This window comes from Pseudomonas sp. 008, assembly GCF_016861935.1.
GTDB lineage: Bacteria > Pseudomonadota > Gammaproteobacteria > Pseudomonadales > Pseudomonadaceae > Aquipseudomonas.
On the sequence record NZ_BOMA01000007.1, the window covers coordinates 342005 to 382673 of the forward strand.

Here is a 40669-nt window from a genome sequence, read left to right on the forward strand (position 1 = left end):
TTCGCTTGATCACCGGCGGCAAGCCAGTGGAGGGCAATGGCTTCTTCTTTGAACCGACGGTGCTGGCCGACGCACAACAGGACGACGAGATCGTGCGCCGCGAAGTATTCGGGCCGGTGGTATCGGTGACCCGATTCACCGATGAAGCGCAGGCCCTGGCCTGGGCCAACGACTCGGAGTACGGCCTGGCATCGTCAGTCTGGACCGCAGATGTCGGCCGCGCCCATCGCCTGTCTGCACGCCTGCAGTACGGCTGCACCTGGGTGAACACCCACTTCATGCTGGTCAGCGAAATGCCGCACGGTGGTCAGAAACTGTCCGGTTATGGCAAGGACATGTCCATGTATGGGTTGGAGGATTACACGGTTGTGCGGCATGTGATGTTCAAGCATTGAAAGCTTCACGGGCAAGCCTCGCTCCTACAAGGACACGGTAAGGGCACGGTGTAATATATATCGGAGCGAGTCTTGCCATTGCGAACTCGGATGCGGCGTGGAGCGTTTAAGAGCATCAACCCTCGACAGGCAACGGTAGGGAGTTGCTTTGATTTCGAGTTATAACAAATATTAGTAATTACTATAAATTTTGTTCCATTCGATACCTCGTTTGCTCCAGTGCTCCTGAATAGACTGGGTGAAATCTGGGCGGACGAGTTTTGCTCGTTGTACAAGCCAATCATCATTTTCTTTACGAAGAATCACTCCTTCCATATTACCGACCCGATAGACACTGGATTTCCCTGAAACGATTTTCTTTAACTCTTCAAGATTGAATTTACCTTGCGAAACGCGGGGAACTGCAGACAAACCAATTTCGGAAAGAAGAGCATCTCTTCGGCTAGCAGACAAGAACATTTTTTTGTGCTTGTCGTAAACATCAAATCCAAGAAAATAATCTGGCAGACTGGTATATTCTAATGAGTGACGAGCAGCGCACCACTCACCAAAAAGTATCATCGATTCATCTAAGGCATCGAAAATAGAGTTTTCATGAAGCATTTGCCACGACTTCAATTTTTCAAACTGCCCAGTAAATGGTGAAGACAAATAACTCCCTCTATTTTGAAATCGTATCCCTCCGTCAGGCCCGATAGAGACCCCTAAATTGGCACCATCCAATTTCTCCTCTACCAAAATCGGCATCGAAAGAAATTTCTCAACCTCTTCTTTAACTAATACTTTGTCATCTCGGGGACTGCCCTCTCCTAGCCATGCAAGATGCGGAGTATGAGGAAATCGATAAAAATCACTCATGAACTTTTGGCTGCGGTTTATGAGGGAATTTTTTTTCGTAGAAACGTAGCACATCAGTCCGACAGATAAAACTGACTTGAATTCCAGCCTGCTCTAAGTCTCCATACCAGTCTAACCATTTGCAGTCAGCTGCTTGTAAAATCGGAGGCTTTTTTGGGTGTGCGTTTGCGACAGCAGCAAATTTACGGTCTGGCGCATCAAAAACATCCTCCAAGGCAGGCACAGGGAATTCACAATACTTATTATCCTCATACTCAGTTAGAGCAACTTGATGACAGTGCTTGATGTTTGCATTATTTTGCAGAAGCCACTTCAAAAAAACATCTCCTGGCCCCTTACCTTTTTTGCTGTTTGTTTTATTTTGGTATTCACTGAGAATTCGATAGCAGTCATCAATAACTACTATTCCGCCGATCTTTAATTCATGCAGCTCAGAAATACAACTGGCCACACACTCATCGGAGAGGTCAGCATGGGCTCTATTTGCGGCAAGGATTACGTTAGTATCCACGATGCAGAGCTTCATTTGCGCGAATCCGAGCGCTTGCGTTCAATGGCTGCGAGCGTACGAGCTGTAAGATCCGCCATCTCGTCTCCAAAAAAATCCTCTGGCCAATTTTCAATTTCGCCATATATATTCAGAGTAAGCGGCTCTAGTTCAGCCTCGCCATCAACACTATTCCTCTTACAGAAGTAAATAGCCACTTCCTTTGGATCAAGTACTCCCTCCGCAATCCTGCGCTGCAATCGATTTAGAAAGTGCTCGGAATGGCTTTCTATAATCAGCTGAATATTGCGATCCTTACCGTTTTCTTTTGATTGCACTGAGGAGATAAAAACATCGGCGAGTTCTGCTTGCACCTGAGGGTGAAGATGTATTTCTGGTTGTTCCATCCAGACTGTAGAGTTAGGCGGACAATAAAAAGCTTGCACGAGCGCTGGTAACATCTGAGAAACACCGAACCCGACATCAGTAATCTTTACTTCGCTTGAATTAGCATGCGTCTTAACTAAAACCTCATACTCCTTACGCCCTGCTGCGACGGGCTTTACCTCAAAACTTTCAATCACTCCTAGCTGTTTTAGCCACTGCGCTATAAAAGTCTCGAAGGGATACTGTCGCTTTTTTGGTCCACGGTTTAATGTTCTGGCTTGGGCTGTTGCCGCCAAAACCGAAGCAATTGTAAACTCACCTTTTTGACCAACACTTTCTGGAGTGTCGCCAGACCATTGGTATATACGTTTAGGGTGATCTCTCAGCGGCCCTAAATAGTACAGTCGTCCCAGCGCTGCTTCAGTTTCGAGCGCGAAGTCTGCTAAAAAGTCTGAATTTTGAAAGCGGGCTCTGCTTTGATCGGAAATACGATAAAATTTATCCGGATCTTCGAGCGGCCAGACACGCCCACTACTTCTTAGAAGTTTATAGTTATCAGAGGTCGTTAGATTTAATTTATCCCCATCTCGTTTGAATTGGGCGGACAAACTAGGGACCCCTTGATTGGATAGCTGATAAGTTAGCTCTTCAATATGAGGCTGCTCACTTCTCCGCTGAGCTCGCATGGATGTACTCAGCGTTAACTCATTGCCAAAATATCGCGTTGTTGAAACTGGATCCTTGACTTCTAATCTATAAGGCACGCTCCAACTCAGATCAAAGGCCAGCGCTCGATCCAACTGGTGCTGATAGAGACACTCTTTAAACGTCCCTAAATCGATTAAAGAATTGTCATCCCCTAAATGCAATGCCCTTTTTCGGTCCGCAGATAGTGCTGTTTGCTTTAGAGCCAACAGCAAGTGGCCTAAGCTACTTTTACCGGCACTATTGGCTCCAAAAATCACTGTCAGAGGAGCTAATCGTATCTCTCCTGTATCTCGCCAAGCTTTAAAGTTTTGTATACGCAAAGACGTCAGCATGATTCATCCCTTGAGCGCGGATCCCAACGGGGCCTATTTAAGGCGAAAATTCTGCTTCCAGACCTAGGATTTAGGTCAGGCAGCATTTCACATAGCTTACATCATGAGAGCTTTAGCGGTGTTAGCTCGAACGACGTAGAAATTTCTCTCAAAGGCCTATTCAACGATTAGAAAACCCGAGACCAAGGTAGCACTGCCGCCCCAGTTTGCGGGTCAGAAATCGACTTTCAAGTAAATCCGTGTAAACACAAAGCTGAAGTCAACGTGAGCCTTCCGGATAAGCTCTGATTTCCCCGATGCGTTCAGCCCGTCAATCTCAGCCACCTTAGGTAAATTCAGCCTATTCTCCAGTTATGGCAGCTTAAATACGTTATGTTTTTTCTCAGCCGCGGCGTCGCAGCCATAGACAGAATTTGCTTCTCAAGGAAGGAGCGATATTGGAAGCCGAAAATTCGATCAACATGTAACGGACCTGCTGTACATTCCTGAAAGCGCGAAAAATATAGGAAAACCCATCCATTCGGAGCCGCTTCTCCGTACCTCATGCAAAAACAGGCAATTCCTACAGATCAAGCCTTCCGACAAAGACACCGATTCCTACAACAAGCGGCGCCAGAGTAGACTTGGCGCCACGAGCGCCTTGCAGATAGGCTTCACCCCGTCGCTGCAGTATCAGCGACCCGGGGTCGAAGCCGGTACATCATCAACATGGCGCATCCGCGCTCCCATATAAGCTGAGGCATTTTTTGCCTATCAATCACGCTTTATGGTGGGCCGTGTGGCGCGGGCCTCTTGGCTTCCATGTTGATCGAGAACCCGACTTCGAACGCCGCACGGTCCGCCACCCAAATCTGTCGAAGGATTAGTGGCGGCTCCCTTTTCAACATGGAGTCGAAAAAATGCTTAGGCACATCCCAAACTCATCTGAAGTCTTCGTAACAAAATACTGTCCCGCTAACACAGGAGGCAGGCCATGACCCATCCTCATTTCATCCCTACCGTCTTCACCCGCCACAACCGCTTCCTCCATGCCATCATGCAAGCCAACCAAGCCTGGTTCTGCGTTCAGGATTTAGGTCGCTTGATGGGTCGACCGCTGGACCAACGACTCACCCTGAAGCTCGACCCTGATCAACGCCAATATGTCTGGTTGCTGAAGAATGGCAAAACGGTCGAATCACTGATGGTCAGTGAATCAGGGATGTACGCCCTGCTCGTTCACCATTTCGTCCCGGAAAATCGAAACCTGCGTCAATGGCTGAGCAATGAGGTCATGCCAATGCTGCGTGATTCGAATGCGGCGTCGTTGGAGAACATTCCAAGTCTGAGTTCGTTGCAGTGGGCCGGAATCTCGGTGCCGCTGCTGCGTTGGCAGCATCAGTCCTGGATCAAATGGCGCGACATGCCTGATCTGATGCAAGCACAACGACCATTCACGATTGGTAGCCGATGATCTGATGCACAAAGGGACGGACTTTTGAGTCCGTCCCTTTGGTTTTCCAGCATTACTCCCCACCTTCAAAACCGCGAAACACTCCTCATCGCATCCACCAGATAGCGCATCGCAATCCGGTCACTCTCCGACAGCTCGCGATAGCGCTCCACCAACTTCAACTCCTCCGAACTGAGCCGACGCCTTCGCCGCCCGGTGGCCAGGCAGGGAAAGAGTCCTAACATTTCAGTGATGCCTTGTACTTTCGACATGGACGATGTCCTTCTAAACGTCAGAGAAAACTGCAAAACCGCATCGCCCTATCACTTTCAGCGGTCGTCTTGTGTGCACTGAACCCACCGGCCTGAAGGGCCGAAACCGGTCATGTCCATAGAATAGAAATTAAATCGGCACTGAGAAGTGGTTTTTAGAGTAATTAGTCGAAAAAAGCAGATATGCCCTATAAATCAGAAAGCGCTGTGAGAAACGTTACCTGACATGTCTTGTTTCATTGCCACTCTGTCGCGGTGCTATCAATCATTTTTGCTCTGCAACTGAACGGTTTAAGCTTATTGGCATCTGCTCTAAAGTCCGTTGCGTTTGGCCGAAGGCATGTCCGAACCGTTATTTCTGATCCAGCACGTGCCAGGAACGGCGCGGGATTGTTCACGACAGGTTGTACTTATGCACCGTAGGAATTTGCTCAAAGCGTCCATGGCCATCGCGGCTTACACCGGTCTCTCGGCCACCGGCCTGCTGGCCGCAAACGCCTGGGCCGGCAGTGGCACTGCCGATGGCGACGCCCAGGCGTTCGACTTCGAAGCGCTGAAGAGCCAAGCCAAACAGCTCGCCGGCAAGCCGTATCAGGACACCAAACAGGTGCTGCCGCCGACGCTGGCAACCATGACGCCGCAGAACTTCAACGCGATCCGCTACGACGGCAATCACTCACTGTGGAAGGATCTGAAAGGTCAGCTGGACGTGCAGTTCTTCCACGTCGGCATGGGTTTCAAGCAGCCGGTGCGCATGTACAGCGTCGACCCCAAGACTCGACTGGCGCGCGAGGTGCATTTCCGCCCGTCGCTGTTCAATTATGAAAAAACCACCGTCGATACCCAGCAGCTCAAGGGCGACCTGGGCTTTTCCGGGTTCAAGCTGTTCAAGGCCCCGGAGCTGGATCAGCACGACGTCTTGTCGTTCCTCGGCGCCAGCTATTTCCGTGCGGTAGACGCCACCGGCCAGTACGGTTTGTCGGCCCGCGGCCTGGCAATCGACACCTACGCCAAGAAGCGTGAAGAGTTCCCGGACTTCACCAAGTTCTGGTTCGAGACACCGGGCAAGGACAGCACCCGTTTCGTGGTGTACGCCCTGCTCGATTCGCCGAGCGCCACCGGGGCCTACCGTTTTGACATCGATTGCCAGGCCGAGCGCGTGGTGATGGAAGTCGACGCCCACGTCAATGCCCGCACCGCCATCGAGCAACTGGGTATCGCACCGATGACCAGCATGTTCAGCTGCGGCACCCACGAGCGCCGTATGTGCGACACCATTCACCCGCAAATCCACGACTCCGATCGCCTGGCCATGTGGCGCGGCAACGGCGAGTGGATCTGCCGCCCGCTGAACAACCCGGCCACCCTGCAATTCAACGCCTTCGCCGACACCGACCCGAAAGGCTTTGGTCTGGTGCAGACCGACCATGAATTCGACAGTTATCAGGACACCGTCGACTGGTACAGCAAGCGCCCGAGCCTGTGGGTAGAACCGACAACCGCGTGGGGCGAAGGCTCTATCGATTTGCTAGAAATTCCTACGACCGGCGAAACCCTGGACAACATCGTCGCGTTCTGGACGCCGAAGAAACCGGTCGCCGCCGGTGATTCCCTGAACTACGGCTACAAGCTCTACTGGAGCGCCCTGCCACCGACGGGTACGCCGCTGGCACGGGTAAACGCGACCCGTTCGGGCATGGGCGGCTTTGTCGAAGGCTGGGCACCGGGTGAGCATTATCCCGAAGTCTGGGCACGCCGCTTTGCCGTGGACTTCACCGGCGGCGGGCTGGACCGCTTGCCCGAAGGTGCGGGGATCGAACCGGTGGTGACCTGCTCGAACGGTCAGGTGAAGGATTTCAACGTGCTGGTGCTCGATGACATCAAGGGCTACCGAATCACCTTTGACTGGTACCCGACCAATGACAGCGTGGCGCCGGTGGAGCTGCGGTTGTTCATTCGCACCAATGACCGCACGTTGAGTGAAACCTGGTTGTACCAGTATTTCCCGCCGGCGCCTGATAAGCGCAAGTACACCTGATATAGGCTGCGATCTTTTGGCGTTAAAAAGCCCCGGTCAACCCGACCGGGGCTTTTTGGTTTTACAGCGGCTTTCAGTCACGCAAATCCGATTCATGAATCGGCTGGTCACGATGGGTGGCCCGTTGGTATTGCGCCGGCCAGACAGCCTTGTGCCCACCCAGATCGTCATCGGCATGCAGCGGCCAATACGGATCACGCAACAACTCCCGGGCGAGGAAGATAATGTCGGCCTGACAGGTACGCAGAATATGCTCGGCCTGGGCTGGCTCGGTGATCATGCCTACCGTGCCGGTGGCAATGCCCGACTCTTTACGTACCCGCTCAGCAAATCGGGTCTGATAACCGGGCCCTGTAGGAATTTCGGCATTTACCGCCGTACCGCCCGACGAAACGTCGATCAGGTCCACCCCCAGGTCTTTCAAGCGTCGCGCCAGCTCCACGGTTTCGTCGGGGTTCCAACCGTCTTCCACCCAGTCCGTGGCCGATACTCGCACAAACACCGGTAACTCTTCAGGCCAGACGGCCCGCACCGCTTCGGTGACTTGCAGCACCAGCCGAATACGATTCTCGAATGAGCCACCGTACTGATCGCGCCGTTGATTGCTCAAGGGCGAAAGAAATTGATGTAGCAGATACCCATGGGCGGCGTGCACTTCGACCACTTTGAAACCGGCGATCAACGCCCGTTTGGCCGAATCGACGAAAGCCTGGACGACCTCGGCGATCTCACTTTCATTAAGCTGCTTGGGTGGTGTGTGCTGGGGGTCGAAAGCGATCGGCGAAGGGCCGACCGGGATCCAGCCGCCATCTTCCGGCTTGACGCTGCCATGCTTGCCCAGCCACGGCCGATGCGTGCTGGCCTTGCGCCCGGCGTGGGCCAGCTGGATGCCGGCAACGGCGCCCTGAGCGGCAATGAAGCGCGTAATACGTTGCAAGGGTTCGATCTGTTGATCATTCCAGAGACCAAGGTCCTGGGCGGTGATTCGCCCGTCGGCGGTGACCGCCGTGGCTTCGGTAAACACCAGACCGGCGCCGCCGATCGCGCGGCTGCCGAGATGGACCAGATGCCAGTCATTAGCCAGCCCATCGACGCTGGAGTACTGGCACATCGGTGACACCGCGATGCGGTTAAGCAGGGTCAATTGACGAAGGGTATAGGGTTCAAGCAGCAGACTCATGGGGCACCTCTCAAATCAGTGGGCAGGCTCCAGGGTTCTGTTTGAATAGTCGACGAGTGACAGGAAAAAGGTGCAGCACCCGCCCCCGCGGGCAAAAAATTCGACAAGACGTCACAAGGATAATCAAGCAGTGCTTAGAGCCTAGTCGACATCGCGGGATCAGGGAGGGTTCAGAGAGATTCGGTGTGAGGGAAATCGCTTTCGCGGGCCAGCCCCTTCCCACAGGTTTTGCATAAATCTTGTGGGAAGGGGCTGGCCCGCGAAGGGATTAACGCGGTTCGATGTGGGCAATCATCAACTGCACAGTCTCGTTCCCACGAAACTCGTTGAGGTCGAGCTTGTAGGCCAATTCGACCCACTTGATAGTCGGATTCGGCCAGATATCCCGGTCGATACCAAAGGCGATGCCATCCAGCTTCACCGAGCCGCATTCACTCTTCAGCACCACTTTGAGGTGCCGCTCGCCAACCACACGCTGCTCGACCAACTGGAACACCCCGTGAAACAGCGGCTCCGGAAAGTGTTGCCCCCAAGGTCCGGCGTGGCGCAGGGCGCGAGCCAGTTCCAGGTGAAACTCCTCGACCGCCAGGGTGCCGTCCGACAGCAGTCGCCCGGTCAGGTCTTCTTCGCGCATTTGCCTGCGCACTTCGGCGTCGAAGGCTTCGGCGAACAACGGAAAATTCGCTTCCGGCAAGGTCAGGCCGGCCGCCATGGCGTGGCCGCCGTATTTGCTGATCAGGTTCGGATGTTGCGCCGCGACCACGCTCAATGCATCGCGAATGTGAAAGCCTTGAACCGAACGCCCCGAGCCCTTGAGCAGGCCATCGCCAGCATCGGCAAAGGCAATGGTCGGACGGAAATAGCGCTCTTTCATACGCGAGGCGAGGATACCGATCACCCCCTGGTGCCACTCGGGATCGAACAGGCACAGGCCGAACGGCATCGATTCCACCGGCAGATCCTTGAGTTGGGCCAGCGCCTCGCGCTGCATGCCCTGCTCGATGGATTTACGGTCCTGGTTCATGCCATCCAGCTGAGCCGCCATTTCACGGGCGGCGCCCGCGTCTTCGGTGAGCAGGCACTCGATGCCCAGGCTCATGTCATCCAGCCGCCCTGCCGCGTTCAGACGCGGGCCGAGGATAAAGCCCAGGTCAGTGGAGGTGATGCGCGAATGATCACGCTTGGCCACTTCAAGGATCGCCTTGATCCCCGGCCGCGCGCGCCCGGCGCGAATTCGCTCCAGGCCCTGATGCACCAGAATCCGGTTGTTGGCATCCAGCGGCACCACGTCGGCGACGCTGCCCAGCGCCACCAGGTCGAGCAATTCACCGATGTTCGGCTGCGGCTTGCTCTCGTACCAGCCCAGGCTGCGCAAACGCGCACGCAGGGCCATCAGTACATAGAAAATCACCCCGACACCGGCCAGGGCTTTGCTCGGGAACTCGCAACCCGGCTGGTTCGGATTGACGATGGCGTCGGCCAACGGCAGTTCGTCGCCGGGCAAGTGGTGATCGGTGACCAGCACCTTGAGCCCGGCCTTTTTCGCCGCCGCCACGCCTTCGACGCTGGAAATGCCGTTGTCCACGGTGATCAGTAACTGCGGCTCGCGGGTCAGCGCCACTTCGACGATTTCCGGGGTCAGGCCGTAGCCGTACTCGAAGCGGTTGGGCACCAGATAGTCGACATGCGCCGCGCCCAGCAGGCGTAACCCCAACATGCCCACGGTACTGGCCGTCGCGCCATCGGCATCGAAGTCGCCAACGATCAGAATCCGCTGACGCTGCTCCAGCGCCGTCACCAACAAATCCACCGCCGCCTCGATGCCCTTGAGCTGCTGGAACGGAATCAGCCGCGCCAGGCTCTTGTCCAGTTCAGCCTCGGACTGCACGCCCCGCGCCGCGTAAAGGCGGGTCAGCAGCGGTGGAATATCACCGAGGAATGGCAGGGTGTCGGGCAACAGGCGAGGTTCGATGCGCATGGGGTGACAGGTGCTTCTCTTGAATACGTAGGATAAAACCGGGTGACGCGGCCAAGCGGCGAATAATCAGCCGCGTTCGCCGGCCAGCCATTGCAACTGGACTTCGTGCTGACCACGGTCGTCGGTGACGAAAATCGTTCCTTCGCTGATCATCACGTCCCACTTGATAACGCGCGGCATGTCCTTGGCCAGGGTTTCCAGCACTTCCTGGGGCACGGCGGCGATGTTGACGTTTTTCAGGGTCTTGATCGCCGGGATCACTTTGCCTTCCCACACACGCAGGCTGCCGTAGGCCAGCAGGCTGGTGCGTTCGGTACGGCGCGAGCACCAGGTCAGGCGGTCGGCGTCTGGCTGGCCGACTTCGATCCAGTGCAGGACACGGTCGTCCAGGCTCTTTTCCCACAGCGCCGGCTCATCCACGTCTGACAGACCGCGGCCAAAAGACAGCTGCTCGTTGTACCAGAAGGCGTAGGCCAGCAGCCGCACGGTCATGCGCTCTTCGGTTTCCGAAGGGTGACGGGCGATGGTCTGCTTCACGTTCTCGTAGACGCTGCGGTCGAGGTCGGTGAGGTTCAGTTCAAACTTGTAGGTCGTGGACGGCTGGGCCATGAACGGGCTTCTTGATACGGGGAAAGGCGGCAAGTCTAACCGATGCAAGAGGGCAATCAACGAATTGAAGGCGAATCAACTTTGGGCGATGGATGTCGGCCTATGATAAAACTCCGTATTCGCTCAGCCTTTGTCCTACAGGATTTCGCATGCCGTTCTCCAATAAACCGCTCTCGGGTCTGAAAGTCATCGAATTGGGTACGTTGATTGCCGGGCCGTTTGCCTCGCGTATTTGCGGCGAATTCGGCGCCGAAGTGATCAAGATCGAGTCACCGGACGGCGGTGATCCGTTGCGCAAATGGCGCAAGTTGTATGAAGGCACCTCGCTGTGGTGGTTCGTTCAGGCGCGCAACAAGAAATCCCTGACCCTGAACCTGAAACACCCCGATGGCTTGGCGATCCTGAAACAGCTGCTCAGTGAAGCGGACATCCTGATCGAGAATTTTCGCCCCGGCGTGCTGGAAAAGCTCGGCCTGAGCTGGGAAGTCCTGCACGCACTGAACCCGAAACTGGTGATGGTGCGGCTCTCGGGCTTTGGCCAGACCGGCCCCATGAAAGATCAGCCGGGCTTCGGTGCGGTCGGTGAGTCCATGGGCGGCCTGCGCTACATCACCGGGTTCGAGGACCGGCCGCCAGTGCGCACCGGGATTTCCATCGGCGACTCGATTGCCGCGCTCTGGGGCGTGATCGGCGCACTGATGGCCTTGCGTCATCGCGAGGTCAACGGTGGCTTGGGACAAGTGGTGGACGTGGCACTGTACGAAGCGATCTTCGCCATGATGGAAAGCATGGTCCCGGAGTTCGACGTGTTCGGCTTCATCCGCGAACGCACCGGCAACATCATGCCGGGCATCACACCCTCCTCCATCCACACCAGCGCCGATGGCAAACACGTGCAGATCGGCGCCAACGGCGATGCGATCTTCAAGCGATTCATGCTGATCATCGGCCGCGAGGACCTGGCCAACGACCCAGTGCTGGCCAGCAACGACGGGCGTGACAGCCGTCGCGACGAGATTTACGGGGTGATCGATCGCTGGGTCAACTCACTGCCGCTGGACGCGGTGATCGAGCAATTGAACCAGGCCGACGTTCCCGCCAGCCGGATCTTCAGCGCCGAAGACATGTTCAGCGATCCGCAATACCTGGCCCGGGAAATGTTCCTGCAAGCCAAGCTGCCTGACGGCAAGGACTTCAAGATGCCCGGCATCGTACCGAAGCTTTCCGAGACACCCGGCACCTCGGAATGGGTCGGGCCGCAGTTGGGTGAACACAATGCGCAAGTCCTCCACGATCTGGGCTACGACCCGGCACAGATCGCACGGCTGCGTGAAGACGGGGCCATATAAGCTGAATCGCCTGCTTTCATCCGTCCTCGGTTACGCCGGCATCGGGCGCCTGCTGGCGGCGCTCGGGCTGTTGTCGGGCCTGATATCCCCGGCCCTGGCGCAACCTAAGGAGCATTTGTTCTGGCTGTTGCGCGACCTGCCGCCACTGACAATCTTCGAAGGTCCGAAAAAAGGCCAGGGCGTTATCGACCAACTGATGCCCCTGCTGATCGCCGGTATGCCGCAGTACGAACACACCCTGATACGGGTCAATCGCGCCCGCGGCATGCAGATGCTTCACGAAGAATCCTTTACCTGCGACCCCTCGCTGGTCTGGAGCAAGGAGCGCGAACAATGGATCACGTATTCCATTCCGGCCTTCCGGGTGGTCAGCAATGGGCTGGTGATCCGACGTGAAGACCGGTCGGTGCTGGAGCCGTTTCTTTCCAACGGTGAAGTCGATCTGGCCGCATTGTTGGCCAGCGGTCAACAGAAAGTCGGTGTGATCGCCGAGCGCCGTTACGGTGAGTTCCTCGACACACTGCTGCAACAGGCGCCAGCCGGCGCGCTGACGCCCCACTATGGCAATGACGCCCTCGGCAGCCTGCTGCAGATGCAACGCTTGGGTCGTTTGCAGGTGGTATTGGGTTACTGGCCGGAAATCCGCTATCAGGCCCATCAGGAAAACCTGGCCGATGAGCAACTGGAGTTCTACCCGGTCAAAGGCACGGGCAACTACATGCCCGTGTACATCGGTTGCTCGAATACGCCTCAGGGTCGACAGGCGATCCGTGAAATCAACCGACTATTGCGCGCCCTGCCCCGCGAGCACCTGGGCCCGTTGTATGCCGACTGGCTCGACCCGCAAAGACGCAAGGATTACCTGAAAGAAACCAAGGCCTTTTTCGAGCATCAGGCCACGCAGTGACAAATCGCAGGCAAAAAGAAACCCCGAGAAGTGGGGAGACAACTCGGGGTTAAACGTGGCCTGTATTACAGACCCGTAGCAGCAAGCTACAAGCACCGGAGCACAATGCTTGATCCTGCCGTTACATGGTCTGACTGACCTTGGTGCAGGAAGGTTCCCACAAAAAACACTTCAATTTCGGCTGGCCAGGCGCTTGTCCTGAGCAGCATTGCGCAACGCCGCGATGACACAGGGCTCCAGGCGTCCTTCAGCGATCAGCACGTCGCGGTGCAAGCCGTCGACGACATCCGTCAGCAGACGTTTATCGGTTAACTGGGCCTGATTGAACAGCCGTTCGACCACGATAGCGCCGGTCGCACTCTTGAGCGTCACCAGGCATTCGCCATGGGCACCCGATGGGGTCAACGTGACTTGGTACGGGCTCAGAGCCTCGCCGAGCAATAGACTGATACTTTCCATCTCGATCACCACTCAATAGTCCGCAAACAAAGTGCCTGGGGCGTATCCACAGTAAATGACCCCAGACCCGAGAAGAAAGTTCTGGATTCCAACGGCAGGCGCACCGGCGCCTCTGGTGGATAAAGCATGCCCGGAAAAGATGACAGTAAAAAAACAGCCGCGTTTAAACCCTTTCACCCGAGACACATTCCTTGTAGCCGCTGCTACAGGCATTGCGCTTCACGCCTGCCTTGTCCGCTTGGCCAGATCGGTCCATCCGCCCAGCAGCCCTCGCAATTGACCGTCCGCACTATAAAACGGCACCGTCCACTGATAGATGTCCCTGACACCATCCTTGAACATCAACTGACGTTCGCTGAAGCGCGTCTTGCGCGTACCGAGTTGGGCCATGAACTCGGCGTGCAGTTGCTCGGCGGTTTCTTTGGGCAAGACATCGAGTTCGATCAGTCGACGCCCCTGTATCTGGTCGAAACGGGTCGACAACCCCTCTTCATAACTCTTGTTGCACATGATCAAGCGCCCTTCCAGGTCACGCACGAACATCGGATCGGGCATGGCGTCTATCAAGGCATGCTGGAAGGAGAGCTGGTCATTGAGGTCTTTTTCGGCGTCCCGACGTTGCTGGATCAACATCGCAAGTCGCCGGTTCCACAATAGGGATAGCAGCGCAAAAACACTGGCGACAAAAACGCCCCAACAACCCCATTCGGCTATTCGCTGCCAGGTCGAAGGCGTCTGTACAGGAACAATGCCATCGAGCCACTTCAAGCGAATGGCACGTAACTCGGCAGGTGGAAACGCTTCGAGCGCCTTGTTGAGGATGCTCAACAATTGCGGCTGCCCTTTGCGTACCGCCAGATGATCGGCCTCCCATTTACCCTCCACCGTATCGCCCACCTTGAGCTGCCCGGACGGATAGAGCTGCGCCCCGGTTTCGTTCTCGATGGTGGCATAGGCTTCGCCGCTTTCGACCAACGCCCTGGCCTCGGCGTAGGTTTTGACCGAATGCAACTCGATGGCCGGATAATCGCGACGAATGGCCGCCTCCAGCGCATGCCGTGCTGGCAGCACCAGTACTCTTTTCGACAGCTGCTGCATGGATTGCACCGCTGGCGCGCCCGCTCGCCCGACGAACACCCAGCCCGCACCACCGAACGCATGACTGAAATCCAGAAACTCCTTGCGCTCCTCACTCATTGCCAGTGTGGTGCTCATGTCTGCCGCGCCGTTTTCCAGGCGCTCCAGCAATTGATCGGTGGAAAACGTCTCTTCGTGGAGGAACTTCAGCCCTGTCATGGCGCTGATGCGGTTGAGCACATCGTTGTTCAAACCGCTCCAGTGTCCATGTTCATCCTTGAACAGGTACAACGGGTACTGCGCCGACGCGACGATGACCGTCGGATGTTGCGCAATCCATTGCAGCTCCTGAGCGTCTAGCCCGATCGCGGCCCCGACGACCGACTCACGGGGTCCATAAGTCGCCAATTGCGCCGCCAGGCCCCATTGAGCAACGCTCATGGCGCCGACCAGAAATATCCAGCACGCAGCTGGTTTAAACCCTCTAAAAAACAGCATTGCCACTTCCTTGGTGATCGTCTCGCCCGTCCTTCATGGGCGGCTCTTCATTTACGAAACCCGACAAGTGTGGCATGCAGAAATGAGAAAGCCCGTCAGGAGACGGGCTTCAAAATGTGACAGCTTTTACCGGTTACAGTGGCTTGCCGCGGTTGCCATGCTGACTGACAAAGGCCTGCACGGCTTTCAAGTCGTTCGGCAACACGGTGCAACGCTCATCTCGCTCAAACAAATCAGAAAGATGTGCAGGTAGTTCGAGCGCTTTTCCTACACCGGCTTTTTCCACCGCGTCCGGGAATTTGACCGGATGAGCCGTGCCCAGGATCACCATCGGGATATCCAGGCTGCGACGGCATTCGCGCGCGGCCTTCACGCCGATGGCGGTGTGCGGGTCCAGCAGCTCGCCGGTTTGCTCGAAGACTTCGGCAATGGTTTCGCAGGTTTGAGCGTCATCCACGGCCAGCGAATCGAACAGCTTGCGCGCCTCGGTCCAGCGTTCCTGTTCGACGCTGAAACCGCCGCCCTGCTTGAAGGTGTCCATCAAACCGGCAATCGCCGCGCCGTTGCGACCGTGCAGGTCGAACAGCAGGCGTTCGAAGTTCGACGAGACCATGATGTCCATGGACGGCGACAGCGTGGCGTGCAGGGTTTCCTTGACGTACTGATTGCCGCTCATGAAGCGGTGCAGGATGTCGTTGCGGTTGGTGGCGACGATCAACTGGTTGATCGGCAGGCCCATATTGCGCGCCAGGTAACCGGCGAAGATATCGCCGAAGTTGCCGGTTGGCACCGAGAACGATACCGAACGCGCCGGGCCGCCCAACTGCAGGGCCGCGTGGAAGTAGTAAACGATCTGGGCCATGATCCGCGCCCAGTTGATCGAGTTCACCGCTACCAGGCGTGTGCCCTTGAGGAAGCTCTGGTCGGCGAAGCTCGCCTTGACCATTTCCTGGCAGTCATCGAAGTTGCCTTCGATGGCGATGTTATGGATGTTCTCGCCGAAGATGGTGGTCATCTGGCGACGCTGCACTTCGGACACGCGGTTGTGTGGGTGCAGGATGAAGATGTCGACGTTTTCGCAATGCTTGCAGCCTTCGATGGCCGCCGAACCGGTGTCACCGGAGGTAGCGCCGACGATCACCACGCGCTCACCGCGCTTTTCCAGCACATAGTCGAGCAGGCGACCGAGCAGTTGCAGGGCGAAGTCCTTGAACGCCAGGGTCGGGCCGTGGAACAGCTCCAGCACCCATTCGTTGCTGTTCAGCTGACGCAACGGCGCCACGGCGCTGTGGGAAAACACGCCATAGGTTTCTTCAAGAATCTTTTTGAAATCGGCATCGGGGATGCTGCCGGTGACGAACGGGCGCATCACCCGGAAGGCCAGCTCGTGATACGGCAGGCCGGCCCAGGAAGCGATTTCTTCCTGAGTGAAACGTGGCAGGTTTTCCGGGACGTACAGACCGCCGTCGGTGGCTAGACCGGCCAGCAGGACGTCTTCGAAATTCAGGGCCGGTGCCTGGCCGCGGGTACTGATATAACGCATGACTGGCTCCAATAGACAGTGTTCGCAAACCCGGGCCCGCACGCGGGCCCGGTGAACGATAACGGCTTAGTTCAGGTGCTCGACGCGGATCCGTACAACCGGACCGACCACGCCCGCCAAGGCTTCCAGGGCAGCGATCGCATCGTTGATGTGCTGTTCCAGCACACGATGGGTCAGCAGGATCATCGGCACCAGGCCGTCGTGTTCCTCGACTTCCTTCTGCATGATCGACTCGATGTTGATGCCGCGCTCCGACAGGATGCTCGCCACCTGGGCCAACACGCCCGGATGGTCCTTGGCCTGAATGCGCAGGTAGTAAGCGCTTTCGCAGGCTTCGATCGGCAGGATCGGATGGGCCGACAGCGAATCCGGCTGGAAGGCCAGGTGCGGTACACGGTTTTCCGGGTCGGAGGTCATGGCGCGAACCACGTCCACCAGGTCGGCGATTACCGACGAAGCGGTCGGTTCCATGCCGGCGCCAGCACCGTAGAACAGGGTCGAACCGGCAGCATCACCGTTGACCATCACCGCGTTCATCACGCCGTTGACGTTGGCGATCAGGCGATCGGCCGGGATCAGCGTCGGGTGCACGCGCAACTCGATACCGGCCGCGGTGCTGCGCGCCACGCCCAGGTGCTTGATGCGATAGCCCAGCGCTTCGGCGTAGTTCACGTCAGCGGTGGTCAGCTTGGTGATGCCTTCGGTGTAGGCCTTGTCGAATTGCAACGGAATGCCGAACGCGATGGACGCCAGGATCGTCAGCTTGTGGGCGGCGTCGATGCCTTCGACGTCGAACGTCGGGTCGGCTTCGGCGTAACCCAGGGCCTGCGCTTCGGCCAGCACGTCTTCGAAGGTCCGGCCTTTTTCACGCATTTCGGTAAGGATGAAGTTACCGGTGCCGTTGATGATGCCGGCCACCCAGTTGATACGGTTGGCGGACAGGCCTTCACGGATCGCCTTGATCACCGGAATGCCGCCGGCCACGGCCGCTTCGAACGCAACGATCACGCCCTTCTCGCGAGCCTTGGCGAAAATTTCATTACCGTGAACGGCAATCAGTGCCTTGTTCGCGGTGACCACATGCTTGCCATTCTCGATGGCCTTGAGTACCAGCTCGCGGGCAACGGTATAGCCGCCCATCAGCTCTATGACGATGTCGATCTCAGGGTTCGTGGCCACTTCGAAGACATCGTTGGTAATCGCAATACCGGTCGTCTGGAACTGAGGCTTTGGCGTGCGCATGGCAATTTGTGCCACTTCGATTCCACGCCCGGCACGACGAGCAATTTCCTCGGCGTTGCGCTGAAGTACGTTGAAGGTACCGCCACCGACGGTCCCTAACCCACAGATGCCTACTTTGACCGGTTTCACTGTGAACTCCCCATAAAACGGCCGACTCGAGGCCGGCCGTGAAAACAGCCGCAGGTTCGCGGCTCTCTATTGATGGCCCGGCAAATGCTGCCGCCGGACCACGCTCGTCAAAGGCTGGCCGTGACGATGCGAATTTACTTCGCGCCCAGTGCCAGTTTGGCGACTTGTGGCGCAGGCTGGTAGCCCGGAATGACCTGACCGTCAGCCAAAACGATGGCCGGTGTACCGTTCACGCCAATCGACTGACCGAGGGCAAACTGCTTGGACACCGGGTTATCGCACTTGGCGGCCTTGATTTCCTTGCCATCGACCATTTTGTCCATGGCGGCTTTCTTGTCTTTCGAACACCACACGGCTTGCAGTTGCTCGTCACCCGGCGAGCCCAGGCCCTGGCGCGGGAACGCAACATAACGCACTTCGATGCCGCGTTTGTTCAGCTCAGGCACTTCGGCGTGCAGCTTGTGGCAATACGGGCAAGTGGTGTCGGTGAACACGGTGATGTGCGACTTGGTTTCGCCGATGGCCGGGTAGACCACGGTTTCAGCCACAGGAATGCCATTGATCAGTTTGGCAATGCCCAGGCGTTCGGTCTTCTCGGTCAGGTTGACCGGTTTACCGTCCTTGAGCTGGAACAGGTAGCCCTGAACCACGTATTGGCCGTCGGCGCTGGCGTAAAGCACGCGGCTGCCCTTGAGCTTGACTTCGTACAGACCTGGCAGCGGGCTGGCGGTGATGGTTTCGACCGGCACGTCGAGCTGGAGGTTTTCCAGGCTTTTACGAATGGCTTGGTCGGCCGCGTCATCGGCGACGGCAAAGGTGCTGACCAACGCAATGGCTGCAGCGGCGAAAATCTGGGTCAGACGCATGAGAACTCCTGAAGGCGGACAAATGGGACGATCAGAACGCCCGTGCCGAAACACCGGGTCATAACCGCCCATCGTGCAAACCGGCAAAGCCTACCACATAAGGCCCCTGTGGCGAGGGGGCTTGCCCCCGTTGGGTTGCGAAGCAGCCCCTCTTTGGCGATCCCTATCCGACATATGGACCGAGGCGTGAGGCTTGACGACTGCTGCGCAGCCGAACGGGGGCAAGCCCCCTCGCCACAGGGCTTGCGCTAGCCTCTGGGGTGATGCTTGGCATGCAGGTCCTGCAAGCGCGCCCGGGCGACGTGAGTATAGATCTGGGTGGTGGAGAGATCGCTGTGGCCGAGCAACATTTGTACCACCCGAAGGTCGGCACCGTGGTTGAGCAGGTGCGTGGCGAAGGCATGCCGCAGGGTATGCGGCGACAGCGACTTGCCGATCCCGGCGACCTTGGCCTGGTGCTTGATGCGATGCCAGAAGGTCTGGCGGGTCATCTGCTCACCGCGCTGGCTGGGGAACAGCACATCGCTGGGACGCCCGCCCAGCAACTCGCCACGGGCATCGCGCATGTAACGCTCGACCCAGACAATCGCCTCCTCACCCATCGGCACCAGCCGTTCCTTGCTGCCCTTGCCCATCACCCGCAGCACGCCTTGGCGCAGGTTGACCTGCTCCAGCGTCAGGCTGATCAGCTCCGTCACCCGCAAGCCACACGCGTAAAGCACCTCAAGCATGGCGCGATCACGCTGACCGATGGCCTCGCTCAGGTCCGGAGCGGCCAGCAAGGCTTCCACATCGGCTTCCGACAAGGATTTAGGCAATGGCCTACCCAGCTGCGGCATATCCACGCGCAGGGTCGGATCAACGGCAATCAGCTTTTCCCGCAGTAAATAGCGATAGAAACCACGCACACCAGAGAGGAATCGCGCCGTAGAACGGGGTTTGTAGTTTTGCTCCAGGCGCCAGGCAAGGTGATCGAGGATCAACTCGCGCCCGGCGTTGATCAGCTCCAGGCCCTTCTCCTGCAACCAGCCGTTGAACAAGGCCAGGTCGCTGCGATAGGCATCGCGGGTGTTATCGGAAAGGCCTTTCTCCAGCCACAGGGCGTCGAGGAACTGGTCTATCAGGGGATGATCGATGGCAGGCATGGGGGCTCAGGACTGGCGGGCAAAAGGCCGCAAAAATGAAGAGTCTTGCATAACACGCTGAAGGTGACACATGAAATTCGGGCACAAAAAAAGCATCCCTTGCGGGATGCTTCTTTTTGAGTAGACGCTCAGCTCATTACCGGGCCGGTTCGTTCTGCCCCAGGATCAGCTTGCCATCCTTGTCGACCGGAATCTGATTGCCCGGATCGCGATCCATCCGCACTTTGCCTTCCTTGCCGTCCAGCGAATAACGAACGTCGTAGCCTACGACCTTGTCGCTGATGTCATTGACCGTGTTGCAGCGAGTCTGAGTCGTGGTGTAGGTGTCACGCTCCTGCATGCCTTCCTGCACCTTGTTACCCGCATAACCGCCGCCGACCGCACCGGCCACTGTGGCGATTTTCTTGCCTGTACCGCCGCCGATCTGGTTGCCCAACAGGCCACCAGCCAGGGCGCCGACCACCGTACCGGCGATCTGGTGTTGGTCTTTCACCGGCGCTTGCCGGGTCACCGTAACGTCCTTGCACACTTCACGTGGAGTCTTGATTTGTGTCTTGACCGGTTCAACGGCCAGCACTTGTGCATACTCAGGGCCGCTTTTAACCAGTTTGTAGGTGGCAACAGCACCACCGGCAGTCACACCGACAGCACCCAATACCGCACCAACCAGCAACGACTTGTTCACATGAACCTCCTGGCTATAACAGACGGGACAAACCCGCGCTTCTCCCAGCCTTGGAGCATAAAAAAAGGCGCGAGTTCAACACTCGCGCCTTCTCGGCTTGCAGCAGGAAAACGATAACCGTTATGGACGGTCGTCGACTTCCTTCTCGCTCGTTGCCACAGGAATCAGGTCTTCGCTGTTCAGGTTCAGCCAGATCAGCACCACGTTCGCGATGTAGATCGAGGAGTAAGTACCCGCCAGAACACCGATGAACAGGGCAATGGAGAAACCGAACAGGTTGTCGCCACCGAAGAACAACAGGGCCGCGATCGCCAGCAAGGTGGAGATCGACGTCGCCATGGTCCGCAGCAGGGTTTGCGTGGTCGAGATGTTGATGTTCTCGATCAGGCTGGCCTTGCGCAGGACGCGGAAGTTCTCACGAACCCGGTCGAATACCACGATGGTGTCGTTGAGCGAGTAACCGATGATCGCCAGTACCGCCGCCAGCACCGTCAGGTCGAAGGTGATCTGGAAGAACGACAGGATACCGATGGTCACGATCACGTCGTGGATCAAGGATACGATCGCACCGACCGCAAACTTCCACTGAAAGCGGAAAGCCAGGTAGATCAGGATACCGCCCAGCGCCATCAGCATGCCGAGGCCGCCCTGGTCGCGCAGTTCTTCACCGACCTGCGGGCCGACGAACTCGACACGCTTGACCTGAGCCGGGTTGTCGCCGCCGACTTTCTGCAGCGCTTCAGCCACCTGGTGACCCAGTTGCGGGTCTTCGCCAGGCATACGCACCAGAAGATCGGTAGTCGCACCGAAGTTCTGCACGATGGCTTCGTGATAACCGGCTGTAACCAGTTGCTCACGCACCTTGGTGACATCCGCCGGACGCTCGTAGGTCAGCTCGATGAGCGTACCGCCGGTGAAGTCCAGGCCCCAGTTCATGCCCTTATGAAAGACACTGAACATTGCCAGCGCGGTAAGGAACAATGTGACGCCGAACGCAAAGTTGCGAACGCCCATGAAGTTGATTGTACGTAACATGGCAGCCCCTTAAATCCACAACTTCTTGAAGTCACGACCGCCGAAGATCAGGTTGACCATCGCGCGGGTCACCATGATGGCCGTGAACATCGAGGTAAAGATCCCGAGGGACATGGTCACGGCGAACCCTTTGACTGGGCCGGTGCCCATGGCAAAGAGAATCCCGCCCACCAACAAGGTTGTCAGGTTGGCGTCGAGAATCGCGGTGAATGCCCGGCCGAAGCCTTCGTTGATTGCCCGTTGTACGGTCATGCCCGCCGCGATCTCTTCACGTATCCGCGAGAAGATCAGGACGTTGGCGTCGACCGCCATACCCATGGTCAATACGATACCGGCGATACCCGGCAGGGTCAGCGTTGCACCCAGCAGCGACATCAAGGCCAGCAGCATCACCATGTTCACCGCCAGCGCAACGGTGGCGATGAGGCCGAAGAAGCGGTAGATAGCCATGATGAACAGCGAGACAAACAGCATGCCCCACAACGATGCATCGATACCTTTGGTGATGTTGTCGGCACCCAGGCTTGGACCAATGGTGCGCTCTTCAGCGAAGTACATCGGAGCCGCCAGACCACCGGCACGCAGCAGCAGCGCCAGCTCGGACGATTCGCCCTGGCCGTTCAGGCCAGTGATGCGGAACTGGGCACCCAGCGGCGACTGGATGGTCGCCAGGCTGATGATCTTCTTCTCTTCCTTGAACGTCTGGACCGGCACGTCTTTCTCGACGCCGTTGACCACTTGCTTGACGTAAGTGGTGACCGGACGCTGTTCGATGAAGATTACCGCCATGCTGCGGCCGACGTTGCTGCGAGTCGCACGACTCATCAGCTCGCCACCGTGGCCATCCAGACGGATGTTCACTTCTGGCGTACCGTGCTCGCCGAAGCCCGCCTTGGCGTCAGTCACCTGGTCACCGGTGATGATCAGGCCACGCTCGATAAGCGCCGGAGGACGCTTGCCTTCACGGAACTCGAATTCCTCGGAAGTGGCTTTCGAAGCGCCAGGCTCAGCCGCCAGACGGAACTCCAGGTTGGCCGTCTTGCCGAGGATACGCTTGGCTTCTGCGGTGTCTTGCACGCCCGGCAGCTCAACCACGATGCGGTTGGCGCCCTGGCGCTGAACGATAGGTTCGGCAACACCCAGCTCGTTGACGCGGTTACGTACCGTGGTCAAGTTCTGCTTGATGGAGTATTCGCGGATTTCCGCCAGCTTGGCCGGGGTCATCGCCAGACGCAGTACCGGTTGGCCATTGAGGTCGGCCGGAACAATGTCGAAATCGTTGAAGTTCTTGCGGATCAGCGCACGGGCCTGTTCGCGGGAGTCTTCATCAGTGAAGCCCAGCTGAATGGCACCGCCCAGTTGCGGCAGGCTGCGATAGCGCAGTTTCTCTTTGCGCAACAGGCTCTTGACGTCGCCTTCGTAGACTTTCAGGCGTGCGTCGAGGGCTTTGTCCATGTCCACTTCCAGCAGGAAGTGCACACCACCGGACAAATCCAGACCCAGCTTCATCGGGTGCGCGCCCAGGCTGCGCAGCCATTGCGGGGTGGTTTGCGCCAGGTTCAGTGCAACGACGTAGTCATCGCCCAATGCCTTGCGCACAACGTCTTTGGCTGGCAACTGGTCTTCAGCCTTGACCAGGCGAATCAGACCGCCCTTGCCGTTTGCCGCCAGCGTGGCCGCCTTGACGTTGATCCCGGATTCCTTGAGCGCGGTGCTCACACGGTCCAGATCAGCCTGATTGACTTGCAGCGCAGTGCTTGCACCGCTGACCTGAATGGCCGGGTCATCAGGATATAGATTGGGAGCGGAATAAATCAGACCGACCGCCAGCACCGCCAGGATCAGAATGTATTTCCACAGAGGGTATTTGTTCAGCATCACGCCGCCCGCTTATGACGCGGGGCGCCTTGCGCGCCCCGTCGATTGAGTAGAAGTTGTAACTTAGATCGCTTTGAGCGTGCCTTTTGGCAGCGTGGCGGCGATGGCGCCTTTCTGGAACTTCATTTCAACAGTGTCGGACACTTCCAGAACCACGAAGTCGTCGGACACTTTGGTGATTTTGCCGGCGATACCACCGGTGGTCACAACTTCGTCACCTTTTTGCAGGCTGCTCAGCAGGTTCTTCTGCTCTTTGGCGCGCTTGGCCTGTGGACGCCAGATCATCAGGTAGAAGATGACCAGGAAACCGACCAGGAAAATCCACTCAAAGCCGCCGCCCATCGGGCCTGCCGCAGGTGCAGCAGCGTCAGCCATGGCATTAGAGATAAAAAAGCTCATTTAGCACTCCAGTTGCAAATGTTGAATCTTGGGGTCAGAAAACTCAGTCCAAAGGCGGAACAGGCAACCCGCGTTTGGCGTAGAAGGCATCGACAAAGGCGGCCAATGTACCCTGTTGAATAGCCTCGCGCAAACCAGCCATAAGCACTTGATAATGGCGCAAGTTATGGATGGTATTGAGCATGCTTCCCAGCATTTCGCCGCACTTGTCCAGGTGATGCAGATAAGCGCGGGAGAAGTTCTGGCAGGTATAGCAATCGCAGGTCGGATCCAGCGGCGAATCATCATGGCGATGGAACGCGTTACGGATCTTCAGCACGCCTGTATCAATGAACAGATGCCCGTTGCGGGCATTACGGGTTGGCATCACGCAATCGAACATGTCCACACCGCGGCGCACACCCTCAACCAGATCTTCCGGTTTGCCAACGCCCATAAGGTAACGAGGTTTGTCAGCCGGCATCTGGCCCGGCAGGTAATCGAGCACCTTGATCATCTCGTGCTTGGGCTCGCCCACCGACAGACCACCGATAGCCAGGCCGTCGAAGCCGATCTTGTCGAGGCCTTCCAGCGAACGCATGCGCAAATCCTGGTGCATGCCGCCCTGGACGATGCCGAACAACGCCGCCGTGTTGTCGCCATGGGCGTTTTTCGAACGCTGAGCCCAGCGCAATGACAGCTCCATCGATACGCGAGCGACGTCTTCGTCGGCCGGGTACGGGGTGCATTCGTCGAAGATCATCACGATGTCCGAGCCAAGATCACGCTGGACCTGCATCGACTCTTCCGGCCCCATGAACACTTTGGCGCCGTCGACCGGAGAGGCGAAGGTCACGCCCTCCTCCTTGATCTTGCGCATGGCGCCCAGGCTGAACACCTGGAAACCGCCGGAGTCGGTCAGAATCGGGCCTTTCCACTGCATGAAATCGTGCAGGTCGCCGTGCTTCTTGATCACTTCGGTGCCAGGACGCAGCCACAAGTGGAAAGTGTTGCCCAGAATGATTTCCGCGCCGGTGGCGACGATATCCCGCGGCAGCATGCCCTTGACCGTACCGTACGTGCCCACCGGCATGAACGCCGGGGTCTCGACGGTACCGCGCGGGAAGGTCAAACGACCGCGACGCGCCTTGCCGTCAGTAGCAAGCAACTCAAACGACATACGACTTTGGCGACTCATTCTTTGTCCTCAGGGCCACGTGGTGCGGGATTACGGGTGATAAACATCGCATCACCGTAGCTGAAAAAGCGGTATTCGTTGTCGACGGCGGCTTTATAGGCGGCCATGGTCTCGGGATAACCGGCGAACGCCGAAACCAGCATCAACAGTGTGGATTCGGGCAAATGGAAGTTGGTGACCAGAGCATCGACCACATGAAATGGCCGGCCCGGGTAGATAAAGATATCGGTGTCGCCACTGAACTGCTTGAGCACGCCATCGCGCGCGGCGCTTTCCAGGGAACGCACGCTGGTGGTCCCCACGGCCACCACACGACCGCCGCGAGCGCGGCAGGCCGCAACGGCATCGACCACGTCCTGGCCGACTTCCAGCCATTCGCTGTGCATGTAGTGATCTTCGATCTTCTCCACGCGCACCGGCTGGAACGTGCCCGCGCCGACGTGCAAGGTCACGAATGCGGTCTCGATGCCCTTGGCGGCAATCGCCTCCATCAGCAGCTGATCGAAATGCAGCCCCGCCGTCGGCGCCGCCACCGCGCCCAGGCGCTGGGCGTACACCGTCTGATAACGCTCGCGGTCCGAGCCTTCATCCGGGCGGTCTATATAAGGAGGCAACGGCATGTGCCCGACACGGTCGAGCAGCGGCAACACCTCTTCGGCAAACCCCAGCTCGAACAACGCATCGTGACGCGCCAACATCTCGGCCTCGCCACCGCCGTCGATCAAAATCTTCGAGCCGGGCTTGGGCGACTTGCTGGAACGCACATGGGCCAGCACGCGATGACTGTCGAGCACCCGCTCCACCAGAATTTCCAGCTTGCCGCCGGAAGCTTTCTGGCCAAACAGCCGCGCCGGAATCACCCGGGTATTGTTGAACACCATCAAATCGCCTGGGCGCAAATGCTCAAGCAAATCAGTGAATTGACGGTGTGCCAGGGCGCCGCTGACCCCATCCAGGGTCAACAGGCGACTACCGCGACGCTCGGCCAAAGGATGGCGAGCAATCAGCGAATCAGGGAGCTCGAAGGTAAAGTCAGCAACGCGCATGATGGGGTTCGTCTAGCAGGGCCGGGAAGTCTAGCGGAAATATCAAAAATTCTCCATGTACCTGATTGACCAGCGGTATTCACCTCTCTATACTTCGCCGCCATTGAGCCCTGATGGCGGAATTGGTAGACGCGGCGGATTCAAAATCCGTTTTCGAAAGGAGTGGGAGTTCGAGTCTCCCTCGGGGCACCAAAATTAAGAAAGGTCTTGCTTAGCAAGGCCTTTTTTTTCGCCTGTAGAAAAGCCATTGCCCGCACCGCTGTCGTGTGGGGTCTGCCGAGGGTTGCGATCTTTTGATCTTGCTTCTTCTCACGCACGTCCCGCACCGGTGGAACATTTCACAAGGATTCCCCCCATGGAATTGCAGCTGGAAAGCGTCGCCCTCTTCTCCCTGAAACTGGCTTACGAGACGGATGATTCAAGTCCGATTTTGCGTGACGATCTGGTCATGGGTGATTACCAGCGGGATGTGTTTGAGTTGCTGGTGCGGCGGGGGGATGTTGAGGCGATTCAGGTGAAGGTGGATGAGTGTGTGGGGTTGGCGTTGGAAGCTATCGGCGGCGTGGATAAGCCGTTGGGGCGGGAGTTGCAGAGGTTGGCGGGTGAATTTGCCGGTATTCAGACGATGGGGCAGCTTGATGGTCCGCTCATCGCGCTCAAGGATTATTTAAAAGACATTCAATAAAGGCGGGCGGCCTAAAAAGCTGGAACGCCCGATAACCGGACCGTGGGCCAGGTCGCAAGAACTGGCTCTTCGCAGGTTCACTGCGCAGCGAAAAATGGGCAGCGGGCGATTGAGATCGAAGAGCTTCCACCTCATAAATGGAGCGAATCACAGTCGGACTGGATTGGTGAGCGCTACGTCCCGAATCGGGCCATTCCAAGCGATGGGTGAGAGTAGGGATACTACGATAAGGAAAGCTACCTGGGACAGGTAGAACGGCTCCAGCCACTGTTGCTTCAATGCGACGTAAAAAGTGTTATGGGTTACGTCGACCAAAATAATCGCTACCGTGAGCACGATTCCGGCTCTTGGTTTGATGAAAAGTAACAGTGATGCAAGCGGATCAAAAAACGTAAGCGCTCCCCAGAAAATACGGCTACCCAAGTAAGCGTCAGGCCCGTATCCGTAGTCCCAGAGCAATCCATGCGAAACGTCTGCACGGATGTGATTAGCGGTTGCAATGAAAAGGCAGCATGCGAACAAAACCCTGACGGCGAATGACAATCTTGGCATAGCGTTATCTACATTCGTGATCTACGCCCTGCATGATAGCGGGATCGACCAACGACGCGAGCAATTGCAAACTGGGAAGGTCTGATCGATAAACGCTTACGGGAGCTACTGGAGATTGGCGGCTGATTTCGGAGCGACGCAGACGATTGAGCAGCTGTATTTGAAAAGCATTCTGTGAAAAACAAGCGAAAAGCGCGGCAGAGCACTCTGCGTAAAAACCACCAACTTTTGAATAAATTAAGCAGGCAACACAAACCTCGCTTCAAGCCTATGCAACAACTCAAACGTATTCAAATAAGGAACATCAAGCTCCTGGCAAATATTAGGAATAATAAATTTCCGTTTTGCGTCGAGATTCAGCACTTCATGAGTAACGACTGTAGCCCCTGTAGTCAACGCTTTCGCAATTAACCATGGGTCAGCCCCCGCTAAAAACTCTTCCATTGCGCCTATTTTCATCTTAGGCGCTTGACCAGCCACAAGCCCCGCAACCTGCGCGAATGCCAGTTGCGTATCCTTATCGGTGGTGGAGTGAAAGAAATCAGAATTGTCCTTCGCCCAACCCGCCAGGTCGTCATGCCCTTTTGTTAGCTCATCCATTACAGGTCCAATACTGGCTAAAGCCAATGCTTTATTTTTTAGCAGTAACCATTGCCAGAAGCCAGGACAGATAGCCATCCCGTAGTAACGGTTCTTGGCTTCGATCAGTGTGTTAGCGTCAAGTAAATGATTCATTCCGTAATCTTGTTGGCTAGAGTCCTTAATTTAGCAGGTTGCACGCCGAGCAAACTTCCCGCCTCGCGTAGCAGCATCCGGCCACTCATTGCTTCAGTCAGCACTGCCTTGCTTAGGCGAGGGCTGTTTTTCGCGGTGGCGTTACGGTAATAGTCACCCGCTCCACCTTTTTCATCCTGGAAAGCCTTGAGGATCATTCGATAGTAAGCGCTATAAAGTGCTTGGCTTATATAACCAAGATCCAGTGCGCGGCGACCGACAGCTAATTTACTGATGTGAAACCGAGTGGCCAGCAGAGCTAAATTGTCTTCCCAGTTAACATCTGCGTTCCACATGGCACGGAATTGGGCTTCAGGAGCCAGAAATTCACCTGCCACTGCATTGCAGAAACGCTCCTCGTCTCGACCATTTGCAGTGTTTCCGTCAGACACTCCACTGCTACCAATCCATATATGGGCCAGCTCGTGAAGTAATGTGAACAGCCTGGCGGTGGGGGCATCGGAACTGTTGATGAATACAACGGGGGCGTAGGCATTACTGATGGCAAACCCCCGAAACTCGCTCACTTCAAGTTTGCGATGAGTATTCCCTAGCGCAATGCCACTGCGCATAACCAAAACTCCAGCCATTTCTGCGGCATCGATCAAGGCACGGCTGTATTTTTCGTAATCCAATCGAGCAATGTCAGGATTCACGCCAAGGATTCGGCGGATATCGTCCACCACCTCTCTGACTTGAGATCGGCTATTGAAGCGAGCTACAAAAGCCAGCGGCTGATGCTCCTGGTGTTGCAGATACTCCAGATACCAATCCTGCTTACGTATGGCATCCCTCACGGTGTCCAACAGTTCCAGACTGGGACGTTGAGGTGCAATCCCACCGACGGTCCGCAGATCAGGCAAAGGCAATTGTTCGACGGGCGGCTGCTGAAGAAACAGGAAACCAAACGGGATGTGAGCGACATTCGCCCACTTTTGAGCCTGAAGGAATGTAGGTTTGGTCTCGCCAGCCTCCCATTCCTCTACTCGATCAGGTTTCACTGGCAGCTTTTTAGCAACCTGCTCAGTGGAGAGACCTGCGCGCTCACGAGACCATGTGAGCAGGCTTGGATTGACGAAGGCAGCTTGGCTCATAGGGTCGCAGGCAAATCAGATGGGGCCAGTAAACGTTCGAGAGCATCTTTAACAGATGCATCCGACTGACGCTGGTTCCAGTTATCTGGCATTGCCTTTCTCCTTGGCTATTAAAGGTCTGGTGGTAGCGACTACAGATTAGTAGAGAAGCAGAGCTACCGACGGTAGAAGCGCGCGATTATGAGGTAAATCCGGAATGACCCGAAGCGCAAATATGTAACCCGCAGACAGATGGCATTACCCTGTTTCAATGTGTTTCATGACGCAGCACACCTTTCTCCATTCCTCCGCCCCTTCTTCATCACCCGAATATCCTCTGTGACTGATCATATAATCACCCAGCGCTCTCGAAGGTTGCAGGAAAAGGGTCTGCACGATACCCTCCCACCGTCGCTGCAAATTCAGCGACCGGGCTTGGTAACCCGAGGTAAATCACTGCGCAACAGTGCCATGCGTCCGCAGGCGCTTTTTTTTCGCCTGCGATCTGCGTTATGGCGGCTGTGCGTGGGACGTCTTCGGGCGTGCCGGTTTCCTTGATTTCCCGGTTTACCAACCTGCGCACAGCTGCCACCCATTCGCTTGGTAACGAATTGTGGCAGCTCTTCAAATTAAGGAGCTTTGCAATGCGCAGTATGGATCCGTACAAAATTTGGCTATTACCTCAACGCGATTCCCAATCGCATAACGCCCCACCATCCACCCTCTCCCACCGCCTCTCCATCATCGGAGGTGGCAAATGACCGATCAATCAGACCTCAAAACCATCGGCTTAACCCCCGCCATCTACTGCTCCGATCAACCACTCTTCCACGTCACTCACGGCGTCCCGCTCGGCGATGCGTTATCGATGGCTTCTGATTTTCTGTTCCTCGCCAAGAAGCTGACCGAAGATGCTGCCTACGCCAGAGATACCGACCGCCATGCCTGGGCCGCGCATTATTTGACGGCGATGAGTAAGGCGGTGGTTGATGATGCGGTGAAGGTGCTTGCGCGGGATCGAGATTCTGCGCCGGCACCTGAGCGGGCGGCGGCGACGTCTGAAGGGTAGCGGCTGGAGAATAGCGGGATGGCTTTGATGCCATTCGGTGATTGGCATGACGCCTGCGGGGGTGAGCTGCTTGGGAGGGTGGTTGGGCATCGGCATTGATGTTGGATGATCTGGCCCTTTCGCGAGCAAGCCCGCTCCCACAGGGGGTTGTGTGGGCTGACTGGCATTTGGGATTAGCCTCGACATTTTTCGGGGCTTTTTATCATTTGGCTCAGAGTGGATGTTTGTGGGGTTTTCGGTTTACAGCGCAATAAATCGACGGATCTGCTCCCTGGAATTGCCCACGGATCTGATGCTGTTTCTTACCTGTGATGCTTGATATATATCAGGCATCGACAGGCCCTCAGGGCATTAGGTCAGTGAGCGAACGCCCCACGCCCCGCTCATCTAGACTTAATGGATAGTCGTAGGCAGAACCGAACACGTCGCTTTGGTGCGGATGATTCAAAGGCGGCGTGGCAAGCTGCGTGATATGCCTGAAGAGGTGCGGCAAAGACCGCGCCGGGCACAACAAGATGCCCACTCAGGGTGCCCTGGCCAACGGCCTGAAAATGCCACGATACCGTGACGTGGTGTGAACGCCGCAGCCGACACTTTCGGACGACCGACAACCATCTGGTTTGTCCGTGACCGTGAGGAATGCTGTATGCCTGATGAGATGTTGCACCTGCCTATGGTCAACAGCCTGCTGGAACGCCACAAGGGTTTGCCCGGCGCATTGTTGCCGATCCTTCATGAAATTCAGGAGGGCATCGGTTATATCCCCGATGCCGCCATTCCCGAGATTGCCCACGCCCTCAACCTGAGTCAGGCCGAGGTTCGCGGGGTGATCAGTTTCTACCATGACTTCCGCACCGCGCCTCCGGCTCGGCATATTCTGCGTCTGTGCCGGGCCGAGTCCTGCCAGAGTCGCGGCGCCGAGCAGCTCGCGGCGCAATTGCGCGACCGCCTGCAACTGGACGACCACGGCAGCAGTGCCGACGGCAACATCAGTCTGCGCCCGGTGTATTGCCTCGGCGCCTGTGCCTGCTCGCCTGCCCTGGAGCTGGATGGTCAGGTGCATGCGCGGCTCACTGCCGAACGCCTGGATGCCCTGCTCAACGCTTGCCAGGAGGACGCATGATGCCGACGCTTTATCTGCCCTGTGATTCTCTTGCCCGTGCCGTAGGCGCCGATGAGGTGGCCGTGGCCCTGACCACTCAGGCCCGGGAGCGCGGTCTGTCGTTGGACTTGCAACGCACCAGCTCGCGCGGCCTGTACTGGCTGGAACCGCTGCTGGAAATGGACAGCCCGCAAGGTCGTATCGGCTTCGGCCCGCTGACCGCTGCCGATGTGCCGTCCGTGCTCGATGCGCTGCAAGGCGAGCCGTCCGCTCATCCGCTGGCCTTGGGGCTGGTGGAGGAGTTGTCTTATCTGAAGACCCAACAACGCCTGCTGTTCGCCCGCGCCGGCATTACCCGGCCGTTGTCCCTGGAGGATTACCGGGCTCACGGCGGCTTCGAGGGCTTGACCCAAGCCATCGCTCTGGGCGGCGAGCAGACCGCGACTGCAGTATTCGATTCGGGCCTGCGTGGCCGTGGCGGCGCGGCTTTCCCGGCCGGGATCAAATGGCGCACGGTGCGCGCCACCCAAGCGGCGCAGAAATACATTGTGTGCAACGCCGACGAAGGCGACTCCGGCACCTTCGCCGACCGTATGCTGATGGAAGGCGATCCCTTCCTGCTGATCGAAGGCATGGCCATTGCTGGCATCACCGTCGGCGCCAGCTACGGCTACATCTATGTGCGTTCGGAATATCCACAAGCCGTGGCCACCCTGCGCGAGGCGCTGGACATCGCCCGGGCCGCCGGTTACCTCGGCGCCAATGTCGGTGGCAGCGGACTGGCCTTCGACATGGAAGTGCGAGTGGGTGCCGGCGCTTACATCTGCGGTGAGGAAACCGCGCTGCTGGACTCCCTCGAAGGCAAGCGCGGGATCGTCCGCGCCAAGCCGCCGATCCCGGCCTTGCAGGGCCTGTTCGGCCTGCCGACCCTGGTGCACAACGTGCTGACGCTGGCCTCGGTGCCAATGATTATGGCCAAGGGCGCGCAGTTCTATCGCGATTACGGCATGGGCCGTTCCCTGGGCACCATGCCCTTCCAGTTGGCGGGCAATATTCGTCACGGCGGTCTGGTGGAACGGGCCTTTGGCCTGACCCTGCGCGAATTGGTGGAAGATTACGGTGGTGGTACCGCCAGTGGCCGGCCGCTGAAAGCCGCGCAGGTTGGCGGCCCTCTCGGCGCCTGGGTGCCGCCGTCGCAATTCGACACGCCGCTGGATTACGAAGCCTTCGCCGCCATCGGCGCAATGCTCGGTCACGGTGGTGTGGTGGTGGCTGACGACAGCCTGGACATGGCCCACATGGCGCGCTTCGCCATGCAGTTCTGCGCCGAGGAATCCTGTGGCAAATGCACCCCATGCCGTATCGGTTCGACCCGGGGCGTTGAGGTGATCGACCGCCTGCTGGCCGCACCTGACCAGAACGGTCGCGATGAACAGGCAATCATCCTCAAGGACCTGTGCGACACAATGCAATACGGTTCGCTGTGCGCGTTGGGCGGCATGACCTCTTATCCGGTCGTCAGCGCCCTCAAGCACTTCCCCGCCGACTTCGGTCTGCAAGCCTCGGAGGCCGAGCAATGATCACTGTATTCGACCCGAAAACCGATATGGATCTGGGTACCCCGGCCCGCGAAAGCCAGGTGCAAGTCACCCTGAACATCGACGGCCAAAGCATCAGCGTGCCCGAAGGCACCTCGGTGATGCGCGCCGCCGCGTTGCTGGGCACCACCATCCCCAAACTGTGTGCCACCGACAGCCTGGAAGCCTTTGGCTCCTGCCGGATGTGCCTGGTGGAAATCGACGGCATGCGCGGCTACCCCGCGTCTTGCACCACGCCGGTCAGCGAAGGCATGACCGTGCACACCCAGACGCCGAAGCTCGCGACCCTGCGCCGCAACGTCATGGAGCTGTACATCTCCGATCACCCGCTGGATTGCCTGACCTGCTCGGCCAACGGCAACTGCGAGCTGCAAACCGTCGCCGGCCAGGTCGGCCTGCGGGAAGTGCGTTACGGCTATGAGGGCGAGAACCATCTGGACGACGTGAAGGACACGTCCAACCCGTACTTCGACTACGACCCGAGCAAGTGCATCGTCTGCAACCGCTGCGTGCGCGCCTGCGAAGAAACCCAGGGTACGTTTGCCCTGACCATTACCGGGCGCGGGTTCGAATCCCGGGTCGCGGCCGCCGGTGGCGAGGACTTTCTCGACTCGGAATGCGTGTCGTGCGGCGCCTGTGTGCAAGCCTGCCCGACCGCGACACTGATGGAAAAAAGTGTGGTCGAACTGGGTCAACCCGAACACAGCGTCATCACCACCTGCGCCTATTGCGGCGTGGGCTGTTCGTTCCGCGCCGAGATGAAAGGCGACCAGCTGGTGCGCATGGTTCCGGACAAGAACGGCCAGGCCAACCACGGCCACTCCTGCGTCAAGGGGCGCTTTGCCTGGGGCTACGCGACCCACCCGGATCGCATCACCAAACCGATGATCCGCAAGTCCATTAACGACCCTTGGCAGGAAGTCAGCTGGGATGAAGCGGTGACTTACGCTGCCAGCGAATTCCGCCGGTTGCAGCAAAAATACGGCCGCGATTCCATTGGTGGCATCACCTCCAGCCGTTGCACCAACGAAGAAACCTACCTGGTGCAAAAACTGGTGCGCGCCGCGTTCGGCAACAACAACGTCGACACCTGTGCGCGGGTCTGCCACTCACCGACCGGCTATGGCCTGAAACAAACCCTGGGCGAGTCCGCCGGCACACAGAGTTTCGACTCGGTGATGCAGGCTGACGTGATCCTGGTGATGGGTGCCAACCCCAGCGACGCTCACCCGGTGTTCGCCTCCCAGCTCAAGCGCCGCCTGCGTGAAGGCGCGCGACTGATCGTCATCGACCCACGTCGCATTGATCTGGTGGACACGGTGCATGCCCGCGCCGAACTGCACCTGGCCCTGCGTCCGGGCACCAACGTCGCCATGCTCAACGCCCTGGCCCACGTCATCGTCACCGAAGGCTTGCTCAACCAGGCCTTTATCGACGCTCGTTGCGAGGGCAACGATTTCGCCCACTGGAAAGAGTTCGTCAGCCGAGCGGAAAACTCGCCGGAAGCCCTTGGCCCTGTCTGCGGCGTAGAACCTGCCGATATCCGTGCCGCCGCACGCTTGTATGCCACCGGCGGTAACGCGGCGATCTACTACGGCCTGGGCGTCACCGAGCACAGCCAGGGCAGTACCGCGGTCATGGGCATTGCCAACCTGGCCATGGCCACCGGCAACATCGGTCGCGAAGGTGTGGGCGTGAACCCGTTACGTGGGCAGAACAACGTTCAGGGCTCCTGCGACATGGGCTCCTTCCCCCACGAACTGCCCGGTTACCGTCACGTCTCCAACGAGGTGGTACGGACGCAGTTCGAACAGGCCTGGAACGTCACCCTGCAACCTGATCCGGGCCTGCGCATTCCCAACATGTTCGAGTCTGCACTGGCTGGCAGCTTCAAGGGCCTGTACTGCCAGGGCGAGGACATCGCCCAGAGCGACCCCAATACTCAACACGTCACCGCGGCGCTGTCGGCCATGGAATGCATCGTGGTGCAGGACATTTTCCTCAACGAAACCGCCAAGTTCGCCCATGTGTTCCTGCCGGGCGCCTCGTTCCTGGAAAAAGACGGCACTTTCACCAACGCCGAGCGGCGCATCTCCCGGGTGCGCAAGGTCATGGAGCCTCTGGGCGGCAAGGCCGACTGGGAAGGCACCGTGGCTCTGGCCAACGCCCTGGGCTATCCGATGAATTACAAGCATCCATCGGAAATCATGGATGAAATCGCCAGCCTGACGCCGACCTTCACCAACGTCAGCTACGCCGCACTGGATAGTCACGGCAGTCTGCAATGGCCATGCAACGCCGCGGCACCGGACGGCACGCCAACCATGCACATTGAGGAATTCGTGCGTGGCAAGGGGCGCTTCATGCTCACCGGCTACGTGCCGACCGAGGAGAAGGTCAACAGTCGCTATCCGCTGCTACTGACCACCGGGCGCATCCTCAGCCAGTACAACGTCGGCGCCCAGACCCGGCGTACTGAAAACGTCGCCTGGCACGACGAAGACCGCCTGGAAATCCACCCGACCGACGCCGAGAGCCGTGGGATCAACGAAGGCGATTGGGTCGGCATCGGCAGCCGCGCCGGCCAGACCGTACTGCGGGCACGAGTCACCGAGCGGGTTGCCCCAGGCGTGGTGTACACCACCTTCCACTTCCCTGAGTCGGGTGCCAACGTGATCACCACCGACAACTCCGACTGGGCTACCAACTGTCCGGAGTACAAGGTCACCGCCGTGGAGGTCAGCCGCGTCTATCACCCTTCCGAGTGGCAAAAACGCTATCAGGCATTCAGCGACGAACAACAACGCCTGCTCAACGAACGTCGCCATGAACGTAGCGCCGGGACAAAAGCCGAGGTACGCCGATGAGTACGGAAAACCTGATCAAGATGGTCAACCAGATCGCCCAATACTTTGCCAGCGAACCGGATCAGCAACAGGCCGTGCTCGGCGTGCGCAATCATCTGCAGATGTACTGGACGCCCGGCATGCGCAAGGAGTTGCTGGCCTGGCAGACGGCGCATCAGGGAGCAGACTTGCACCCGCTGGCGCAGGCAGCGGTTAGTGGGGCTGGCTGGGAGGCTTAGGTTTACACGATCCTTGGGGAAGATTGCCCCTTGGCCTGTTGGCTGAAAACTGTGGAGAGGGAGCTTGCTCCCTCGCCACATGTAAGCATGTGTTGCGAGTCTTTCGGGACTAATGCACCGGCAACACCACCAACGCCTCCAACCCGCCCATCGACCGATTACTCAGGGTCAGCTCGCCTCCGTGTTCCAGCACAATCGCCCGCGCCGCCGATAACCCCAAACCAACACCCCCGGTGCTTTTGTTGCGCGAGCCTTCCATGCGAAAGAACGGTGCGAACACTTGTTCAAGGCAGGCATCTGGAATACCCGGTCCACGGTCCAGTATTTTGATCCGCACCTCTCCAGTACCGGGAATCAGTTCAATCTCCGGCTCACTACCGTACTTGATGGCGTTATCAAGCAAGTTAGTGATCACCCGTTTGAGCCCCAACGGTCGACCGAAATACACCAGCCGCAGCGGCCCGCTGAAGGCAATCTCGATACGCTGATCACGGTAATCATCGAGCAGGGTTTGCAGCAGTTCCGCCAGATCAAACTGGGTGGCCGGTTCAAGCCTGGCGTCGTCGCGGAAGAACTCCAGCGCCGAGTGGATCATCGCCTGCATTTCATCCACGTCACGAAACAGCCGCTGCTGTTGCTCGGTATCTTCGATGAACTCGCCACGCAGGCGCATCCGCGTCAGAGGGGCGCGCAGGTCGTGAGAGATGGCGGCAAGCATTTGCGTGCGGTCGCGAATGAAGTGCTGCAACTGGGCCTGCATGGCATTGAACGCGAGAATAGCCTGACGGATTTCGTGGGGACCGAGTGGTTCGATCGGCGGTGCGCGGAAGTCCACGCCGAAGCGGCGGGCGCCTTCGGCAAAGCGCTGCAAAGGTGTGGCGAGGCGTCGGGTGGCGATCAGCGCGACCAGGGCGGTGGAGATCAGCACCAGCAGGATCACGATCAGGTAGCGTGGCGTTTCGTCGAGCCCCCAACTGCGCGAGGGCGCGGAGAACATCAGCCACGATGCGTCGGACAACTCGATCAGCAGCGCGTAATGTGCGTCCGCCGTGTGCTCCTTCCAGTCGGCCGGTTCATAGGCTTCGATGCGCCGGTCAGGGGCTCTGAGCATCGGCTGCAGGATGCTCGAACCGATGTCGGACTTCGGATCTTCCACTGTCGGCAGATTGAGATCGTGCCGATCAGGGTGCCAAGTGATTGTGAAGCCACTCTCGTTGGCGGCTTGCGCCAATGAGGGACGCAGAGGCGCCGGAGCGGCCTCGATGACGCGGGTGATGGCGGCGGCTTTTTCCAGCAGGCCGATTTCGGTCAGCGGCGGACGCGCCCACACGCCGGCCAGTTGGATAAACAACCCGTTGAGCGCCAGTGAAATGAGCATGGCCAGAATGATCGTCAACGCAATCCAGCGCGCCACCGTATCTTGCGGCCAGTCTCGGGCGCGAATCCGCTTCAGCCAGCTCATCGCCGCGTCACGCTGGGCGTGAACAGGTAACCACCATTGCGGACGGTGCGAATCATTGCCGGGCGCTTGGTATCGGACTCGAGTTTGCGTCGCAAGCGGCTGACTTGAACGTCGATGCTGCGATCGAACGCCTCATGGCAATGCCCGCGCGCCAAGTCCAGTAACTGCTCGCGGGTGAGAATGCGCTGCGGGTGCTCGACGAAGACCAGCAGCAAGTCAAACTCACCGGCCGATAGCGGGATCATCACGTTGTCCGGCGAGCGCAACTCACGGCGAGTGACGTCCAGGTGCCAGTCAGCGAAATCAATCAGCGGCCGTGGCCTGTCCTGCGGCACCGGACGACGCTCGTCCACACGCCGCAGCACGGCGCGCACTCTGGCCAGCAACTCACGGGCGTCAAAGGGTTTGGTCAGATAATCATCGGCGCCCAGCTCCAGCCCGACCACCCGGTCACTGAGCTCGCCCATGGCCGTGAGCATGATCACCGGCATTGCATATCGAATCCGCAGTTGCTGACACAGGATCAGCCCGCTGTCGCCGGGCAACATCACGTCCAGAATGATCAGGTCCGGTGCCTGGCGCTCTATGGCCGCCCACAGCGACGCACCGTCTGTGGCGACCTCGACGCTGTAGCTGTGCTGCACGAAGAATTTTTTCAGTAGATCGAGGACTTCAAGGTCGTCGTCCACAATTAAAAGGCTGTTCACCGAAGGTCACTTAAGGGGGCGAATGGAACCGCCATCTAAAACCATTCACGGCAGCGCGTCATATATTTCAATCTTGCAACAAAACGTCATCGCCGCAATAAACCAGACATCTTCGCGCAAGGCATGGGGCTCAGTATCTCGGCGAATTCCTCCCGAGACTCATCCATGTTGCCTTTCAAGTGTGCTCCCTGGCTGGCCCGTAATACTTCGATTGCTGTGCTGACCGCAGGGTTGACGGGGTGCAGCAGCCAACCGCTGTCTACCACCAACGTGAGGTGCGCCGACGTCGCCTATTCGGTGTACGATCCGGCGGAACCACTCAATCGCGGGGTCTTCGCGTTTAACCGGGTGCTCGATGACTACGCTCTGGCGCCGGTCGCTCGCGGCTATCGTTACATGCCGGACTTTTTCCAGACCGGTGTGCATAACTTTGTAGCGAACTTCGGCGAGCCCAAGGTCTTTATCAATGACCTGCTGCAAGGCAACCCGATGCGCTCGGTCAATACCATGGGGCGTTTCGTGCTCAACACCACAGTCGGGGTGGTGGGCTTGATCGACGTTTCCGGCATGGCCGGTATCCCGCGTCACAATGCGGACTTCGGCCAGACCTTCGGCGTGTGGGGCATCGGCAACGGTCCGATCGTCGAGCTGCCATTGCTCGGAACCTCCAACAGTCGCGACGCCGCCGGCCGCGTGCTCGACTTTGTGGTCGATCCGTTCGGCAGTAACAGCGATACCGTGGACACGCTGTCCACTATCAGCACTGTCGGCGGCATCGTCGATGGTCGGGCAGAAGCCTTACCGTTGACCGACAGCCTGCAAAAACTGCCGGACTACTACGGCGCTCTGCGTAACGTGGTTGCCGAGCGTCGTGCCGCTTACGTAGCCGATGGCAAACAAGGCTCGCCAGAGCACACCACCCCGCAGTGCACAGGAGCAGCGGCCGATGGGTTCTGAAAGCAATAGCCTGACTCTGCAGAAACGGGTAATCCAGCAAGATCCGGCCAATCTGCATTGTCGGGAAATCACCCTGCGCCTGTCAGCGGACTGTCGCCAACTGGTGCTCAGTCGCTACACCGAACACTACGGCCAGGCGGTGGTGCGTTGGATCGAGCGTAGCCATACGGTGTCAGTAGCCGAACTGTTGCGCTGGCTCGTGGCCAATGGTGAGGTGGAGGTCACGCGAGCTGATAGTCAGTCACTGTCTTGATTTCAGGGGGATGATACGGAGGATGGTAGTCTTCCGGTCGTCATCCCCTGCGAAGCCTACAGCGAAACTGAGACAAATCTGTCTGCCCTCGCATAGTTACTGCCGCCCTTACCAGCAATCAGGCTCGCACATAGACCCAAGCGCTGATGCCGGACTTGAGGGTCACACTGATGCGTTTGTAGTCCGCCACCTCGTATTCGTCGGCCGCGACCAGCTCTTGGGCCGTGATTTCGAAAACAGTGCCGGCGATCTCGTCCGACACGTCGCCACTCTCCTGCACGATCGGATGATGGGTTTTCCCACTCGCCGCCAACACCGCCGGATCGGTTATCTCGACCAGGTTCTGCTTGTAACCTGGCAGGCTGTCCAGGCGCCCTTTCAACTCGCGCCCGAAGGTGGACAGCTGAACGGCCCGGTCCTGCAAAGTGCCATAGGAGAACAGCAGAACCGGTTGCTCTGTTTGGTTTGGCATGAGGTTTCCTCGATCAGGTAAGCAAGTCTTCGTAGAACGCTCCGAAAGGGCGTTCAGGGTGGGCGATCTGGATTTCCAGAATCCACAGGCCGTTTGTCGGGCACTTGTCTAAATCCCCGAGGTCGCCACCACGGTGAATCGCATGAGGGAAATCGCTGACTCTATGGCCTTTGATGTCGAGGTTGAGCTTCCATCCCATGGCTTGCGCCTGGTCAGCCGCATAGCGGTAAAGCTCCATGCCGGAAACCCGCTCGCTACGCCAAAAGCCTTCGACCCGATTGAAAAGCTCCCGAGAGGCCGCAGCACAGGCGATCATTTCCGGGTCGGAACCGGTGGTGAAAGTCGCCCCTGCATCACCTTCGTGCCCTTGCCAGACCGCGCCCATGTCGACGAAAAAAATATCTTCGTCACCCAGCACAGGATCGCCATCGGAGCGCTGTTTGAACGTCTTGAGCGTATTGGCGCCAAAGCGGATCAGCAGCGGGTGCCAGATGCGATCCATGCCAAGTTCCGACAGAACCTGTTTACCCAGTGACTGGGCTTTGGACTCGCGCATGCCGGGAGAAACAACCCGGGCAATCTGTTCGATGGCCTTCCAGGTCATCTGCTGCGCATGGCGCATCGTTTCCAGCGTGTAACGCTCGCCTACTGCTTCTTTACCGCTCAGAGCCGTTGTCATCGATCATTCCTTTTGTACGAATTCTCGCTGTATATTTTTATATATTGCGATACTCGATAAAAAAGATATAGCCATGATCCAGGCTAAAGA

Annotated in this window: 38 protein-coding genes and 1 tRNA gene (1 of these 39 only partly in view); 14 read left to right on the forward strand and 25 right to left on the reverse strand. The window is 58.0% G+C overall.

Features of this window, described 5'->3' with window-relative positions:
- On the forward strand, positions 1-395 hold the 3' portion of the coding sequence (locus JUI81_RS17135; protein ID WP_019581624.1) for a gamma-aminobutyraldehyde dehydrogenase. The gene continues 1030 nt to the left of window position 1, outside the view; the window shows 395 of its 1425 coding nt (coding positions 1031-1425); the start codon falls outside the window, past its left edge; its stop codon occupies positions 393-395.
- A 171-nt stretch (positions 396-566) separates the two neighbouring features.
- Here the strand turns inward: JUI81_RS17135 and JUI81_RS17140 are convergent, their stop codons facing one another.
- The 3 genes from JUI81_RS17140 to JUI81_RS17150 are packed head-to-tail and all read right to left on the reverse strand — an operon-like array spanning position 567 to position 3167.
- The gene (locus JUI81_RS17140; RefSeq protein WP_204124712.1) at positions 567-1253 is read right to left on the reverse strand and encodes an RNA ligase family protein; all 687 of its coding nucleotides are present in this window, start codon (positions 1251-1253) and stop codon (positions 567-569) included.
- The gene (locus JUI81_RS17145) at positions 1246-1779 is read right to left on the reverse strand and encodes a hypothetical protein (RefSeq protein WP_204124713.1); all 534 of its coding nucleotides are present in this window, start codon (positions 1777-1779) and stop codon (positions 1246-1248) included. Before JUI81_RS17145 ends, JUI81_RS17140 begins: the two co-directional genes overlap by 8 nt.
- Positions 1776-3167 carry a DUF3696 domain-containing protein gene (locus JUI81_RS17150; protein WP_204124714.1) on the reverse strand — a complete coding sequence of 464 codons (1392 nt, stop codon included), beginning with the start codon at positions 3165-3167 and terminating at the stop codon, positions 1776-1778. The genes JUI81_RS17145 and JUI81_RS17150 overlap by 4 nt, the downstream gene beginning before the upstream one ends.
- Positions 3168-4140: 973 nt before the next feature.
- Between JUI81_RS17150 and JUI81_RS17155 the strand changes: the two genes are divergently transcribed.
- Positions 4141-4620, forward strand: coding sequence for a Bro-N domain-containing protein (locus JUI81_RS17155; RefSeq protein ID WP_204124715.1), 480 nt, complete (start codon positions 4141-4143; stop codon positions 4618-4620).
- A 65-nt stretch (positions 4621-4685) separates the two neighbouring features.
- On the opposite strand, the gene JUI81_RS17160 is transcribed toward JUI81_RS17155, so the two are convergent.
- Positions 4686-4871 (reverse strand): hypothetical protein, encoded by a 186-nt coding sequence (locus JUI81_RS17160; protein ID WP_007940616.1) that lies wholly within the window; start codon positions 4869-4871, stop codon positions 4686-4688.
- Positions 4872-5283: 412 nt separating this feature from the next.
- On the opposite strand from JUI81_RS17160, the gene JUI81_RS17165 reads away from it, so the two are divergent.
- Positions 5284-6909 carry a glucan biosynthesis protein D gene (locus JUI81_RS17165; protein ID WP_096481026.1) on the forward strand — a complete coding sequence of 542 codons (1626 nt, stop codon included), beginning with the start codon at positions 5284-5286 and terminating at the stop codon, positions 6907-6909.
- 73 nt (positions 6910-6982) lie between these two features.
- On the opposite strand, the gene JUI81_RS17170 is transcribed toward JUI81_RS17165, so the two are convergent.
- The 3 genes from JUI81_RS17170 to JUI81_RS17180 form a co-directional block, all read right to left on the reverse strand.
- Positions 6983-8089, reverse strand: coding sequence for an NADH:flavin oxidoreductase/NADH oxidase (locus JUI81_RS17170; protein ID WP_019581626.1), 1107 nt, complete (start codon positions 8087-8089; stop codon positions 6983-6985).
- 268 nt (positions 8090-8357) lie between these two features.
- The gene (recJ, locus tag JUI81_RS17175; RefSeq protein WP_028939499.1) at positions 8358-10067 is read right to left on the reverse strand and encodes a single-stranded-DNA-specific exonuclease RecJ; all 1710 of its coding nucleotides are present in this window, start codon (positions 10065-10067) and stop codon (positions 8358-8360) included.
- Positions 10068-10133: 66 nt separating this feature from the next.
- A complete protein-coding gene (locus JUI81_RS17180) occupies positions 10134-10676 on the reverse strand; it encodes a YaeQ family protein (RefSeq protein WP_007940622.1) in 543 nt (180 codons plus the stop codon).
- A 149-nt stretch (positions 10677-10825) separates the two neighbouring features.
- Here JUI81_RS17180 and JUI81_RS17185 point away from each other — a divergent pair, with 149 nt between their 5' ends.
- Positions 10826-12025 (forward strand): CaiB/BaiF CoA-transferase family protein, encoded by a 1200-nt coding sequence (locus JUI81_RS17185; protein WP_019651844.1) that lies wholly within the window; start codon positions 10826-10828, stop codon positions 12023-12025.
- Positions 12006-12932, forward strand: coding sequence for a TIGR02285 family protein (locus JUI81_RS17190; RefSeq protein ID WP_204124716.1), 927 nt, complete (start codon positions 12006-12008; stop codon positions 12930-12932). Before JUI81_RS17185 ends, JUI81_RS17190 begins: the two co-directional genes overlap by 20 nt.
- A 171-nt stretch (positions 12933-13103) precedes the next feature.
- On the opposite strand, the gene JUI81_RS17195 is transcribed toward JUI81_RS17190, so the two are convergent.
- The 12 genes from JUI81_RS17195 to queA all read right to left on the reverse strand — a co-directional run bounded on the left by JUI81_RS17195 (position 13104) and on the right by queA (position 26111).
- Positions 13104-13391, reverse strand: coding sequence for a DUF3509 domain-containing protein (locus tag JUI81_RS17195; RefSeq protein WP_019581629.1), 288 nt, complete (start codon positions 13389-13391; stop codon positions 13104-13106).
- 219 nt (positions 13392-13610) lie between these two features.
- The gene (locus tag JUI81_RS17200) at positions 13611-14966 is read right to left on the reverse strand and encodes a transporter substrate-binding domain-containing protein (protein ID WP_028939500.1); all 1356 of its coding nucleotides are present in this window, start codon (positions 14964-14966) and stop codon (positions 13611-13613) included.
- Positions 14967-15099: 133 nt separating this feature from the next.
- Positions 15100-16509, reverse strand: coding sequence for a threonine synthase (gene thrC, locus JUI81_RS17205; protein ID WP_019581631.1), 1410 nt, complete (start codon positions 16507-16509; stop codon positions 15100-15102).
- Between the two features lie 66 nt (positions 16510-16575).
- Positions 16576-17880: a homoserine dehydrogenase gene (locus tag JUI81_RS17210; protein WP_018926703.1), complete on the reverse strand. Its 1305-nt coding sequence runs from the start codon at positions 17878-17880 to the stop codon at positions 16576-16578.
- 134 nt (positions 17881-18014) lie between these two features.
- Positions 18015-18746, reverse strand: a complete 732-nt coding sequence (locus JUI81_RS17215) for a DsbC family protein (RefSeq protein WP_018926704.1) — start codon at positions 18744-18746, stop codon at positions 18015-18017.
- Positions 18747-18994: 248 nt separating this feature from the next.
- Entirely contained in the window at positions 18995-19891 is an 897-nt protein-coding gene (xerD, locus tag JUI81_RS17220) for a site-specific tyrosine recombinase XerD (protein WP_007934017.1), read from the reverse strand.
- A gap of 136 nt (positions 19892-20027) precedes the next feature.
- Positions 20028-20576: a glycine zipper 2TM domain-containing protein gene (locus JUI81_RS17225; RefSeq protein ID WP_018926705.1), complete on the reverse strand. Its 549-nt coding sequence runs from the start codon at positions 20574-20576 to the stop codon at positions 20028-20030.
- Positions 20577-20696: 120 nt separating this feature from the next.
- Complete coding sequence (gene secF, locus JUI81_RS17230) at positions 20697-21611, reverse strand: protein translocase subunit SecF (RefSeq protein ID WP_019581633.1); 915 nt, start codon at positions 21609-21611, stop codon at positions 20697-20699.
- 9 nt (positions 21612-21620) lie between these two features.
- On the reverse strand, positions 21621-23489 hold the full coding sequence (gene secD / locus JUI81_RS17235) for a protein translocase subunit SecD (protein WP_018926707.1): 1869 nt from the start codon (positions 23487-23489) through the stop codon (positions 21621-21623).
- A 63-nt stretch (positions 23490-23552) separates the two neighbouring features.
- On the reverse strand, positions 23553-23888 hold the full coding sequence (gene yajC, locus JUI81_RS17240; RefSeq protein ID WP_007934009.1) for a preprotein translocase subunit YajC: 336 nt from the start codon (positions 23886-23888) through the stop codon (positions 23553-23555).
- 43 nt (positions 23889-23931) lie between these two features.
- Positions 23932-25047: a tRNA guanosine(34) transglycosylase Tgt gene (tgt, locus tag JUI81_RS17245; RefSeq protein ID WP_019651852.1), complete on the reverse strand. Its 1116-nt coding sequence runs from the start codon at positions 25045-25047 to the stop codon at positions 23932-23934.
- A gap of 14 nt (positions 25048-25061) precedes the next feature.
- Positions 25062-26111 (reverse strand): tRNA preQ1(34) S-adenosylmethionine ribosyltransferase-isomerase QueA, encoded by a 1050-nt coding sequence (gene queA / locus JUI81_RS17250; RefSeq protein WP_204124717.1) that lies wholly within the window; start codon positions 26109-26111, stop codon positions 25062-25064.
- A gap of 107 nt (positions 26112-26218) precedes the next feature.
- Here queA and JUI81_RS17255 point away from each other — a divergent pair.
- Positions 26219-26303 (forward strand) — tRNA-Leu (locus JUI81_RS17255).
- A gap of 163 nt (positions 26304-26466) precedes the next feature.
- Positions 26467-26796, forward strand: coding sequence for a hypothetical protein (locus tag JUI81_RS17260; RefSeq protein ID WP_204124718.1), 330 nt, complete (start codon positions 26467-26469; stop codon positions 26794-26796).
- A 789-nt stretch (positions 26797-27585) separates the two neighbouring features.
- Here the strand turns inward: JUI81_RS17260 and JUI81_RS17265 are convergent.
- A complete protein-coding gene (locus JUI81_RS17265; RefSeq protein ID WP_064616231.1) occupies positions 27586-28083 on the reverse strand; it encodes a DUF4411 family protein in 498 nt (165 codons plus the stop codon).
- Positions 28080-29216, reverse strand: a complete 1137-nt coding sequence (locus JUI81_RS17270) for an XRE family transcriptional regulator (protein WP_064616230.1) — start codon at positions 29214-29216, stop codon at positions 28080-28082. The genes JUI81_RS17265 and JUI81_RS17270 overlap by 4 nt, the downstream gene beginning before the upstream one ends.
- Positions 29217-29952: 736 nt before the next feature.
- On the opposite strand from JUI81_RS17270, the gene JUI81_RS17275 reads away from it, so the two are divergent.
- The 5 genes from JUI81_RS17275 (at position 29953) to JUI81_RS17295 (ending at position 36049) form a co-directional block, all read left to right on the forward strand.
- Complete coding sequence (locus tag JUI81_RS17275; protein WP_064616229.1) at positions 29953-30264, forward strand: DUF3077 domain-containing protein; 312 nt, start codon at positions 29953-29955, stop codon at positions 30262-30264.
- Positions 30265-30910: 646 nt separating this feature from the next.
- A complete protein-coding gene (locus JUI81_RS17280) occupies positions 30911-31387 on the forward strand; it encodes a formate dehydrogenase subunit gamma (protein ID WP_204124719.1) in 477 nt (158 codons plus the stop codon).
- Positions 31384-32946 (forward strand): NADH-quinone oxidoreductase subunit NuoF, encoded by a 1563-nt coding sequence (locus JUI81_RS17285; protein ID WP_204124720.1) that lies wholly within the window; start codon positions 31384-31386, stop codon positions 32944-32946. Before JUI81_RS17280 ends, JUI81_RS17285 begins: the two co-directional genes overlap by 4 nt.
- Positions 32943-35831, forward strand: a complete 2889-nt coding sequence (gene fdhF / locus JUI81_RS17290) for a formate dehydrogenase subunit alpha (RefSeq protein ID WP_019581640.1) — start codon at positions 32943-32945, stop codon at positions 35829-35831. Before JUI81_RS17285 ends, fdhF begins: the two co-directional genes overlap by 4 nt.
- Positions 35828-36049 carry a formate dehydrogenase subunit delta gene (locus JUI81_RS17295; protein ID WP_019581641.1) on the forward strand — a complete coding sequence of 74 codons (222 nt, stop codon included), beginning with the start codon at positions 35828-35830 and terminating at the stop codon, positions 36047-36049. Before fdhF ends, JUI81_RS17295 begins: the two co-directional genes overlap by 4 nt.
- A gap of 109 nt (positions 36050-36158) precedes the next feature.
- Here the strand turns inward: JUI81_RS17295 and JUI81_RS17300 are convergent, their stop codons facing one another.
- Positions 36159-37511 (reverse strand): ATP-binding protein, encoded by a 1353-nt coding sequence (locus JUI81_RS17300; RefSeq protein WP_028939510.1) that lies wholly within the window; start codon positions 37509-37511, stop codon positions 36159-36161.
- Entirely contained in the window at positions 37508-38218 is a 711-nt protein-coding gene (locus JUI81_RS17305) for a response regulator (protein ID WP_019581643.1), read from the reverse strand. The genes JUI81_RS17300 and JUI81_RS17305 overlap by 4 nt, the downstream gene beginning before the upstream one ends.
- Positions 38219-38383: 165 nt before the next feature.
- Here JUI81_RS17305 and JUI81_RS17310 point away from each other — a divergent pair, with 165 nt between their 5' ends.
- Both JUI81_RS17310 and JUI81_RS17315 read left to right on the forward strand, forming a co-directional pair.
- Positions 38384-39175, forward strand: coding sequence for a VacJ family lipoprotein (locus tag JUI81_RS17310; RefSeq protein WP_204124721.1), 792 nt, complete (start codon positions 38384-38386; stop codon positions 39173-39175).
- Positions 39165-39428, forward strand: coding sequence for a hypothetical protein (locus JUI81_RS17315; RefSeq protein ID WP_019581645.1), 264 nt, complete (start codon positions 39165-39167; stop codon positions 39426-39428). The genes JUI81_RS17310 and JUI81_RS17315 overlap by 11 nt, the downstream gene beginning before the upstream one ends.
- A gap of 118 nt (positions 39429-39546) precedes the next feature.
- Here the strand turns inward: JUI81_RS17315 and JUI81_RS17320 are convergent, their stop codons facing one another.
- Positions 39547-39900, reverse strand: coding sequence for a gamma-glutamylcyclotransferase family protein (locus JUI81_RS17320; RefSeq protein ID WP_204124722.1), 354 nt, complete (start codon positions 39898-39900; stop codon positions 39547-39549).
- 13 nt (positions 39901-39913) lie between these two features.
- Positions 39914-40579, reverse strand: a complete 666-nt coding sequence (locus JUI81_RS17325) for a M24 family metallopeptidase (RefSeq protein ID WP_204124723.1) — start codon at positions 40577-40579, stop codon at positions 39914-39916.
- Positions 40580-40669: the final 90 nt, after the last annotated feature.

Bases quoted from the DNA above. Each gene is read 5' to 3' on its own strand.
- JUI81_RS17320 (WP_204124722.1), bottom strand. From the start codon at position 39,900: ATGCCAAACCAAACAGAGCAACCGGTTCTGCTGTTCTCCTATGGCACT.
- JUI81_RS17265 (WP_064616231.1), bottom strand. From the start codon at position 28,083: ATGAATCATTTACTTGACGCTAACACACTGATCGAAGCCAAGAACCGT.
- yajC (WP_007934009.1), bottom strand. From the start codon at position 23,888: ATGAGCTTTTTTATCTCTAATGCCATGGCTGACGCTGCTGCACCTGCG.
- JUI81_RS17310 (WP_204124721.1), top strand. From the start codon at position 38,384: ATGTTGCCTTTCAAGTGTGCTCCCTGGCTGGCCCGTAATACTTCGATT.
- JUI81_RS17165 (WP_096481026.1), top strand. From the start codon at position 5,284: ATGCACCGTAGGAATTTGCTCAAAGCGTCCATGGCCATCGCGGCTTAC.
- JUI81_RS17260 (WP_204124718.1), top strand. From the start codon at position 26,467: ATGGAATTGCAGCTGGAAAGCGTCGCCCTCTTCTCCCTGAAACTGGCT.
- JUI81_RS17195 (WP_019581629.1), bottom strand. From the start codon at position 13,391: ATGGAAAGTATCAGTCTATTGCTCGGCGAGGCTCTGAGCCCGTACCAA.
- secD (WP_018926707.1), bottom strand. From the start codon at position 23,489: ATGCTGAACAAATACCCTCTGTGGAAATACATTCTGATCCTGGCGGTG.
- JUI81_RS17215 (WP_018926704.1), bottom strand. From the start codon at position 18,746: ATGCGTCTGACCCAGATTTTCGCCGCTGCAGCCATTGCGTTGGTCAGC.
- JUI81_RS17285 (WP_204124720.1), top strand. From the start codon at position 31,384: ATGATGCCGACGCTTTATCTGCCCTGTGATTCTCTTGCCCGTGCCGTA.
- secF (WP_019581633.1), bottom strand. From the start codon at position 21,611: ATGTTACGTACAATCAACTTCATGGGCGTTCGCAACTTTGCGTTCGGC.
- JUI81_RS17185 (WP_019651844.1), top strand. From the start codon at position 10,826: ATGCCGTTCTCCAATAAACCGCTCTCGGGTCTGAAAGTCATCGAATTG.
- fdhF (WP_019581640.1), top strand. From the start codon at position 32,943: ATGATCACTGTATTCGACCCGAAAACCGATATGGATCTGGGTACCCCG.
- JUI81_RS17160 (WP_007940616.1), bottom strand. From the start codon at position 4,871: ATGTCGAAAGTACAAGGCATCACTGAAATGTTAGGACTCTTTCCCTGC.
- queA (WP_204124717.1), bottom strand. From the start codon at position 26,111: ATGCGCGTTGCTGACTTTACCTTCGAGCTCCCTGATTCGCTGATTGCT.
- recJ (WP_028939499.1), bottom strand. From the start codon at position 10,067: ATGCGCATCGAACCTCGCCTGTTGCCCGACACCCTGCCATTCCTCGGT.
- JUI81_RS17275 (WP_064616229.1), top strand. From the start codon at position 29,953: ATGACCGATCAATCAGACCTCAAAACCATCGGCTTAACCCCCGCCATC.
- JUI81_RS17145 (WP_204124713.1), bottom strand. From the start codon at position 1,779: ATGAAGCTCTGCATCGTGGATACTAACGTAATCCTTGCCGCAAATAGA.
- thrC (WP_019581631.1), bottom strand. From the start codon at position 16,509: ATGCGTTATATCAGTACCCGCGGCCAGGCACCGGCCCTGAATTTCGAA.
- JUI81_RS17150 (WP_204124714.1), bottom strand. From the start codon at position 3,167: ATGCTGACGTCTTTGCGTATACAAAACTTTAAAGCTTGGCGAGATACA.
- JUI81_RS17300 (WP_028939510.1), bottom strand. From the start codon at position 37,511: ATGAGCTGGCTGAAGCGGATTCGCGCCCGAGACTGGCCGCAAGATACG.
- JUI81_RS17325 (WP_204124723.1), bottom strand. From the start codon at position 40,579: ATGACAACGGCTCTGAGCGGTAAAGAAGCAGTAGGCGAGCGTTACACG.
- JUI81_RS17180 (WP_007940622.1), bottom strand. From the start codon at position 10,676: ATGGCCCAGCCGTCCACGACCTACAAGTTTGAACTGAACCTCACCGAC.
- JUI81_RS17280 (WP_204124719.1), top strand. From the start codon at position 30,911: ATGCCTGATGAGATGTTGCACCTGCCTATGGTCAACAGCCTGCTGGAA.
- JUI81_RS17315 (WP_019581645.1), top strand. From the start codon at position 39,165: ATGGGTTCTGAAAGCAATAGCCTGACTCTGCAGAAACGGGTAATCCAG.
- JUI81_RS17200 (WP_028939500.1), bottom strand. From the start codon at position 14,966: ATGCTGTTTTTTAGAGGGTTTAAACCAGCTGCGTGCTGGATATTTCTG.
- xerD (WP_007934017.1), bottom strand. From the start codon at position 19,891: ATGCCTGCCATCGATCATCCCCTGATAGACCAGTTCCTCGACGCCCTG.
- tgt (WP_019651852.1), bottom strand. From the start codon at position 25,047: ATGTCGTTTGAGTTGCTTGCTACTGACGGCAAGGCGCGTCGCGGTCGT.
- JUI81_RS17140 (WP_204124712.1), bottom strand. From the start codon at position 1,253: ATGAGTGATTTTTATCGATTTCCTCATACTCCGCATCTTGCATGGCTA.
- JUI81_RS17170 (WP_019581626.1), bottom strand. From the start codon at position 8,089: ATGAGTCTGCTGCTTGAACCCTATACCCTTCGTCAATTGACCCTGCTT.
- JUI81_RS17155 (WP_204124715.1), top strand. From the start codon at position 4,141: ATGACCCATCCTCATTTCATCCCTACCGTCTTCACCCGCCACAACCGC.
- JUI81_RS17295 (WP_019581641.1), top strand. From the start codon at position 35,828: ATGAGTACGGAAAACCTGATCAAGATGGTCAACCAGATCGCCCAATAC.
- JUI81_RS17270 (WP_064616230.1), bottom strand. From the start codon at position 29,216: ATGAGCCAAGCTGCCTTCGTCAATCCAAGCCTGCTCACATGGTCTCGT.